Annotated in this window: 48 protein-coding genes and 1 pseudogene (1 of these 49 running past the window's edge); 24 read left to right on the forward strand and 25 right to left on the reverse strand. The window is 71.7% G+C overall.

All coding sequences use genetic code 11. The features are described from left to right. Positions 1–164 precede the first annotated feature (164 nt). From ACFU95_RS14115 to ACFU95_RS14135, 5 genes are all read left to right on the forward strand, one after another. Positions 165–794 (forward strand): TetR/AcrR family transcriptional regulator, encoded by a 630-nt coding sequence (locus ACFU95_RS14115; protein WP_383826604.1) that lies wholly within the window; start codon positions 165–167, stop codon positions 792–794. A gap of 188 nt (positions 795–982) precedes the next feature. Continuing rightward, on the forward strand, positions 983–2,044 hold the full coding sequence (locus ACFU95_RS14120) for an endonuclease/exonuclease/phosphatase family protein (RefSeq protein ID WP_383826607.1): 1,062 nt from the start codon (positions 983–985) through the stop codon (positions 2,042–2,044). A gap of 179 nt (positions 2,045–2,223) precedes the next feature. Then, a complete protein-coding gene (locus ACFU95_RS14125; RefSeq protein WP_383826610.1) occupies positions 2,224–3,441 on the forward strand; it encodes an MFS transporter in 1,218 nt (405 codons plus the stop codon). 239 nt (positions 3,442–3,680) lie between these two features. Beyond that, positions 3,681–4,706 carry an ATP-binding cassette domain-containing protein gene (locus ACFU95_RS14130; protein WP_383826613.1) on the forward strand — a complete coding sequence of 342 codons (1,026 nt, stop codon included), beginning with the start codon at positions 3,681–3,683 and terminating at the stop codon, positions 4,704–4,706. Then, entirely contained in the window at positions 4,703–5,527 is an 825-nt protein-coding gene (locus tag ACFU95_RS14135; RefSeq protein WP_383826616.1) for an ABC transporter permease, read from the forward strand. The genes ACFU95_RS14130 and ACFU95_RS14135 overlap by 4 nt, the downstream gene beginning before the upstream one ends. Before the next feature lie 17 nt (positions 5,528–5,544). On the opposite strand, the gene ACFU95_RS14140 is transcribed toward ACFU95_RS14135, so the two are convergent. Both ACFU95_RS14140 and ACFU95_RS14145 read right to left on the reverse strand, forming a co-directional pair. Beyond that, positions 5,545–9,096, reverse strand: coding sequence for a BTAD domain-containing putative transcriptional regulator (locus tag ACFU95_RS14140; protein WP_383826619.1), 3,552 nt, complete (start codon positions 9,094–9,096; stop codon positions 5,545–5,547). Between the two features lie 133 nt (positions 9,097–9,229). Continuing rightward, positions 9,230–9,916 carry a DUF6578 domain-containing protein gene (locus ACFU95_RS14145; RefSeq protein ID WP_383826622.1) on the reverse strand — a complete coding sequence of 229 codons (687 nt, stop codon included), beginning with the start codon at positions 9,914–9,916 and terminating at the stop codon, positions 9,230–9,232. A 117-nt stretch (positions 9,917–10,033) separates the two neighbouring features. Between ACFU95_RS14145 and ACFU95_RS14150 the strand changes: the two genes are divergently transcribed. Further along, positions 10,034–10,834: a site-2 protease family protein gene (locus ACFU95_RS14150; RefSeq protein ID WP_383826625.1), complete on the forward strand. Its 801-nt coding sequence runs from the start codon at positions 10,034–10,036 to the stop codon at positions 10,832–10,834. On the opposite strand, the gene ACFU95_RS14155 is transcribed toward ACFU95_RS14150, so the two are convergent. Genes ACFU95_RS14155 through ACFU95_RS14165 form a run of 3 tightly spaced genes read right to left on the reverse strand, consistent with a single transcriptional unit; the run spans position 10,824 to position 12,914 of the window. Then, positions 10,824–11,009, reverse strand: a complete 186-nt coding sequence (locus ACFU95_RS14155; protein WP_383826628.1) for a hypothetical protein — start codon at positions 11,007–11,009, stop codon at positions 10,824–10,826. The genes ACFU95_RS14150 and ACFU95_RS14155 overlap by 11 nt on opposite strands. A gap of 53 nt (positions 11,010–11,062) precedes the next feature. Next, complete coding sequence (npdG, locus tag ACFU95_RS14160) at positions 11,063–11,788, reverse strand: NADPH-dependent F420 reductase (RefSeq protein ID WP_383826631.1); 726 nt, start codon at positions 11,786–11,788, stop codon at positions 11,063–11,065. A 52-nt stretch (positions 11,789–11,840) separates the two neighbouring features. After that, the gene (locus ACFU95_RS14165) at positions 11,841–12,914 is read right to left on the reverse strand and encodes an exo-alpha-sialidase (protein WP_383826634.1); all 1,074 of its coding nucleotides are present in this window, start codon (positions 12,912–12,914) and stop codon (positions 11,841–11,843) included. A 125-nt stretch (positions 12,915–13,039) separates the two neighbouring features. Here ACFU95_RS14165 and ACFU95_RS14170 point away from each other — a divergent pair, with 125 nt between their 5' ends. Together ACFU95_RS14170 and ACFU95_RS14175 are read left to right on the forward strand one after the other, a co-directional pair. Beyond that, positions 13,040–13,678 (forward strand): hypothetical protein, encoded by a 639-nt coding sequence (locus ACFU95_RS14170; protein ID WP_383826637.1) that lies wholly within the window; start codon positions 13,040–13,042, stop codon positions 13,676–13,678. Beyond that, positions 13,672–14,889, forward strand: a pseudogene (locus ACFU95_RS14175) (MFS transporter). The gene ACFU95_RS14170 and the pseudogene ACFU95_RS14175 overlap by 7 nt, the downstream one beginning before the upstream one ends. Here ACFU95_RS14175 and ACFU95_RS14180 read toward each other — a convergent pair. Then, a complete protein-coding gene (locus ACFU95_RS14180) occupies positions 14,890–15,120 on the reverse strand; it encodes a hypothetical protein (RefSeq protein WP_383826640.1) in 231 nt (76 codons plus the stop codon). 58 nt (positions 15,121–15,178) lie between these two features. Between ACFU95_RS14180 and map the strand changes: the two genes are divergently transcribed. Together map and ACFU95_RS14190 are read left to right on the forward strand one after the other, a co-directional pair. Next, positions 15,179–16,036: a type I methionyl aminopeptidase gene (map, locus tag ACFU95_RS14185; protein WP_383826643.1), complete on the forward strand. Its 858-nt coding sequence runs from the start codon at positions 15,179–15,181 to the stop codon at positions 16,034–16,036. Between the two features lie 124 nt (positions 16,037–16,160). Further along, positions 16,161–16,808, forward strand: coding sequence for a heme oxygenase (biliverdin-producing) (locus ACFU95_RS14190; RefSeq protein ID WP_383826646.1), 648 nt, complete (start codon positions 16,161–16,163; stop codon positions 16,806–16,808). A gap of 3 nt (positions 16,809–16,811) precedes the next feature. Here ACFU95_RS14190 and ACFU95_RS14195 read toward each other — a convergent pair whose 3' ends face one another. Next, complete coding sequence (locus ACFU95_RS14195) at positions 16,812–17,456, reverse strand: PhzF family phenazine biosynthesis protein (protein ID WP_383826649.1); 645 nt, start codon at positions 17,454–17,456, stop codon at positions 16,812–16,814. Positions 17,457–17,635: 179 nt separating this feature from the next. Here ACFU95_RS14195 and ACFU95_RS14200 point away from each other — a divergent pair, with 179 nt between their 5' ends. From ACFU95_RS14200 to ACFU95_RS14225, 6 genes are all read left to right on the forward strand, one after another. Then, entirely contained in the window at positions 17,636–18,721 is a 1,086-nt protein-coding gene (locus ACFU95_RS14200; protein ID WP_383826652.1) for a FecCD family ABC transporter permease, read from the forward strand. A 120-nt stretch (positions 18,722–18,841) separates the two neighbouring features. Next, the gene (locus ACFU95_RS14205) at positions 18,842–19,660 is read left to right on the forward strand and encodes a heme ABC transporter ATP-binding protein (protein WP_383826655.1); all 819 of its coding nucleotides are present in this window, start codon (positions 18,842–18,844) and stop codon (positions 19,658–19,660) included. Between the two features lie 130 nt (positions 19,661–19,790). Beyond that, complete coding sequence (efeO, locus tag ACFU95_RS14210) at positions 19,791–20,948, forward strand: iron uptake system protein EfeO (protein ID WP_383826658.1); 1,158 nt, start codon at positions 19,791–19,793, stop codon at positions 20,946–20,948. Positions 20,949–20,957: 9 nt separating this feature from the next. Beyond that, entirely contained in the window at positions 20,958–22,226 is a 1,269-nt protein-coding gene (gene efeB / locus ACFU95_RS14215) for an iron uptake transporter deferrochelatase/peroxidase subunit (protein ID WP_383826661.1), read from the forward strand. Positions 22,227–22,232: 6 nt separating this feature from the next. Beyond that, positions 22,233–23,105, forward strand: coding sequence for an iron uptake transporter permease EfeU (gene efeU / locus ACFU95_RS14220; RefSeq protein ID WP_383826664.1), 873 nt, complete (start codon positions 22,233–22,235; stop codon positions 23,103–23,105). Next, the gene (locus ACFU95_RS14225) at positions 23,065–24,057 is read left to right on the forward strand and encodes a hypothetical protein (protein WP_383826667.1); all 993 of its coding nucleotides are present in this window, start codon (positions 23,065–23,067) and stop codon (positions 24,055–24,057) included. The genes efeU and ACFU95_RS14225 overlap by 41 nt, the downstream gene beginning before the upstream one ends. Before the next feature lie 41 nt (positions 24,058–24,098). Here the strand turns inward: ACFU95_RS14225 and ACFU95_RS14230 are convergent, their stop codons facing one another. Together ACFU95_RS14230 and ACFU95_RS14235 are read right to left on the reverse strand one after the other, a co-directional pair. Continuing rightward, positions 24,099–24,830: a bifunctional DNA primase/polymerase gene (locus ACFU95_RS14230; RefSeq protein WP_383826670.1), complete on the reverse strand. Its 732-nt coding sequence runs from the start codon at positions 24,828–24,830 to the stop codon at positions 24,099–24,101. Positions 24,831–24,978: 148 nt separating this feature from the next. After that, positions 24,979–25,620, reverse strand: a complete 642-nt coding sequence (locus tag ACFU95_RS14235; protein WP_383826673.1) for a TetR/AcrR family transcriptional regulator — start codon at positions 25,618–25,620, stop codon at positions 24,979–24,981. A 110-nt stretch (positions 25,621–25,730) separates the two neighbouring features. Between ACFU95_RS14235 and ACFU95_RS14240 the strand changes: the two genes are divergently transcribed. After that, entirely contained in the window at positions 25,731–25,925 is a 195-nt protein-coding gene (locus ACFU95_RS14240) for a DUF6243 family protein (protein WP_383826676.1), read from the forward strand. Positions 25,926–26,170: 245 nt separating this feature from the next. Here the strand turns inward: ACFU95_RS14240 and ACFU95_RS14245 are convergent, their stop codons facing one another. From ACFU95_RS14245 to ACFU95_RS14255, 3 genes are all read right to left on the reverse strand, one after another. Further along, positions 26,171–27,175, reverse strand: coding sequence for a small ribosomal subunit Rsm22 family protein (locus tag ACFU95_RS14245; protein ID WP_383826679.1), 1,005 nt, complete (start codon positions 27,173–27,175; stop codon positions 26,171–26,173). 198 nt (positions 27,176–27,373) lie between these two features. Then, positions 27,374–28,549 carry a serine hydrolase domain-containing protein gene (locus ACFU95_RS14250; RefSeq protein WP_383826682.1) on the reverse strand — a complete coding sequence of 392 codons (1,176 nt, stop codon included), beginning with the start codon at positions 28,547–28,549 and terminating at the stop codon, positions 27,374–27,376. Then, positions 28,501–29,799, reverse strand: a complete 1,299-nt coding sequence (locus tag ACFU95_RS14255) for a multidrug effflux MFS transporter (protein ID WP_383826685.1) — start codon at positions 29,797–29,799, stop codon at positions 28,501–28,503. Before ACFU95_RS14255 ends, ACFU95_RS14250 begins: the two co-directional genes overlap by 49 nt. An 88-nt stretch (positions 29,800–29,887) precedes the next feature. Between ACFU95_RS14255 and ACFU95_RS14260 the strand changes: the two genes are divergently transcribed. Next, positions 29,888–30,934, forward strand: a complete 1,047-nt coding sequence (locus ACFU95_RS14260; RefSeq protein ID WP_383826688.1) for a Gfo/Idh/MocA family protein — start codon at positions 29,888–29,890, stop codon at positions 30,932–30,934. Here the strand turns inward: ACFU95_RS14260 and ACFU95_RS14265 are convergent. Continuing rightward, a complete protein-coding gene (locus ACFU95_RS14265; protein WP_383826691.1) occupies positions 30,921–32,564 on the reverse strand; it encodes an alkaline phosphatase D family protein in 1,644 nt (547 codons plus the stop codon). The two genes, ACFU95_RS14260 and ACFU95_RS14265, sit on opposite strands and share 14 nt — an antisense overlap. A gap of 134 nt (positions 32,565–32,698) precedes the next feature. Between ACFU95_RS14265 and ACFU95_RS14270 the strand changes: the two genes are divergently transcribed. Then, positions 32,699–33,475 (forward strand): SDR family oxidoreductase, encoded by a 777-nt coding sequence (locus ACFU95_RS14270; protein WP_383826694.1) that lies wholly within the window; start codon positions 32,699–32,701, stop codon positions 33,473–33,475. Positions 33,476–33,744: 269 nt separating this feature from the next. Here the strand turns inward: ACFU95_RS14270 and ACFU95_RS14275 are convergent, their stop codons facing one another. Both ACFU95_RS14275 and ACFU95_RS14280 read right to left on the reverse strand, forming a co-directional pair. Then, positions 33,745–34,731, reverse strand: a complete 987-nt coding sequence (locus ACFU95_RS14275) for an aldo/keto reductase (protein ID WP_383826697.1) — start codon at positions 34,729–34,731, stop codon at positions 33,745–33,747. Positions 34,732–34,826: 95 nt separating this feature from the next. Beyond that, positions 34,827–35,153 (reverse strand): nuclear transport factor 2 family protein, encoded by a 327-nt coding sequence (locus tag ACFU95_RS14280; protein ID WP_383826700.1) that lies wholly within the window; start codon positions 35,151–35,153, stop codon positions 34,827–34,829. 135 nt (positions 35,154–35,288) lie between these two features. Here ACFU95_RS14280 and ACFU95_RS14285 point away from each other — a divergent pair, with 135 nt between their 5' ends. Continuing rightward, positions 35,289–35,855 carry a DoxX family membrane protein gene (locus ACFU95_RS14285; RefSeq protein ID WP_383826703.1) on the forward strand — a complete coding sequence of 189 codons (567 nt, stop codon included), beginning with the start codon at positions 35,289–35,291 and terminating at the stop codon, positions 35,853–35,855. Here ACFU95_RS14285 and ACFU95_RS14290 read toward each other — a convergent pair. The 5 genes from ACFU95_RS14290 to ACFU95_RS14310 all read right to left on the reverse strand — a co-directional run bounded on the left by ACFU95_RS14290 (position 35,810) and on the right by ACFU95_RS14310 (position 42,365). Continuing rightward, on the reverse strand, positions 35,810–37,513 hold the full coding sequence (locus tag ACFU95_RS14290) for a hypothetical protein (RefSeq protein ID WP_383826706.1): 1,704 nt from the start codon (positions 37,511–37,513) through the stop codon (positions 35,810–35,812). The two genes, ACFU95_RS14285 and ACFU95_RS14290, sit on opposite strands and share 46 nt — an antisense overlap. Then, positions 37,510–39,333 carry a flavin-containing monooxygenase gene (locus tag ACFU95_RS14295; protein WP_383826709.1) on the reverse strand — a complete coding sequence of 608 codons (1,824 nt, stop codon included), beginning with the start codon at positions 39,331–39,333 and terminating at the stop codon, positions 37,510–37,512. Before ACFU95_RS14295 ends, ACFU95_RS14290 begins: the two co-directional genes overlap by 4 nt. Before the next feature lie 197 nt (positions 39,334–39,530). Continuing rightward, complete coding sequence (locus ACFU95_RS14300; RefSeq protein WP_383826712.1) at positions 39,531–40,274, reverse strand: response regulator transcription factor; 744 nt, start codon at positions 40,272–40,274, stop codon at positions 39,531–39,533. Between the two features lie 64 nt (positions 40,275–40,338). After that, entirely contained in the window at positions 40,339–41,847 is a 1,509-nt protein-coding gene (locus tag ACFU95_RS14305; RefSeq protein ID WP_383826715.1) for an esterase/lipase family protein, read from the reverse strand. A 173-nt stretch (positions 41,848–42,020) separates the two neighbouring features. After that, positions 42,021–42,365 (reverse strand): CU044_2847 family protein, encoded by a 345-nt coding sequence (locus ACFU95_RS14310; RefSeq protein WP_383826718.1) that lies wholly within the window; start codon positions 42,363–42,365, stop codon positions 42,021–42,023. A gap of 146 nt (positions 42,366–42,511) precedes the next feature. Here ACFU95_RS14310 and ACFU95_RS14315 point away from each other — a divergent pair, with 146 nt between their 5' ends. Together ACFU95_RS14315 and ACFU95_RS14320 are read left to right on the forward strand one after the other, a co-directional pair. Beyond that, on the forward strand, positions 42,512–42,724 hold the full coding sequence (locus tag ACFU95_RS14315) for a hypothetical protein (protein WP_383826721.1): 213 nt from the start codon (positions 42,512–42,514) through the stop codon (positions 42,722–42,724). After that, complete coding sequence (locus ACFU95_RS14320; RefSeq protein ID WP_383826724.1) at positions 42,721–44,631, forward strand: aKG-HExxH-type peptide beta-hydroxylase; 1,911 nt, start codon at positions 42,721–42,723, stop codon at positions 44,629–44,631. Before ACFU95_RS14315 ends, ACFU95_RS14320 begins: the two co-directional genes overlap by 4 nt. On the opposite strand, the gene fxsT is transcribed toward ACFU95_RS14320, so the two are convergent. From fxsT to ACFU95_RS14340, 4 genes are all read right to left on the reverse strand, one after another. Beyond that, complete coding sequence (gene fxsT, locus ACFU95_RS14325; protein WP_383826727.1) at positions 44,628–49,436, reverse strand: FxSxx-COOH system tetratricopeptide repeat protein; 4,809 nt, start codon at positions 49,434–49,436, stop codon at positions 44,628–44,630. The genes ACFU95_RS14320 and fxsT overlap by 4 nt on opposite strands. Further along, a complete protein-coding gene (locus ACFU95_RS14330) occupies positions 49,433–50,578 on the reverse strand; it encodes an AAA family ATPase (protein ID WP_383826730.1) in 1,146 nt (381 codons plus the stop codon). Before ACFU95_RS14330 ends, fxsT begins: the two co-directional genes overlap by 4 nt. Positions 50,579–50,665: 87 nt before the next feature. Further along, positions 50,666–52,279: a hypothetical protein gene (locus ACFU95_RS14335; RefSeq protein WP_383826733.1), complete on the reverse strand. Its 1,614-nt coding sequence runs from the start codon at positions 52,277–52,279 to the stop codon at positions 50,666–50,668. Next, on the reverse strand, positions 52,276–53,724 hold the full coding sequence (locus tag ACFU95_RS14340) for a trypsin-like peptidase domain-containing protein (protein ID WP_383826736.1): 1,449 nt from the start codon (positions 53,722–53,724) through the stop codon (positions 52,276–52,278). Before ACFU95_RS14340 ends, ACFU95_RS14335 begins: the two co-directional genes overlap by 4 nt. Positions 53,725–53,986: 262 nt before the next feature. On the opposite strand from ACFU95_RS14340, the gene ACFU95_RS14345 reads away from it, so the two are divergent. Continuing rightward, positions 53,987–54,337, forward strand: a complete 351-nt coding sequence (locus ACFU95_RS14345) for a type II toxin-antitoxin system Phd/YefM family antitoxin (RefSeq protein ID WP_383826739.1) — start codon at positions 53,987–53,989, stop codon at positions 54,335–54,337. Further along, positions 54,334–54,558 carry a Fic family protein gene (locus ACFU95_RS14350; RefSeq protein ID WP_383826743.1) on the forward strand — a complete coding sequence of 75 codons (225 nt, stop codon included), beginning with the start codon at positions 54,334–54,336 and terminating at the stop codon, positions 54,556–54,558. Before ACFU95_RS14345 ends, ACFU95_RS14350 begins: the two co-directional genes overlap by 4 nt. Before the next feature lie 371 nt (positions 54,559–54,929). Here the strand turns inward: ACFU95_RS14350 and ACFU95_RS14355 are convergent, their stop codons facing one another. Next, positions 54,930–56,458 carry the 3' portion of a UvrD-helicase domain-containing protein gene (locus ACFU95_RS14355; protein ID WP_383826746.1) on the reverse strand. The gene runs 742 nt beyond the window's last position, so 1,529 of the gene's 2,271 nt are visible here — the last part of the coding sequence; its start codon lies off the right edge, out of view — the gene reads right to left on this strand; the stop codon is at positions 54,930–54,932.

Consider the following 56,458-nt stretch of genomic DNA (forward strand, 5'->3'; position numbering starts at 1 on the left):
TCCTTGTGGGGGGACGGGTGGTTCCCAAGGAGGAGGAGGAAGAGGGGGGTTGGGTGTCCGCCGGGGAGGATTGGGCCCCCCCGCACCCGCCAACCGCCCCCGCGTCCCCCCCGATGCCGTACCCGGGGGAGAATCAGCACAGCCCACGGAAAGGACCGAACCAAGTGAGCCTCGCCGACAGCCAGCCCCGGCCGGACGGCCCGGTCAGGGGCCGCCCCCGCAGCGAGGCCGTGGAACGGGCCATCGTGGAGGGCATCCTGAAGCTGCTGGAGGACGGCGTGCCGCTCGCGGAGCTCTCCATCGAGCGCATCGCCCGTACCGCGGGCGTGGGCAAGGCCACCATCTACCGCCGCTGGAGCGGCAAGGAGGAGCTGTTCGTCGACGTCGTGCGCGCCGCCGAACCCCCGGACCCCGAACTGCCCGGCACCTCGGTGCGCGACGATCTCGTGGCGCTGCTGGAGCAGTTGCGCAGGCGCGGTCTGATGACCCGTTCGTCGGCGCTCCTGCACAACGTCATCGCCCAGATGAAGAGCACCCCGAAGATCTGGGACGCCTACCACGCGATCGTTGTCGAGCCGCGCCGCCGCAAACAGCACGCGATCCTGCGCCGCGGGCAGGAGAACGGCGAACTGCGCACGGACATCGATGTCGACGTGATGAACGACATGATCTTCGGTCCGATGCTGGTGCGTGCCGTCATGCGCCCGGACGCCGGCCTTCCGGAAGGACTGGCGGAGCAGATGGCCGACGCCGTGCTCGAAGGTCTACGACCCGTCAGTTCACGCACCCCGTAGATCGCATGTGCGCGTTTCGTCACAGAGCGCGCTTTCCCTCACCGTGACCGGAACTCCCACAGGCGACTTGTACGTCCTCGCCCCCGTACGGCCGTCATCAGTACGGCAGGAACGGAACCGATCATCCCCTAGGGTTTCTGTGGGCGCGGGGGGACGACGGTGTGCACGGCAGGTAGTGAGGCGACGGTATGGCGCAGCAGGCGTACGTGACGGAGACGGACAACGGCGGCTCGGGTCCCGAGCGCCGGGAATCCGGGCTCCGGCGCCTGACGAACCTCCTGAAGGGCCTGGCGGCGGGCTGGCGCGGCGACCGGCGCGTCTGGCGTCGCGGACTCGTACTGGCCGCCCTCGCGGTGATCCTCGCCCTGGTGATGGGGCTGCATGCGAAGATCCCGAACGCGATCGGCAACCTCGGCAGTCTGACCGAGACGTTCCTGCCCTGGCTGGGCCTGGGCGTCCCGGTGCTGGTCCTGCTGGCCCTGGTGCGGAAGTCCGCGACCGCGCTCATCGCCGTGCTGCTCCCGGCGATCGTGTGGCTGAACCTCTTCGGCGGCCAGCTCTCCGACAAGACCGGCAGCGGCGGCGACCTGACGGTGGCCACGCACAACGTCAACGCCGACAACGCCGATCCGGCCGGCACCGCCCAGGACGTGGCCGCGTCCGGCGCGGACGTCGTGGCCCTGGAGGAGCTGACGACGGCGGCGGTCCCGACGTACGAGAAGGCGCTGGGGGCGACGTACAGGTACCACTCGGTGCAGGGCACCGTCGGGCTGTGGAGCAAGTACCCGCTGAGCGGCGTCAAGCCGGTCGACATCAAGCTGGGCTGGGTCCGTGCCATGCGGGCCGCGGTGACCACGCCGTCCGGGCAGGTCGCGGTGTACGTCGCCCACCTACCGTCGGTGCGGGTGAAGGTGGAGGCCGGGTTCACCGCCCGGCAGCGCGACAAGAGCGCCAACGCGCTGGGTGAGGCCATCGCCGACGAGCCGCTCCGGAAGGTCGTCCTGCTCGGCGACCTGAACGGCACGATGAACGACCGCGCCCTGCGCGCCGTCACCGCCCAGATGCGCTCCGCGCAGGGCGCTTCGGGCAGCGGGATGGGGTTCAGCTGGCCGGCGTCGTTCCCGATGGCGCGGATCGACCAGATCATGGTGAAGGGCGTCGAGCCGATGAGCTCGTGGACGCTGCCGGAGACCGGGAGTGACCATCTGCCGGTGGCGGCGCGTGTGAAGGTCGACACATCCGCTTCCTGACGCACCCCGGAAAACCCCTGGTCAGCCAGCAGTCGGGCACGGGACGGCCGGGTCCGGACGGGTCTCGGTAACCTGATCGTCAGCTGCCGGAATACTGAGCCTGAGAGGCTTTGTTCCGTAACTGAACATACAAGTTCGGAACTCTGCTCTCGACCCCCTGAAAGGCACAGGCTCTTTTCATGCCCCTGGCCCTGCTCGCCCTGGCCGTCGGCGCCTTCGGCATAGGTACGACCGAGTTCGTGATGATGGGCCTCCTGCCCGAAGTCGCGAACGACCTGGACATCTCGATCCCCACCGCCGGGCACCTGGTCTCGGCGTACGCGCTGGGCGTCGTCATCGGCGCCCCGCTGCTGGCGGCGGTCACGGCACGAATGCCGCGCCGCACGGTCCTGATCGGCCTCATGGCCCTGTTCGTCGCGGGCAACGCCCTGTCGGCCTTCGCCCCCGACTACCACTGGCTGGTGGCCGCCCGCTTCCTGAGCGGTCTGCCGCACGGCGCCTTCTTCGGCGTCGGCGCGGTCGTGGCCACGAGCATGGTCGCGCCGGAGCGCAAGGCCCGCTCCGTGTCGCTGATGTTCCTGGGCCTGACGATGGCCAACGTCGCGGGCGTGCCCGTGGCCACGCTGATGGGGCAGAGCCTCGGCTGGCGGGCGACGTTCCTCGGCGTGAGCACGATCGGCCTGGCCGCGATGGCGGCGCTGGCGCTGCTCATCCCCCGCGGCGAGGCCCACGCCGCTCCGGCCGCGGGTCTGCGCGGCGAGCTGGCCGCGCTGCGCTCCCTGCCGGTGTGGCTGGCGCTCGGCACCACGGTGGCGGGCTTCGGCGCGCTCTTCGCGGCGTACAGCTACATCACGCCGATGCTGACCGACGCCGCCGGGTACGCCGACGCCAGCGTGACGGTGCTGCTGGCGCTGTTCGGTGTGGGCGCGACCGTCGGCAACCTGCTGGGCGGGCGCCTCGCGGACCACTCGATGCGCAGGACGCTGTTCGGCGGTCTGCTCTCGCTGGCCGCGGTGCTGGCCCTGTTCCCGCTCCTGATGTCCACGGCGTGGAGCGCGGCCCTGGCGGTGGCGCTGCTCGGCATGGCGGCGTTCGTGACCGGCTCCCCGCTCAACCTGATGGTGATGGAGAAGGCGTCGTCGGCTCCGTCCCTGGCCTCCTCCGCCAACCAGGCGGCCTTCAACCTCGCGAACGCCGGCGGCGCCTGGATCGGCGGCCTCGCCCTCGCCGCCGGGTTCGGTGTGACGTCTCCGGCGCTGGTGGGTGCCGCGTTGGCCGTGCTCGGGCTGGGGGTGGCGTCGGTCGCGTACGCGGTGGACCGTGTCGCTCCGCAGGGAGCGCGGGAGCGTGTGGTTGCCGGGCATGTTCCGGAGCGGGTCGAGGCTGTTCGGCACTGACGCCTTTCCGCCAAGGGTTCGACTACGGATTTGCCGCGGTCCGGGGTCTGTCGGGTGCTGCGCCGCCGTGGCTGGTCGCGCCCCGCGGCGGAGCCGCATATCGATACAGCCCCGCGCCCCTGGGGCCCAAGGGGCCCCCTCGGGCCCCCAGGGAGTGCCGTCAGGCCCTGTCGGTCGGGTGTCGGTCGTGTCGGTGAGCTGTCGGTGGTTTGTCGGTGGGGCCTGACACCGTCGTTCCCATGACGCGAATCGACAAGAACCCTGGCGGTGCGAGCACGGCCGTCTCGGTACGGGGGTTGGTCAAGCACTACGGCGAGACCAAGGCGCTGGACGGCGTGGATCTGGATGTGCGGGAGGGCACCGTCATGGGGGTCCTCGGGCCGAACGGGGCCGGGAAGACCACCTTGGTGCGGATCCTGTCCACGCTGCTGGCACCGGACGCGGGACAGGCCGTCGTCGCCGGATACGACGTCGTACGGCAGCCTCGGCAGCTGCGCCGGGTGATCGGGCTCACCGGACAGTACGCCTCCGTGGACGAGAAGCTTCCGGGGTGGGAGAACCTGTACCTGATCGGGCGGCTGCTCGATCTGCCCCGGAAGGACGCACGCGCGCGTGCCGATGAGCTGCTGGAGCGGTTCTCACTGACCGAGGCGGCCAAGCGGCCCGCCTCGACCTACTCCGGCGGCATGCGGCGGCGGCTCGACCTGGCCGCCTCCATGATCGGGCGGCCCGCCGTCCTCTTCCTCGACGAGCCGACCACCGGCCTTGACCCGCGCACCCGCAACGAGGTGTGGGACGAGGTCAAGGCCATGGTCGGGGACGGGGTGACCGTGCTGCTGACCACCCAGTACATGGAGGAGGCCGAGCAGCTCGCCTCCGAGCTGACCGTGGTCGACCGGGGCAAGGTCATCGCGGGCGGCCGCATCGAGGAACTCAAGGCCAAGGTCGGCGGGCGCACCCTGCGGATCCGGCCGGCCGACGCCCTCCAGCTGCGGCCCCTCGCCGGCTACCTCGACGAGCTCGGCATCACCGGCCTGGCGACCACCACCGTGGACACCGAGACCGGCACCCTGCTCGTCCCGGTGCTCAGCGACGAGCAGCTCACCGCCATCGTCGGCGCGGTCACCGCGCAGGGCGTCACGCTCGCCTCCATCACCACCGAACTGCCCAGCCTGGACGAGGTGTTCCTGTCGCTCACCGGCCACCGTGCCAGTGCCCCGCAGGACGTCATGCCCGCCGACGCCCGCGAGGAGGTCGCCGTATGAGCGCCGCCCCCCTTTCCACCGCCCCCGCCGGCTCCGCCGACGCCCGCATCACGCTGCGCGGACATCTGCGGCACACCGGCGCCCTCGTCCGCCGCAACCTGCTATGGATCCGGCAGGACCCGGAGTCGATGGCCGACGCGCTGCTGATGCCGGTCATCTTCACCCTGCTGTTCGTGTTCGTGTTCGGCGGCTCGATCGGGCAGGCGCTCGGCGGCGGTCAGGACCAGTACGTGCAGTACGTCATCCCGGGCATGATCGCGATGATGAGCATGACGCTGTCCCAGGGCGTCGGCACCGGCTTCAGCCAGGACTTCAACTCCGGTGTCATGGACCGCTTCCGGTCCCTGCCGATCGGGCGCGGCTCGGTGCTCTTCGCGAAGATCTCGGTGGAGCTGCTGCGGATGCTGTTCGCGACCACCGTGCTGATGATCGTCTCCGTGGCGGTCGGGTTCGACATCACCAACTGGCCGGGGCTGTTCGCGACGGTGGCCCTGTCCACGGCGTTCGCCTCGTCGATCATGTGGGTGTTCCTCACCCTGGGCGTGATCATGAAGAACGCGCAGTCCGTGCAGGCGATGGGCTTCCTGGTGCTGTTCCCGCTCCAGTTCGGCTCGTCGATCTTCGCGCCGACGACGTCGATGCCGGGCTGGCTCCAGGCCTTCACCGACTACAACCCGCTGTCCACGCTCGCGGACGCCGCGCGCGGCCTGATGGTGGGCGGCCCGGTCGCGCACGACCTGTGGGTCACGCTGGGCTGGTCGGTGGCCATCACGGCGGTCATGGCACCGATCGCGATCCACAAGTTCCGTACGAAGAGCTGACCGGCTCGCCGGCCGCGTCAGACCAGTGCGGCGGCCTCCTCGGGGGAGAGGCCGCCGCCCTCCGCGTACGCCGCCTCGTACGCCTCGTCCCCGAGCATGGCGCGCAGCCCGCGCGTGGCCCGCTCGCGCGTCCCGCGCTCCAGGGCCGTCGGGGCATGGCCGGACGGCAGCAGCGCGTCCCCGGCGCCCATGCAGAGGGCGCCGTCACGGGCGCGGCCGCCGTCGTCGACGGCGGCGAGGGCGACGGCGGCGATATGCAGGAACAGGGTGCGCATGGTGGGCGCGATGGCCAGGGACAGCGGGTCCGCGGCCTGCTCCAGGGCCCGGCGGGTCTTGCGCAGGCACGCCTCGTAGCACCCGTCGACGGCTTCCAGCCAGGCCTCCGAGCCGAGAATGAAGGCGTCGAAGACGACGAAGCCGGCGACGGAGAACTCCGCGCGCAGCAGCCGGAGCTGCTCACGCGCCTCGGGGATGCGGCCGGTCGTGCCGAGGTGGCCGGCGAGGAACATCCGGGCGGCCGGCATCGCCTCGTTGCGCGCGCCGTCCTGCCGGGCGATCACCTCGTGCAGCAGGCGTTCACCGCGCTCGGACTCGCCGTTCTCCATCAGGGCACCGCCGAGGCGGGCGCTGAGGACCGACACCTGGGCGCGGGCGCCGAGCCGTTCGGCGCGCTCGATCGCCGCCTGGTAGTTGGCGGCGGCGGACTCCCAGTCGCCCTTGCGCTCACATGCCTCGGCGCGCGCGGACAGGGCCTCGGCGGTGCCCCACAGATCACCGAGGCGCTCGTAGATCTCCAGCGCCTCGTCGGCGTCACGGGTGGCGTCACCCGCCCAGTCGCTGCGGTTGGCGAGCAGGTTGGCGCGCCAGTGCAGGCTCGCGGCGAGCTCCCAGTCGTAGCCGGGCGTCTCGCGGGAGGTGCGGACGTTGGCGTCGGTGACCGTCCGCAGCCGCTCCATGTCCCCGGTCAGCATGACGGCGAAGAGCCAGAAGGATCCGGGGAGACGGCAGGTCTGCGGCATGCCCGGCTCGTAGGTGGCGGCGATGGCACGCAGTTTGGTCTGCGCCGCGGGGGTCTGCCAGGCGTCCAGCTCGGTGTCCATGCAGGCGAGGTGGACGAGATGGACACCCCGCCGGGCCTCTTCGAGGACCTCTCCGGTCCACGGGGGCGGGGTGTCCGTGCACCGCTCCCACACCGGCCTCGCGCGGCGCGGCGGATCGGGGAACGGGTCGGCGCCGAGGGTCTGCACCTCGCGGGACCAGTTGCGGGCCTCGATCCGCAGATCGCGCATCTGCCAGTACCAGGCCAGCGACAGGACCAGGCACAGCCCCTCCTGCTCGTCGCGGTCGGCGAGGGCGTGGCGCAGGGCTGTCCGCAGGTTCTCGTACTCGCGCTCCAGCCGCTGGATGGCGTCGAGCTGGCGGTGGCCGCGCAGCAACGGGTCGGTGGAGCGGGCGAGTTCGCGGTAGTACGTCAGGTGCGCGCGCTCGGCCTCGGCGCGCCGTCCCGTCTCGTCGAGGCGCTCGGCGGCGTACTCGGCGACGGTCTCCAGGAGCCGGTAGCGCATCGCGCCGTCCGCCGAGGGCGCGGCCACCACCAGGGACTTGTCGACGAGGGAGCCGAGCGTGTCGAGGGCGGCGAGCCCGCAGACGGCCTCGGCGGCGGGGAGGTCACAGCCGCCCGCGAAGACGGACAGCCGCCGCAGCACGTCCCGTTCGTCCTCGTCCAGCAGCTCCCAGGACCAGTCGACGACCGCCCGGAGGGTCTGCTGACGGGGCCGTACGGTACGGCTGCCGGAGGTCAGCAGGCGGAACCGGTCGTCGAGCCGGTCGGCGATCTGGCGTGGCGTCAGCATGCGGAGCCGGGCGGCGGCGAGCTCGATGGCGAGGGGGAGGCCGTCCAGGCGCCGGCAGATCTCGGTGCAGGCCGCCGCGGTCGCCTCGTCGGCGTCGACGCGGAAGCCGGGTCTGGCGGCGGCGCCCCGGTCGGCGAGCAGCCGCAGCGCGACCGGCTCGGGCAGCGGCTCGACGGGGCGCAGCAACTCCCCCGGTACGCCGAGGGGTTCACGGCTGGTGGCCACGACCGTCAGCTCCGGGCAGCGCTCCAGCAGCTCCGCCACGAGGCGGGCGGCGGCCTCGACGACATGCTCGCAGTTGTCGAGGATCAGCAGCATCCGGCGCTTGCCGCAGTGCTCGGCGAGCCGCTCGACCGGGTCGTCGGGCCGCTCCGCTCCGGCGCGCATGGCCTCGGCCCCTGCGCCGTACAGCACGGTCTCGCGGGCACCGACCGCCGTGAGGACGGCCTCGGGTACGGCCGCGGGGTCGTCGACCGGCGCGAGCTCGACCAGCCACACCCCGTCCGGCGCGCCGTGCCGCACGCTCTCGGCGGCCTCCTGCGACAGCCGCGTCTTCCCGGCGCCGCCGGGGCCGAGCAGGGTGACGAGCCGGGCGCCGGCGAGGTCGCCGCGGATGGCCTCGATGTCGGCCTCGCGGCCGACGAAGGAGGTGAGGCGGGCACGGAGATTGCCGGGGGGCGGGTGCGGGGTGGCGGGTGGAGCGACGGCGTCCGAGCGGGCGGCGAGGGTCGGGGTGGGGCGGGCGCCGGGGGTGTGCGAGGTGTCGGGCGTGCTCGCGGTCGCGGGGCGAGCGGCGGCATCGGGGGGAGCGCCGGGGCCGGCCGGGGCGCCCAGCAGTCCCGCGACGTCGTCGGCGGGTGCCGGACGCCGTGCGGCCCCGCCGGTCGTCCGGGCCTCGGGCCCGCCGCGGTCGGCGTGCGCCGAAGGACGGGCGGATCCGAGCCCGGCGCGCGCACCCGGGCCGGCCGCGCCCCCGTGCACGCCTCGCGTCGGCCGGAGCAACTCCCCGTGCAGCGACCGCAGTTCGGGCCCCGGATCCGACCCGAGCCGGTCCGCCAGGAGTCGTCGTACGTCCTCGTAGGCGGCCAGCGCCTCCGCCGTGCGGCCCGCGTCGCGCAGGGCACGCAGGCGCAGCGCCTGGAGGGGTTCGTCCAGGGGGTGGGTGTCGCACAGGGCGGTCAGCTCGGGCAGGGACTGTTCGGCGTGGCCGAGGGCGAGGGCGGCGGTGTGGCGGGCGCGCAGGGCGTCGAGGCGCCGGGCCTCCTGGCGGGACGCCTCCGCGGTGCGGTCGGGGAGGTCGGCGAGGGCGGGGCCGTGCCAGAGCGCGAGGGCGTCGTCGAGGGCGACGGCGGCCTTGGCGGGGTCGCCGTCGGCCAACGCGCGCGTGCCCTCGCCGACGAGCCGCTCGAACCGGTGCAGGTCGATGTCGTCGGGGAGGGCGGCGAGACGGTATCCGCCGTCCGCCGAGACGACCGCGTCCGCCCCGAGCGTCCGCCGCAACCGGCCGACGAGCGCCTGCAACGCGCCCGTGGCGTCGGCGGGCGGCCCTGCCTCCCACACCTCGTCGACCAGCATGCTCGCCGGCACGGCCCGGCCGCCGCGCAACGCGAGCACGGTCAGAAGGGCACGCAGACGTGCCCCGCCGAGCGGAACGGGGCTGCCGTCGGGGCGGACTGCCTGGGTGGTGCCGAGGATGCGATAGCGCACGGGGTCCATTGTCTCCGGTCGGTTCGGCGAGGGGCACGGGGTTGGGGTGCGAGGCGGGTCGGCTGGCGGCTGGCGGCTGGCGGCTGGCGGGGCGCGCCTCTCGATCCGGCCCCCGTACCCCTGGGGCGGGCTCCAGGGGGCGCTAGGTGCCTCCCGGCCCTCCTGACGGGGCCCTGCCGAGGATCTCCAGTACGGCCGCCAGGGTCTCGGGCGGCAGGCCCTCCGTCTCGGCGCCCGGTGCCGCGCCCTCGTGGGGGATGCCGCGGTGCTCCCGCAGGGCGTACGACAGCCGGGAGTCCGTCCGAGGTACCTCCAGCGTCACGAGGACGCCCGCGTCGGCCTCCGCGAACCACTTGGGGCACTCCCGTACCGGCCGCAGTGACCGCTCCCCGGCGACCGGCTCCCAGGTGCCGGAGCCCGGCACCACCTCGGCGAAGCCCTGCGCGACGACCTGGATCGCGCGAACCCGGCCCCGGGTGTCGGGCAGGTCGACGCCGCAGTGGGACTCGACCGTGAGCAGCCCGGCCCGGCGGATCCGGTCCCCCGGCTCCACCTCGCCCAGGTCCTCCCCGGGGACGAGGTCGACCGGGTCCTCGCTCAGGCCCGCCGTGAGCCCCGCCCCCTCGCGGACCACGCGGGCCGTGCCCGCCCTCCTCGGTACGTCCTCCACCGGACCGGCGATCTCGGCGAGCCGGTCGAGCCAGCCGCCGCCCAGGACCCCGTCGGCGTCGCTGAGCAGCAGCGGCCAGCTCACCTCGTCCCCCAGCGAGAACGGTGTACCGCAACATTCCATCTGCCAGTCGGCGTAGAACACATGCCAGAGCCCCATGGCCCCACCTTCTCCGGAACCACCGGCCCACCGCGAGACGTTTTCCCCGTGCGCCCGGTACGGTCGGGCAGGCCCGACGTCCCGTCCCCGCCCTCCCGTCCCCAGGAGCCCGTTCTCATGACCACCGCTCTCACCCGCCGCAGCGACCGGCGGATCAGCCCCGTCTTCCTGGGGATCCTGGCCGTCACGGCCGTGACGGGCTGGGCCACCTGGACCGGGTTCGCCGAGCAGCCGGGCCTGGCCGTCTTCCTGTTCGTGACGGCCGCCTGGATCGTGTCCCTGTGCCTGCACGAGTACGCACACGCGCGTACGGCCCTGCACAGCGGCGACATCTCGGTCGGCGCGAAGGGCTACCTGACGCTCAACCCGCTGAAGTACACGCACGCGCTGCTCAGCATCGTGCTCCCGGTCATCTTCGTGATCATGGGCGGCATCGGTCTGCCCGGCGGTGCCGTCTTCATCGAGCACGGGCGGATCCGCGGGCGCTGGCGGCACAGTCTGATCTCGGCGGCCGGGCCGCTGACCAACGTGCTGTTCGCCCTCGTGTGCACCGCCCCGTTCTGGCTGGACGCCCTGGACGGCGTCCCGGCGCACTTCCGGTTCGCGCTCGCCTTCCTCGCGCTGCTCCAGGTCACGGCGGCGATCCTGAACTCCCTGCCGGTCCCGGGCCTGGACGGCTACGGCGTGATCGAGCCCTGGCTGTCACAGAGCGTCAAGCGCCAGGTGGAGCCGTTCGCCCCGTTCGGCCTGCTGCTCGTGTTCGCGCTGCTCATGCTCCCCGCGGTGAACCGGGAGTTCTTCCAGCTGATCTACACGGTGCTGGACAACCTGGGCGTCCACGGCCTGGACCGCTACTGCGGCGAAAGCCTGTACCGCTTCTGGCAGGACACCAGCGAGTTCTGCTCGGTCAGCCGGTGACGGAGCCCCGCCGCTCGTCCTTGGCGCGCTTGACGTAGTACCAGGCCATGTTCGACGACAGCCCGGCCAGCAGCACCCAGACGATCCCGAGCCAGCTGCCCTGCGCGAAGGAGATCACGGCCGCGGCCACGGCCAGCAGACAGACGATCAGGGCGTAGATACCAAGGCGGGGCATTTCGGTCGGCTCCTTCGGGGGACACTGCTACGGCGACCAGTGTCCCCCATCCCTCACACGTCCGTGACGCGCAGTCCCGCGTGCGCCTTGTAGCGCCGGTTCACCGAGATCAGGTTCGCGACCAGCGACTCCACCTGGTGGGCGTTGCGCAGCCGCCCCGCGAAGATGCCGCGCATGCCGGGAATACGGCCGGCCAGTGCCTGGACGATCTCGACGTCGGCGCGGACCTCGCCCAGCACCATGACGTCGGTGTCGATCTCGTCGATCTCCGGGTCCTCCAGCAGCACCGCCGACAGATGGTGGAAGGCAGCCGTCACCCGCGAGTCGGGCAGCAGGGCGGCGGCCTGCTCGGCGGCGCTGCCCTCCTCCGGCTTCAGCGCGTAGGCACCCTTCTTGTCGAAGCCGAGCGGATTGACGCAGTCGACGATCAGCTTGCCCGCCAGCTCCTCGCGCAGGGATTCGAGGGTCTTGCCGTGGCCCTCCCACGGCACGGCGACGATCACGATGTCGCTGCGCCGCGCGCACTCGGCGTTGTCGGCGCCCTCGACGCCGTGACCGAGTTCGTCGGCGGCGGTCCGGGCGCGGTCGGCGGCCCGCGAACCGATGATCACCTTCTGCCCGGCCCTGGCCAGCCGGTAGGCGAGGCCCTTGCCCTGCGGCCCGGTCCCGCCGAGCACGCCGACGACGAGCCCGGAGACGTCGGGCAGGTCCCAGGGGTCCTTGGCCGGGGCCTTCGCGGGGGTCCCGGCGGGCTGCTGTGCACTGTCGGTAGAGGTCATGGGCCGACCTTACGTCGGCCGCCCGCACGCCTCCCGGGGCCTCCCCCACCGCTCAGGTGAGGTCCGTCACGGGCACCCGCCGGAAGGTGACGGTCTCGTACGCGCCGAAGTCGCCGGTCTCGTAGAGGAGTCCCACCGTCGCGTCGTCGATCCGTACGAGATCCGAGTAAGCGGCGGGCAGCCCGTCCACCGTGTGCGCGGAGCGCCAGGTGACGCCGCCGTCGGTGGAGGCGCGGACGGTCATCAGGGCGCGGACGGCCGGGTCGGCGGGACTGGAGAAGAGCAGGACGTCGGGGTCGCGGAGCTGCAGGACGCTGCCCTCGCAGACCGGGGCGGACAGGCCGGCCTGCGGGCGGAAGGGCTTCACCAGGGTCGCGCCGCCGTCCGCGGAGTGGGCGTCGGCGCGGTTGCCGGGGGACGGGGAGTCGTTGCGGGTGTTGAAGTACACGCGGCCGTCGGGGAGTTCGGCGGCGGTGGTCTCGTTGACGTTGATGTAGCCGTTGGTGTTCTCGTCGACGTAGCCGATGCGCCAGGTGGCGCCCAGGTCGTCGCTGAGCAGACAGTGGCCGCTGTTGTACTTGGCCTCGTTGCCGACGTCGGCGCCGGCTGGCGGGATCGTGTGGTTGGCGGGGACGACGACGCGGCCGGTGCTCAGCTGGATCGCGTGGCCGGGCGTGGTGGCGTACCAGCGCCACCCCTGACGCTTCACCTGCGCGGTGATCTCCTTCGGGCTCGACCAGGTGACTCCGTCGTCGTCGCTGTGGCACACCCAGATCCGGCGGCCGTCGGCGTCGCTCACCTCGCCGCGCAGGATGGCGGCCTCGGTGGCGTCGGCGTGGTTGCGGAGGTGGACGAGCAGGACGCGGCCGGTGTCGAGGACGACGGGGGCGGGGTTGCCGGCGAGGTGCCTGCCGTTGTCGGCGGCGACCGTGAGCGGGCCCCAGGTGCGGCCGCCGTCCGTCGACCGCTTCAGCACGATGTCGATGTGCCCGGCGTCGCCGGCGGACCCGACCCGGCCCTCGCAGAACGCGAGGAGGGTGCCACCGGCGGTGGCGACGACGGCCGGGATGCGGAAGCTCGCGTAGCCCTCGCGGCCGGCGCGGAAGGGGACGCTGGTCTCTGCCATGAGGCTCCTCGAATGACCGCGGTGCACGGACTGTTGTGCGGGACAACCGGTCTCTCTGCCCAGGTTGGGCGAATTCGTGGTGAACTCCGGGTCACGAGTGGCCGGTTGCGGCAGGATGCGGGCGCATGGACGCCGTACGTGTCGCGCTGCTGCGCGAAGTACTCGCCGGAACCGAGTGGCTGGGAGCCACCCGGCGGTTCGCGGGGGCGCTGCGGGCGTCGGCGGTGGCACACCGGGGCGGGCTGCTGCTGGTCGGCACGCCGGATTACGAGCCGTGGCATCTGGCGGCCCACCTGGTGGACGAGGCCGCGTGGTCGGGGACGCCGGAGCTGGCCCCGACCCTCGTACGGCATGACCCGAGGGCCGGCGATCCCGCGCATCTGGCGGTCGGCCTGGGGCGGTTGGCGGCGGCACGGCGCGGCGAGACGCTGCTGGTGGTGGCGCCATGGGGGTTCCCCCGCTCCAGCGAATTCGAGGGTGGGGGAAAGCCCGGGGCCCCGCTCCTGGAACGGGTGCACGACGTCCGGCGGGCCGGGGCGACGGTGCTGGTGCTCGGCTCCGGCGACGGGGAACTGGCGGCCATGGCCCACGAGACGCTCGCCGTACCGCGGGGTGCGGAGCTGGACCTGGACACCGTGCAGCACCTGGTGAGCGCGGCCGCCGGGGAGAACGCGCTGCCTTCAGCGAGGGGGCGCCGGCGCTTCCGCGACCGCCTCTCCCGCCTCGCGGACTCACTGACGGCACCGCCGCCCGCCGGCTGGTGACCGCGGGCCGGCCGGTGCCGGACCCCACGACGCCCGCAGAACCGCTTGCCTCCTTCGGTAGCTTCCTGACCTTCGTCGCGCTGCCCGTGCAGATCAAGGAACTGACCGGGTCCGCGGCCGCGGTCGGGGCGATCGGGGCCGTGGAGCTGGTGCCGCTGGTCGTGTTCGGGCTGTACGAGGGCGCGCTCGCCGACGCGCTCGACAAGCGGAAGCTGATCGTGTGGACGGAGGCCGGGCAGCCGGTGCTGAGTGCGGCGCTGCTGGTCAACGCGCTGCTGCCGAGCCCCGTCATCTGGCCGCTGTACGTCGTCGCCGCCCTGTCCTCCGCGCTCGTGTCGGTCCAACGCCCCGCCCTGGACGCCCTGTTGCCCCGGATCGTGGCCCACGACCACCTCCCGGCCGCCGCCTCGCTGAACGCGCTGCGCCGGCGGGTCGGCGGTGTCGCGGGCCCGGCCCTGGCCGGCGTGGTCGTCGCGTACGCGGGGCTCGGCTGGGCATACGCCGCGGACCTGGTGACCTTCGTCGTCTCCGTGCTGTTCGTTGCGGGCCTCGCCTCCTCCCCCGCCTCGCACGAGGCCGCGAAGCCGTCCCTGAAGGCCATCGCCGAGGGCGCCCGCTACGCCTGGGGCCGCAAGGAGCTCCTCGGCACCTACGTCATCGACATCGCGGCGATGCTCTTCGCGATGCCGCTCGCCGTACTGCCCTTCCTCGCGGACGAGTTGGACGCGCCCTGGGCACTTGGGCATGGGGGTCCCCCAGGCCCTTGAGGCACTGGGGAGTACGCGGCCGTCCCGGCCGGCGCGATGCTGGTGAGCCTGACCAGCGGCTGGACCAACGTGTGGCTGGGGCTGCTGTTCCTGACGCTCGGCGGCGCGGCCGACATGGTCAGCGGCATCTTCCGCGGGGTGATGTGGAACCAGACGATCCCGGACGAGCTGCGCGGCCGGCTCGCCGGGATCGAACTGCTGTCGTACTCGGTGGGCCCGCAGCTGGGCCAGACCTATGTGGGCGGGGTCGCCGCGTGGCAGGGCGTCCGGGCGTCCGTCTGGTCGGGCGGGCTGCTGTGCGTGGGCGCGGTGGGGCTGCTTGCGCTGTGCCTGCCGAAGCTCATGACGTACGACGCGCGGACGAACGAGCACGCGGTACGGCTGCGACAGCAGCGGGCGGCGGCCGTACCGGCGCCGACGGCGGCACCGGCGACGGAGGGCTGATCAGTCGTCGTCCGCCGGGCCCGCGGCGGCGTCGTGCCACCGGGGATCGTTCTCCCACTCCAGGTTGCGCTCCCGCGCGAGGTCCATCGCCTGCTGGGCCTCCTGCCGGGTGGTGTACGGCCCGAAGCGGTCCTTGGCGGGGCACTCCGGCCCCTCCTCGACCTTCTTGTGGACGAGGCAGTAGTACCACTCCCCCGGCTTGCCGACCGCGCGCTTCTTGAACAAGGCCATGTCCGGCTCCTCTCGCCACCGACATGTTCCCCCATGCCCGCTGGTTAGACTCGCTGGCATGTCTGGCCAGTCACTGCTCGTCCCAGGGGAGCTGTCCCCCACCCGTTCCGTGCCGGGAAACATCCGCCGCCCCGAGTACGTCGGCAAGCCCGCGCCGACGCCGTACACGGGTCCGGAGGTGCAGACCCCGGAGACCGTCGAGGCGATGCGCGTCGCCGGCCGTATCGCCGCGCGGGCGATGGCCGAGGCGGCGAAGCTGATCGCGCCCGGTGTCACGACGGACGAGTTGGACAAGGTGGCGCACGACTACATGTGCGACCACGGCGCCTATCCGTCCACGCTCGGCTACCGCAGCTTCCCGAAGTCCCTGTGCACCAGCGTCAACGAGGTCATCTGCCACGGGATCCCGGACTCCACGGTTCTGCGCGACGGCGACATCGTCAACCTCGACGTGACGGCGTACATCGGCGGGGTGCACGGCGACAACAACGCGACGTACCTGGTCGGCGACGTGGACGAGGAGAGCCGTCTGCTCGTCGAGCGCACCCGGGAGTCCCTGAACCGCGCGATCAAGGCGGTCAGGCCCGGCCGCCAGATCAACATCATCGGCCGCGTCATCGAGTCGTACGCGAAGCGCTTCGGCTACGGCGTGGTCCGTGACTTCACCGGTCACGGCATCAACTCGTCCTTCCACTCGGGCCTGATCATCCCGCACTACGACAGCCCGCACGCGACGACGGTGATCCAGCCCGGGATGACCTTCACCATCGAGCCGATGCTGACGCTGGGGACGCACGAGTACGACATGTGGGACGACGGCTGGACGGTCGTCACCAAGGACCGCAAGCGCACCGCGCAGTTCGAGCACACGCTGGTGGTGACGGAGACGGGAGCGGAGATCCTCACGCTGCCCTGAGTGCCGAGCACCGTACCGGTCTTCGAGCCCGCCCTGTCAGGGCGGGCTTTCTCTTGTACGCTTTTACCGACAGGGTGTCGGCAAGCTATTGACTTAGGTAAGCCTTACCTTAGAGGATGTGCCCATGGAGTCCTTCTCGACACTCATCCGCACCGCGTCCCATGAACAGCACGTGGAGGCCGAGACCTCGACGTTCATGAGCGACCTGCTCGGCGGACGGCTCGGCGTCGACGCGTACGCGCGCTACACCGAGCAGCTGTGGTTCGTGTACGAGGCGCTGGAGGCCGGTGCCGAGCGGCTGGCGTCGGACCCCGTGACGAGTCCGTTCATCCAGCCGGAGCTGTTCCGGCTGGCCTCGCTGGAGCGGGACCTGGCGCATCTGCGGGGTCCGCGATGGCGGACGGGAGTGTCCGCGCTGCCCGCCACCCGGGCCTACGCGGACCGGGTGCGGGAGTGCGCCGAGGACTGGCCGGCCGGGTACATCGCCCACCACTACACCCGCTACCTCGGCGACCTCTCCGGCGGCCAGATCATCCGCGACAAGGCGGAGCGGACCTGGGGCTTCACGCGCAAGGGCGACGGGGTCCGCTTCTACGTCTTCGAGGAGATCGCCAACCCGGCCGCGTTCAAGCGGGGTTACCGCGAGCTGCTGGACGGCGTCCGCGCGGACGACCTGGAGAAGCAGCGGATCGTGACGGAGTGCAAGAACGCGTTCGCCCTGAACACTGCGGTGTTCAGGGCGTTGGGTGAGGAGTTTCCGCTGAGCGCCTGAGGTTCAGCGCTCCAGGAACACCCGGCCGCCGACCTCCACCCAGCCCGCCGGCTGCGGTGCCGTGAGGATCTGCGACCCGGCGCCCTGCGTGATGTTGAGGGCGCGGCCCAGGCGGTCCGTGAGGAGCAGCGCCGCCGCACCCGTGGCCTCGTCCTCGTCGATGCCGTCACCGCGGCCGGGGAAGGCCCGGGCCCGGACCCGGCCGGCCGCCTCGTCCTCCCAGGCCCAGGCATAGATCCACTCGCCGGGCGGCGGCACGGCGAGGCCGTCCACCTCGGCGGCGGTCGCGTACCGCCGCAGCGTGCGCGGCGGCGCCCACTCCGCCCGCGCCTCGATCCAGCTGAACTCCCCGTCCAGCCGCGCGCCCACCACACCCGCCGGGGTGACCAGTTCGGGCACGTCGAGCAGCCAGGCCGTACCGACACAGGGGTGCCCGGCGAAGGGCAGGCGCGAGGTCGGTGTGTAGATGTCGATGACCCCGCGCTCGGGGTCGTCGACGAACACGGTCTCGCTGAAACCCAGCTTCGCCGCGAGCGCCTGCCGATCGCTCCGCTCGGGGACCACCGATCCCTCGCGGACGACGCCGAGTTCGTTGCCGTATCCACCGGTCGGTCCACAGAAGACGCGGAGGACGTCGTAGTCAGTCACGGGGGAATTGAAACATCACTCGGGCGGCGAGGTCGTCCCAGGTGGCGGCTCCGTCGGCAAGTGGTGCCCGTGCCCCTCGGTGACCCCTTCGGCCGACTCGCACACCAGTGACAACAAAGGCAAGGCTAACCTAAGCTTTTCCCAGCTGAAGACGGCTGTACAAGAGGGGGATCCGCGGTATGACCGTACTGGAGAAGGCCGCGCCCGAGGCCGTGGCCGCAGCGCCGCCGCGCGGTCGGCACACCGTCGCCTGGCTGCTGGCCGTCGGCATGGGCGTCGCCCTCCTCATCCTCGTCCCGGTCGCCGCGGGGATCGGCGCCTACCCGGTCCCCCTCGGGGACGTCCTGGCCTCCGTGCAGCACAAAGCCGGCCTCGGCGGCGGCGAGTCGGACCGGGTCGCCGAGTCGGTGCTGTGGAACGTGCGCTTCCCCCGGATCGTGCTCGCGCTGCTCATCGGCGCCTCGCTGGGGTGCGCCGGAGCGCTGATGCAGGGCGTGTTCGGCAACCCGCTGGCCGAGCCGGCCACCATCGGCGTCTCCCTGGGCGCGGCGGTCGGAGCGGTGGCCTCCATCTCGCTCGGGCTGACCTTCCTCGGCAACTGGACCCTCCCCGCGATGGCCTTCGTCGCCGGTCTCGGCACCGTCCTGCTGGTGTACGCGATGTCCCGGTCGAGCGGCCGTACGGAGGTCGTGACCCTGATCCTCATGGGCATCGCGGTGAACGCCTTCGCCGGGGCGCTCATCGGCCTGTTCATCTTCCTCGCGGACACCGCCGCGGTGAACCAGATCACCTTCTGGCAGCTCGGCTCCCTCGCCCAGTCCACCTGGCCCAAGGTGACGGCGGTCCTGCCCTGCGCGGTGGTGGGGCTGGCGGTGGCGCCGCTGTACGCCCGCCGACTGGACCTGCTCGCCCTCGGCGACCGGCCCGCCCGGCATCTGGGCGTGGACGTGGAGCGGATGCGGGTCGCGTTGATCCTGGTCGTCGCGCTGCTGACGGCGGCCGCGGTGAGCGTCTCCGGGGTCATCGGCTTCATCGGCCTCGTCGTGCCGCATCTGCTGCGGATGGCGGCGGGGCCGGGGCATCGGTTCCTGATTCCGGGCAGTGCGCTGGGCGGGGCGGTGGTGTTGCTCGCGGCTGATGTCGCCGCGCGGACTGTGGCGGCGCCCGCGGAGTTGCCACTCGGGGTGCTCACGGCCCTGCTGGGCAGCCCCTTCTTCTTCTGGCTGCTGCGGCGGACCCGGCGGCGGCAAGGGGGGTGGGCCTGAGGGTCGCATGCCGAGTGCGGGTGTGTGGAGGTTGATCGCGCCCGCGCGGCGGAGCCGCGAATCGACACAGCCCCGCGCCCCTAGGTTCCCCCGCCCCCCTTCTCGAGAAGGAACCCTCCCATGAGACTTCTCCGCCCTCGCGCAGTTCCCCCCGCCCCCACCGAACCCGGCGACATCCTCGCCACCGCCGAGTCGCTCCACGTTCGTCTCGGTGCCCGCCCCGTACTGCACGGCGTATCCGTCACCGTCCGCGCCGGCGAGGTCCTCGCCCTCGTCGGGCCCAACGGGGCTGGAAAATCAACCCTGTTGAGCGCCCTGGCCGCCGACCTCCCGGCCGCCGAGGGCGTCGTACGGATCCACGGCCGCCCGGCGTCCGACTGGTCCGCGCCCGAACTCGCCCTCCGTCGCGCCGTACTCCCCCAGTCGGCGGCGCTCTCCTTCCCCTTCACGGTCGAGGAGGTCGTGCGGATGGGCCGCGCACCCCACGACACCTCACCCACCGAGGACGACCTCGCCGTCACCGAGGCCATGGCCGCCACCGAGGTGAGCGCCTTCGCCGTACGGCCGTTCTCCGCGCTCAGCGGCGGTGAGCGGGCCCGGGTCGCGCTCGCCCGCGTGCTGGCCCAGCGGGCCCCGTTGCTGCTGCTCGACGAACCGACCGCGGCGCTGGACCTCAAGCACCAGGAGCTGGTGCTGCGGTTGTGCCGGGAGCGGGCGCGGGCCGGGGACGCGGTGGTGGTCGTGCTGCACGATCTGGGGCTCGCGGCGGCCTACGCGCACCGGGTCGCGATCCTGCGCGCCGGGCGGGTCGCGGCGGACGGGCCGCCGGCCGAGGTGTTCTCGGAGCGGCTGCTGTCGGAGGTCTACGACCAGCCCGTCGAAGTGCTTTCGCATCCCCGAACAGGAGCGGTCCTGGTGACCCCGCGGCGCAACCTTTGACCTTCCTTTGACTTCTCTATGGGGTTGTTTTTGGCCACTTAGGTAATCCTTAGGTGCGTTAGGTGAGCCTCACCTTCTTGCTGTGTGAGGCCCGTCACGCACACTTTCCGGCCACCCTTCTGGAGCCCTCATGCGCCCCGCCAGACTCTCCGCCGTCGCCGCTGCCGCCACCGTGGCGGCCCTCGCCGCCGTCACGGGGTGCACCGAGAAGGGCAGCTCGGCGGGTGGCGACCGGGTCGTCAACGTGACCTCCACGGACGACAAGTGCGAGGTGTCGAAGAAGGAGTTCCCGGCCGGGCACGTCCAACTCGCCATCGAGAACAAGGGCTCCAAGGTCACCGAGGTCTACGTCCTCTTCCCCGACGACCGCATCGTCACCGAGCGGGAGAACATAGGCCCCGGCACCAAGCAGACCGTCACCGCCGAGGTGAAGGCGGGCGACTACACGATCGCCTGCAAGCCCGGCATGAAGGGCGACGGCATCCGGCAGACCGTCAAGGCCACCGGCGAGGGCGCGGCCGCCAAGCGCGACCCGCGGCTGGACAAGGCCGTCGCCGCCTACCGCGCGTACACGCAGGCACAGGCCGACGAGACGCTGCCGAAGGCGGAGGCGTTCGCCAAGGCCGTCAAGGACGGTGACGTCGAGGCCGCGAAGAAGGCCTACGCCATCTCCCGTATCGGCTGGGAGCGCACCGAGCCGGTCGCCGAGTCGTTCGGCGACATCGACCCGAAGGTCGACGTCCGCGAGGACGGCCTGAAGGCCGGCCAGGACCCGGCCACGGACTGGACCGGCTGGCACCGCCTGGAGAAGGCCCTCTGGCAGGACAAGAAGATCGGCGACCGGGAGAAGCAGCTCGCCGACCAGCTCGTCACCGATCTGAAGGACTGGCAGAAGCGGGTCGGCAAGGCCGAGATCACCCCGACCTCCATGGCCAACGGCGCCAAGGAGCTGCTCGACGAGGTCGCCACCGGCAAGGTCACCGGCGAGGAGGAGCGCTACTCGCACACCGACCTGGTCGACTTCAAGGCCAACGTCGAGGGCGCCGAGAAGGCGTACGAGCTGCTCAAGCCGGTCGCCAAGGAGAACGACCCGGCGCTGGTCACCGAGCTCGACAAGCAGTTCGGCGCGCTGAACACGCTGCTCGACAAGTACCGCGCGGACAAGGCGTCGTACGACTTCACCTCGTACGACAAGGTCGGCGACGCCGACCGCAAGGTGCTGTCGGACGGCGTCAACGCCCTCGCGGAGCCGCTGTCCAAGCTCGCCGCCGCCGTCGTCGCGAAGTAGGGGCACCCCATGACCGAGACCTCGACCGGCGGTTCACCGTCCCCGTCCCGGCGTGCGCTGATCGGCTGGGGCGGAGCCGGGCTCGCGCTCGGCGCCGCCACGGCCGGCGGTGCGGTCGCGATGACCCGTACGGGCAACGACGTCGACCCGGCGGGCGCCGCGACGGGCGCCGCGATCGACTTCCACGGCGACCGGCAGGCCGGCATCGCCACGCCCGTGCAGGACCGGCTGCACTTCGCCGCGTTCGACGTGAAGGCCGATGACCGTGCCGAGTTCGTGCGGATGCTGAAGGACTGGACGACGGCCGCGCGCCGGATGACCGCCGGGCACGCGGTCGGCGAGGGCGCGTACGGCGGGCTGGCCGAGGCGCCCCCGGACGACACCGGTGAGGCGCTGGGCCTCAAGCCGTCGCGGCTGACGCTGACGATCGGCTTCGGGCCGTCCCTCTTCGAGAAGTACGGCGAGGCGTTCGGCATCGCGGACGCCCGCCCCGAAGCCCTCGCCGAGCTGCCGAAGTTCGCCGGCGACAACCTCGACAAGAACCGCAGCGGCGGCGACCTGTGCGTCCAGGCCTGCGCGGACGATCCGCAGGTCGCCGTGCACGCCATCCGCAACCTGGCCCGCATCGGCTTCGGCAAGGTCGTCATCAAGTGGTCCCAGCTCGGCTTCGGCAAGACGTCGTCGACGACGCCCGACGAGCAGACCCCGCGCAACCTCATGGGGTTCAAGGACGGCACCCGCAACATCGCGGGGACGGAGACGGACCGGCTGAAGAAGTTCGTGTGGGTGGACCCCTCCGACGGTCCCGGGTGGATGGCCGGCGGCTCGTACCTCGTCGCCCGGCGTATCCGCATGCACATCGAGACGTGGGACCGCACCTCGCTCCAGGAGCAGGAGGACATCTTCGGCCGTGACAAGGGCGAGGGCGCCCCGGTCGGCAAGGCCAAGGAGCGCGACGAGCCGTTCCTGAAGGCGATGCTGCCCGACGCCCACGTCCGGCTCGCGCACCCCGCCTCCAACGACGGGGCGACGATCCTGCGCCGCGGCTACTCCTTCACCGACGGCACCGACGGTCTCGGCCGCCTGGACGCGGGCCTGTTCTTCCTCGCCTACCAGCGGGACCCGCGCACCGGGTTCATCCGCATCCAGCGCAATCTGGCGCTCGACTCGCTCAACGAGTACATCCAGCACGTGGGTTCGGCGCTCTTCGCGATCCCGCCCGGCGTCCGCGACAAGGACGACTGGTGGGGCCGGACGCTGTTCTCCGAGGAGGCGTGAGGACCGATGTTCTCCAACTACCTGATCGGCCTGCGCGAAGGTCTTGAGGCCAGCCTCGTCGTCTGCATCCTCATCGCCTACCTGGTGAAGACGGACCGCCGGGACGCGCTCAGGCCCATCTGGACCGGCATCGGCGTCGCCCTCGCCCTCGCGCTGGGCTTCGGCTGCGCGCTCGAATTCGGCTCGCAGGAGCTGACGTTCGAGGCGCAGGAGGCCCTCGGCGGGTCCTTGTCGATCCTCGCCGTCGGACTGGTGACGTGGATGGTGTTCTGGATGCGGCGCACCGCCCGGCACCTGAAGGCGGAACTGCACGGCAAGCTGGACGCGGCCCTGCGGATGGGCACGGGCGCGCTGGTCGCGACCGCGTTCCTGGCCGTCGGCCGGGAGGGGTTGGAGACGGCCCTGTTCGTGTGGGCGTCGGTGCGCGCGGCCGGCGACGGCAGCCCGCGCCCGCTGGTCGGCGCCGCCCTCGGCATCGTCACGGCGATCGTCCTGGGCTGGCTGTTCTACCGCGGCGCCCTGCGCATCAACCTCGCCAGGTTCTTCACCTGGACCGGCGGCCTGCTGGTCGTGGTGGCGGCGGGCGTGCTGGCGTACGGCGTCCACGACCTCCAGGAAGCGCGCTGGCTGCCGGGCCTCGGCAACCGGGCCTTCGACATCAGCGACACCGTCGATCCGTCGAGTTGGTACGGCACGCTGCTGAAGGGCATCTTCAACTTCCAGCCCGACCCGACCGTCGTCCAGGTCACGGTGTGGCTGCTGTACCTGGTCCCGACACTCGCGCTCTTCCTCGCACCGGTAGGGTTCGCCTCCGGGAAGGGGAAGGTGAAGGCACCTGATGAGCAGGGATCGCGGCCCTCGAAGGCTCCGCAGGCTTGACCGGAGCGCACTGATAGCGGCATCGCTGACCGCTTTGTCGTTGACGGCAAGCGGATGCGTGGTGGTCCACGGGGAGAAGGAAGTGCTCCCCTCGACCACCAGGGCGGAGGCCGCCAAGGCGCTCCAGCAGTTCACAGCCGCGTACAACAAGGCCGACAAGGCCTACGACAGCTCCCTGGACGCCGGCTATGTCAAGGGCGCCTTCGGTGCCATCGACGAGGCGCGGCTGAAGGCGGGCAAGGCGGTCAGTCCTGACGGCAACGCGGCGCACACGCCGCTGGAACTGTCGGACCCCAAGTTCACGATCCCGAAGAAGGCGGGCTGGCCGCGCTGGTTCGTGGCCGACGCGGCCGCCAACAAGGGCGGCACCGCGCGCTGGGTCTTCGTGTTCAGCCGGAACAGCCTGACCGCCCCGTGGGAGGCGTCCTATCTGACGCTGATGGCGCCCACTGACGTACCGGCGTTCAAGACGGACAAGGACGGCTGGGCCGAGGCCGTCCCCGCGAACTCGACCGAACTGGCCGTGGCGCCCGAGGACTTGAGCAAGGACTACGTGGACTTCCTCAAGGACGGCGGGGACACCTTCGCGGACGGCCGGCACACCAGCGGGTGGCGCGCCAAGCGGGCGAAGGACGCCGTGCGGCCGGGCCTGGTCAGGCAGTTCATCGACGAGCCGCTGACGAGCGGCGACTTCGCGCCGCTGGCACTGCGCACGAAGGACGGCGGGGCGCTGGTGTTCTTCAGCTCGCGCTACTACCAGAAGGAGACCGCCGCCACCGGTACCGCCTTCCCCGCCACGGACAAGGCGGTGCTGGCGCTGACGACCGGTGAGATAAAGCAGTCGCTCACCGTGGAGATCATCTCCAACGGGGTGGCCCTGGACCCGAAGGGCTCGGGCAAGGTGCAGGTCCTCGGCCGGACCCAGGGCATGACGTCGGCGAAGGGCGAGTAGTCGCCGTCCGTACGGACGGCTCGCGCCGTTCGTACGGTGGCTCAGTGGCGGAGGGGCCAGGCCGTGGAGACGTGGTCGGGCTCCTCGCCCACGTAGCGGGCGCAGGCGTCGGTGAGGGTCTCGAGCAGGCTGAGCGGGTCGGGCAGCGGGTGCTCCAGGCCGCGTACCCAGTGCACGGTCTGGTCCTCACCGGGCAGCTGCGCCGGCGGTACGAGGACGTAGGACCCGCGGCAGTGCCAGCGCAGTCCCGGGTGCTCGTCCATGGTCTCGGGGTGGCAGTCCAGCTCGCAGGGCCACCACTCGTCCTCGTCCTCGGGCGTACCGCGGGTGAGGGTGAAGAACAGCAGACGGCCGTCGTCGCTCTCGGCGACCGGGCCGACCTCGATACCGGCGCCGAGCAGCCGCTCCAGCGCCTCGCGCCCGGCTTCGACCGGCACGTCCAGGACGTCGTGCACCATGCCGGTGGCGGTGATGAAGTTGGCCTGCGGCTGATGGCGGGCCCAGCGCTCGATCTGGCCGCGGTCGGTGGTGGACTGCGTCTGCCAGGCGAAGGACACCGGGTGCCGGGCGGGGGTGGGGCATCCGACGCGGTCACAGGAACATCGGTAACCGGCCGGGTGCGCGGCGGGCGAGAGAGGCAGTCCCACCGCCGCGGCGGCGAGCAGCAGGTCCTCCCGGCCCCCGTCCCCGGCGGCCTCCTTGGGGCGGCGTCCGCGCAGCCACTGGGAGAGTTTGCCCTGTAGGCCGGTCCGACCGCCCAACTCCGCGCTCATCTATCCCCTCGCCTCGCTGTCGTGCGGAACAGCATGCCCTATGGTCCCATCATCGTGCGCTTCGGGGGGCCTTAGCGGACAACCGGGCCAGGTGGGGCGAGGAGTACACAGCACCTGGATCAGCGGCAATGCGCTGCTTTGGCGGGATTTACGCCCCAACCGTGCGCGGGGCGATGCCGTGGAGGGCGTAGTCGACGAGGGTGTCGGTGTACGCGTAGGAGATCGGGCCCGTGTACTGCAGCCAGCGCTGGGCCAGGGGGGAGACCCAGAGTTCGAGGGCGATGCGCGGGTCGATCTCCTGGCGGACCTGGCCGGCCTCCTGGGCTGCGCGCACCCGGTCGACGTAGAGCTGGAGCGAGGGCTGGAGGAGCTTGGCCGTGAAGATGCGGCCGAGTTCCTCGTTGACCACGCCCTCGGCGGCCAGGGCACGGGACGGGATCTCGAAGCGGGGGTCCTGGAGCTGGTCGACGGTGAGGCGCAGGACGGCCTTGAGGTCGGCGGCGAGGTCGCCGGTGTCCGGGATGGCGAACTCGTACTCCGGGCCCGCGTCCCGGGACGCCTGTTCGCTCAGGTCGAGGAATGCCTCCAGCAGGACGTCCGCCTTCGACGACCACCAGCGGTAGATCGTCTGCTTGCCGACGCCGGCGCGGGCGGCGATGCCCTCGATCGTGGTCCTGGGGTAGCCGACCTCCCCGACGAGGGCGAGGGCGGCGTCGTAGATGGCCCGACGGGACTTCTCGCTCCGGCGGGTGGAGTTGGGTGCGGGCTGAGCGGACTTCTGGGCTGCCATGGCTCGAATTTATCAGGTTGACAAGACGGAGCGTCTCGCCGGACCCTGGGAGAGTCGATTTACCGAGACGATACGTCTCGTTTATACGCGGAACTGAGAGGAGCCCCACCATGGCCCGAAGCGGCGGAAACATGCTCGGAGTCGGCGGCACCCGCCGGAACCTCGGTCGCAAGGCGCTGCGCGGCGGCGGCCGGAACGGCCGGATCGGCGGCGGGGACGACCCGCAGGCGCAGAAGAAGGAACTGCTGCGCAAGCTTCAGCAGAAACAACAGGGAGGGAGCGGCACGGCCGACGGCTCCTCGTGACCGGCCCGGCGCCCCCGCGCCTCGCACCGCGCCGTCTCCCCCGCCGGGGGGGGAGACGGTCCCCTCTCGCGCGGGTTCCCCGCCGTGCGCCCGGCGGCTGGACTGAGGCGGTCAGCAGCCGAGGGAGCGAGCGGGAGGAAACACGACGCGCATGTGGACGAGACGACGGGCGCTCACGTCGATGACCTCGGCGGTCGCGGCGGCGGGCCTCACCACCGCGACCGCCGCCACGACCGCGCCGTCTCCTAGAGCTCGGGCGCCTGGTTCCCGGCCGGGGGCCAGGCGTCGCCCCAGTCCGCGTCGCGGGCCGCCTTGTAGAGGTCGCCGTGCCGTTTGGTGACCGTGGTGCGGCGCAGGGCGGGCTCCGTCTCGCACAGGTCGAGGAGAACCTGGCCCTTGCGGATCTGGGGTTTGCGGACGACGCGGGCGGGGGCCGGGGTGACCGGGAGGCGGGTGGCCGCGACGTAGCTGAACTTCTCGTCCTCGTAGGCGAGGGAGCCGCCCTTGATCTGGCGGTGGAGGGAGGAGCGGCTGACCCTGGCCGAGAAGTGGCACCAGTCCGTGCCCGCGACGATGGGGCAGTCGGCGCTGTGGGGGCAGGGGGCCGCGATGTGGAAGCCGGCGGTGACGAGGCGGTCGCGGGCCTCGATGACGCGGGTGTAGCCGTCGGGGGTGCCGGGTTCGACGATGACGACGGCCTGGGCGGCGGACGCGACGGTGTCGAGCAGGGTGGTGCGGTCCGGCGCGGTGAGTTCGTTGAGGACGTAGGAGACGGTGACCAGGTCCGTGGGGTCGAGGGTGAGGGCCGACCCGATCCTGGCGCGCTGCCAACGGGCGTTCTTCAGCGCCGGGTTGGCGGCGGCGATCTCCCTGCCGGTGGCGAGGGCGGGCTCGGCCCAGTCCAGTACGGTGACGCCGCGCTCGCCTGGCCAGGTCGCGGTGACGGCCCAGGTCGCGGCGCCGGTGCCGCCGCCGACGTCGGTGTGACTGCCCGGCGCCCAGTCCGGCACGGCCTCCGCGAACGCCTCCAGCGCGGCGTGGACGGCCTCGAAGGTGGCGGGCATGCGGTAGGCGGCGTAGGCGGTCACGTCGGCGCGGTCGCGGAGGATCGGGGTGTGGGTGGGGGTGGCCCCGCGGTAGTTGGCGATCAGCCGGTCGACGGCCTGGGTGGCCTGGCGGGGTGGGAGGCCGTCGAGGAGGGTGGCGAGACTGGCGCGGAGGGCGTCCGCCGGGGATGCGGGGTCGTTCACCCGGCGATTCTACGAGCGCCCGGCACGGTCGGGGGCCCGGCCCTTTCTCGCCCCCGCCGCCCCTACCCGTCCCATCCCTGGGGGCTGCCGCCCCCAGACCCCCGCTTTCGGCCCCGAAGGGCCTCGTCCTCAAACGCCGGACAGGCTGAAAAACCCAGCCCCTCCGGCGTTCGAGGCGGGCGAGGAACGCTCCGTCGGCTACAGCTCGCGCACCGCCCGTGCCACCCGTGTCCCCGCCGCCGCCCGGGCCCTGCTGTCCGGTGGTCGGCGTCGTGGATGGACCGTGTTCGCCAGCAGTACCAGGAACGTGTCCGTCACCGGGTCCAGCACCAACGACGTCCCCGTGAACCCCGTATGCCCCGCGGCCCCCCGCCCCGCCAGCTCCCCCATGAACCACGGCTGGTCGATCGCGAACCCCAGGCCGGGCGGGGTCAGCAGCAGCTCCACGAAGTCGGGGCCGAGGACGCGGGCGGGACCGTAGGCCCCGCCGGACAGCAGTGCCCGGCAGAAGACCGCCAGGTCACGCCCCGTGGAGAAGAGACCGGCATGGCCGGCGACCCCGCCCAGCGCCCAGGCGTTCTCGTCGTGGACGACCCCCCGCAGCATCCCCCGGTCCACCTTGCCCCACGGCCGCCGCTGGTCCTCGGTCACCGCGGCCCCGGGGCAGGGGCCGAAGTGGGTCGCGGTCATGCCCAGCGGGCGGGTGATGCCGTCGTGGATCAGGACGTCGAGCGTGCGGCTCGTGATGCGTTCCAGCACGTGCTGGAGCAGGAGCAGGTTCAGGTCGGAGTAGCAGTACGTGCCGGGCACGCCGACCGGCGGCTCGGCCCGCAGCATCTCCAGGCGCCCGGCGTCGTCGGCGCAGTCGTACAGCGGGAGTTCGGGGCGCAGCCCCGAAGTGTGGGTGAGCAGCTGGCGCACCGTGACGTCGTGCCGGGCGGCGGCGCGGAAGTCCGGCAGATACGCGCCGACCCGCGCGTCGATGCCCAGCGTGCCGCGCTCGATCTGCTGCACAGCGGCGACCGAGGTGAACAGTTTGGTGAGGGAGGCCAGGTCGAAGGGGGTGCCCGGCGTCATGCGGACGCGTGCCTCGGGCGGCAGGTCCACCCCTGCGTCCTTCTCCTCGTCGTAGGAGGAGTACCGCTCCGCCCAGCCCGCCGCCTCCTCGACGGCCAGGTACGGCCCGCGCCCGACGACCAGCACGGTCCCGGCTGCCCAGGGGCGTGGGCCGGTGGTGAGGTCATGGACCTCCTGGACGAGGTGACGGATCTCCTCGGGGTCGAGTCCGGCCCTTTCCGGCGTGTCCCCGCGCAGTCTCGGCGCGCTCAGTTCTCTGCTCCCTCCGTATCCGTACGTCTGTTCCAGGGTCGGCACATTCCCATGAAGCAGGCCAGCGCCACCAGTGCCGCGGCCAGTTGGACGACGGCCATCGGAACGGCGGTGTCCTCCCCGGCGATGCCCACGAGGGGCGACGCGACGGCGCCGACGAGGAAGGAGGACGTACCGAGAAGCGCGGAGGCGGACCCGGCGGCGTGCTTGGTGCGCAGGAGGGCGAGGGCCTGGGCGTTGGGGAGCGCGACGCCCATCGCGGACATCAGGACGAAGAGGGCGGCGGCCACCGGCACCAGCCCCGCCTCGCCGAACACGCCCAGGGACATCAGCAGCAGCGCCGTCGCGGCCAGGATGACGGTCACCAGGCCCACGCCCAGCACCCGGTCGAGGCTGACCCGGCCCACCAGCACCTTGCCGTTGATCTGGCCGACGACGACCAAGCCGACCGAGTTGAGTCCGAAGAGCAGGCTGAAGGTCTGCGGCGAGGCCCCGTAGATCTCCTGGATCACGAACGGCGACGCCGCTATGTACGCGAACAGGGCGGCGAAGGCGAACCCGCCCGACAGCATGTACCCGGTGAAGGCGCGGTCGGCGAGCAGACCGCGCATGGCGCGCAGGGCCTCACCGACCCCGCCGCTGTGCCGGTCCTGCGGTGCCAGGGTCTCGGGGAGCCGCCGCCAGACCAGTCCGGCGAGCAGTACCCCGACCACCGTGAGCACGACGAACACGCCCCGCCAGTCCGTCACCCGCAGGACCTGGCCGCCGATCAGCGGCGCCACGATCGGGGCGACGCCGGAGACCAGCATGAGGGTGGAGAAGAAGCGGGCCATGGCCACGCCGTCGTAGAGGTCGCGTACGACCGCCCGCGCGATCACTATCGCCGCCGCACCCGCGAGCCCCTGCGCCAGCCGGAAGGCGACCAGCGACTCCACGGTGGGTGCGAGCGCGCAGAGCACGGTGGCGACGACGTAGAGGGCCAGCCCTGCCAGCAGCGGGCGCCTGCGGCCCCAGCGGTCGCTCATCGGGCCGACCACCAGCTGCCCGAGCGCCATTCCGGCCAGGCAGGCGGTGAGCGTGAGCTGGACGGTGGCGGCGGGCGCGTGCAGGGACCGGGTGACCTCCGGAAGCGCGGGGAGGTACATGTCCATCGCCAGCGGGGGTGTGGCGGCCAGGCCGCCGAGGATGAGCGTGACGAGGACGCCGGTGCGGCGCCGGGAACGGATGGGTGGTTGGTTCGCCGTCCGTGCCGTCGACTGCGGCACGTCCCGTATCGGTCCCCCAAGGTCGCCCATGCGCCCCTCCCCCTTCGACTGATCCGCCCTCTATGCTCTCAGCTCGTACAGAGTGCCGAGGGTCACATGAGCGAGGGGTGGGGCCGCAGTGGCGGACCGAAACGTGCGGTGGGGGATCCTGGCGACCGGAGGGATCGCGGCCGCGTTCACGGCGGACCTGGTCGATCTGCCGGACGCCGACGTGGTGGCGGTGGCCTCGCGGTCCCAGGCGTCGGCGGACGCGTTCGCGGAGCGCTTCGGGATACCCCGGGCGTACGGCGACTGGGACGCGCTCGCCCAGGACGGCGACATCGATGTCGTGTACGTCGCCACCCCGCACTCGGCGCATCGCGCCGCCGCCGGGCTGTGCCTGGAGGCCGGGCGCAACGTGCTGTGCGAGAAGGCGTTCACGCTGAACGCGCGGGAGGCCGGCGAGCTGGTCGCCCTGGCGAAGGCGCGCGGGAGCTTCCTGATGGAAGCGATGTGGATGTACTGCAACCCCCTGATCCGCAGGCTCAAGGCACTCGTGGACGACGGCGCGATCGGCGAAGTGCGCCATGTCCAGGCCGATTTCGGGCTGGCGGGCCCCTTCCCGCCCTCGCACCGGCTGCGCGACCCGGCGCAGGGCGGCGGCGCGCTCCTCGACCTCGGCGTGTACCCGGTCTCGTTCGCGCAGCTGCTGCTCGGGGAGCCGTCGGACGTGGCGGCGCGCGCGATGCTGTCGCCCGAGGGCGTGGATCTGCAGACGGGTGCCCTGCTCTCCTGGGACGGCGGCGCCCTCGCCTCGCTGCACTGCTCCGTCGTCGGCGGTACGGCGACCTCGGCGTCGGTCACCGGCTCGGGCGGCCGTATCGACGTACCGAACGGCTTCTTCTTCCCGGACCGCTTCGTCCTGCACCGTGACGGCCGTGACCCCGAGGAGTTCACGGCCGACCCGGCGGACGGGCCCCGCAACAGCCTGCGGCACGAGGCCGCCGAGGTGATGCGGGCCCTGCGGGCCGGCGAGACGCAGTCGCCGCTGGTCCCGCTCGACGGCACCCTCGCCGTGATGCGGACGCTCGACGCGATCCGGGACCGCGTCGGCGTCCGCTACCCGGGCGAGGCCCCCGAGGAGGGTTCCGGCGAGGGCCTCGCGCCCGCGCTCACGCCGGTGTGAGCCCCGGCTCCCCCACCTCCGTGACGAAGGACGCGGCCGTCGTGACCGGCGCCCCGGGCGTGGTCACGTACGGCACCGTCTTGAAGTCGGTCCGGGCCAGCTGCTGCCCGAGCGCGACGGTCACATAGCCGCGCCGCCCGTTGTAGAACCGCATGTGCGGGTTGGCCCGCATGTACGTGTCCCAGTTGGCGGGCCGGTCGGTGCCGTCCCGGCCGCTCGCGATCGACGTGGCCACGATCTCCGTGCCGAGCGTGGCGGAGTCGGGGTCGTCGAAGTCGTCCTTGATGTCGAAGCCGTAGCCGACATGGACGTCACCGGTGAGCACCATCAGGTTCTCGATCCCGGTGTCCCGGGCCCCGTCCAGCACCCGGCGCCGGGAGGCGCGGTAGCCGTCCCAGGCGTCCATCGACACCCGGGACGGCGCGGTCAGGTCGAAGTTCCGCTGGGAGAAGGTGACCTGCTGCGGTACGACGTTCCACAGCGCCGCCGAGTCGCGCCAGCCGTCGAGCAGCCACCGCTCCTGCGTGGCGCCGGTCATCGTGCGGGCCGGGTCGTCGACGTCCGGTCCGGGGATCTGGGAGCCGTCGCCGTACACCTGGTTGGAGCGGTACTGCCGGGTGTCCAGCACGTCGAACTGGGCGAGCCGGCCCCACGTCAGGCGCCGGTAGAGCCGCATGTCGGGGCCGACGGGCCGCTGCGGGCGCCGCAGGGGCTGGTTCTCCCAGTAGGCCCGGTAGGCGGAGGCCCGGCGCAGCAGGAACTCCTCCGGCGGGACGCTGTTCTCCGGGGTGTCGCCGGCGTAGTTGTTCTCGGTCTCGTGGTCGTCCCAGGTGACGACGAAGGGGTGCGCGGCGTGCGCGGCCCTGAGGTCGGGGTCGGACTTGAACAGGGCGTAGCGCAGGCGGTAGTCCTCCAGGGTCACCGTCTCGCGGTTGAAGAGGGCCGGGAGCGTGCGGTCGGTGTAGTTGCGGTAGCCGCCGACGGAGTTGACCGCGTACTCGTAGAGGTAGTCGCCGAGGTGGAAGACGACGTCCACGTCGTCCTGCGCGAGATGGCGGTAGGGCGTGAAATAGCCGTCGGCGTACGCCTGGCAGGAGACGGCCGCGAGGGTCAGTGAGCTCGCCGCGCCGGTGGTGGCGGGCGCGGTGCGGGTACGGCCCGTCTCGCTGATCCAGGTGCCCGCGCGGAAGCGGTAGTGGTAGACGCGGTCCGGGTCGAGCGCGCCGACCTCGACGTGGACGGTGTGGTGGAACTCCGGGTACGCGATGGCGGCGCCGCGTCTGGCGATCCTGGTGAAGTTCTCGTCGTGCGCCAACTCCCAGTGCACGACAATCCGTTGGGCGGGCAGGCCGCCGTCCGGCTGGTAGGGGGCGGGGGCGAGTCGGGTCCACAGCAGGACCGAGTCGGGCAGGGGGTCGCCGGAGGCGACGCCGAGGGTGAAGGGGTCGTCGGTGATCCGGCTGGCGTCGAGCGGGGCGGCGTTCGCCGCGCCCGCGGCCGGCAGGTTCACGGCGAAGGCCAGCGCGGCGGCCGCGCCGGTGACGGTCAGGAAGCGGCGGCGGCCGATGTGGCGGGCTGCCGCGCGCAGTTCGGGGGCGTGCTGGGGTGTGGGGTGTGCTGCGAGTGTCATCCGGTCCTCCCCTGACTGATGGATGCACAGGGCATTGCAGTCGCCGGGGACGACACTCGCTTGGCGCGTACACAACACCCGGATGGCGGATGGATGAGTTCCGGATGGCGGACCCTCCCGTACCCTGCCGGACCATGACTGACAGGCAGACGGAGACGAGGACGGACGCGAGGATCGCCGTGGTGACCGGCGCGGGATCCGGCATCGGCCGCGCGGTCGCGGTGGAGCTGCTGCGCGCGGGCTGGTCGGTGGCGCTGGCCGGGCGGCGCGTCGAGACGCTGGAGGAGACGGCGGGACTGGCACCCGACGGCGCCGCTCTCGCCGTGCGGACGGACGTGTCACGGCAGGAGGACGTGGCCGCGCTGTTCGCCGCCGCGGCGGAGCGGTTCGGGCGCGTGGACCTGCTGTTCAACAACGCGGGGACGTTCGGGCCCGGCGGGGTGCCGGTCGAGGAGCTGTCGTACGACGCCTGGCGGCACGTGGTGGACACCAACCTCAACGGGGCGTTCCTGTGCGCGCAGGCGGCGTACCGGCAGATGAAGGAGCAGGACCCGCGGGGCGGCCGGATCATCAACAACGGCTCGATCTCCGCGCACACGCCCCGTCCGCACTCGGTGGCCTACACGGCGACCAAGCACGCGCTGACCGGCCTGACCAAGTCGCTGTCGCTGGACGGGCGGCCGTACGGCATCGCCGTCGGCCAGATCGACATCGGCAACGCGGCGACCGACATGACCGCGCGGATGGAGGCGGGCGCCCTCCAGGCCAACGGGACCGTGGTGCCCGAGCCCGTGATGGACGTGGCCGACGTGGCGCGGACCGTGCGGCACATGGCGGAGCTGCCGCTGGAGGCGAACGTGCAGTTCGCGACGGTGCTGGCGACGGCGATGCCGTACGTGGGGCGTGGCTGAGACCCGACGGCCTGTTCCGGCACTCGTCGCAGCCTCCACAATTCACACAAGCGGAATGACGAATTCCGCTGCGTCAGGGCCGGTAGGAGACTTATGCTCAGCTTCACCTACACCAGAGCTTCACATTTGGAGTAGGGGCTTCGGTGGACCGAACCGAGGGGGGAACGGCAGCCGTTCCATGACACCGGGTGGGGGTGGACCTCGCGTGGGACCGCGGGGTACGCACCGGTGCGTGGAACGGCTGCCGTGTTCTGTGGCGTACGGCGCTCTCAGCGACCCAGGATCCGGTCGACCTCGGCCATCTGCTCGGCGGTGAGCGGCCCCTGGGCCAGCGCGCCGGCGTTCTGCTCGGCCTGGGCGACGGAACGGAACCCCGGGATCGGCACGCTGCGCGGGCTGCGGGCCCACAGCCAGGCGAGGGCGCCCTGGCCGAGGGTACGGCCGCCACTGGTGAGGACGTCCTTCAGCGCGTCGACGCGGGCCAGCCAGTCGGGGTCGGCGCCGGACCCGTCCGCGAAGCCCTTCAGCCACTCGGGCGGCCGGCTGCGGATGTCCCCGGCCTCCAGGGCCTGCCCGCTCCCGCGCTTGCCGGTCAGCAGGCCCATCGCCAGCGGGCTGCGGTTGACACTGGCCAGCTCCAGTTCGTCGCACAGCGCGAACATCTCCGGCGCGTCCTGGAGCACATTGGCCGCGTGCTGCACGGCCGCACAGTGCTCACCCCGCGCGAACACGGCGGCGCGGGCCGGGTCGTCGGTGCTCCACGCGTAGGCGCGGACGAGCCCCTCCCGCACGAACTCCTCGCAGACGTCACGCAGCTCGGCGGCGCGCTCCGGGTCGGCGTCGGAGAGGTGCAGCTGGTAGAGGTCGACGTAGTCGGTGTCCAGGCGCTTCAGGGAGGCGGTCAGCGCCCGGCGGGCGTACGGCACAGTGTCGTCGGCGCCGGTGAGAGTGCGGGTCTCCTCGTCGAAGACGTTGCCCCACTTGGTGGCGACGACGACATCCGCGCGGCGCTTGCCGAGGGCGCGGCCCAGGACGCGTTCGCTGTGACCGGCGCCGTAGGTGTCCGCGGTGTCGAAGAAGGTGACGCCCAGATCGAGGGCGCGCCGGACCGCCCGTACGGTCTCCTCGTCGTCGACCCTGCCCCAGCCGAGCGGCTGCCCGTCGGCGGACCTCCACTCACCGCCGATGGCCCAGCAGCCGAAGCCGAGGGCACTGACCTCGATGCCCGTACGTCCCAAAGTCCTCTTGGTCTCCATGACGGAGGACGTTAGGAGTTGGAGTACACACGAGGGCAAGCGCTTCCGCGGTTCTGCCGGGCTCCGGGTGTCGGGTGTCGGGTGTCAGCGGCCGGCTAGGCCTGGCCCGTCTCGAAGCGGGAGATCCTGCCGTCGTCCTCCACATCGAAGTGCCAGCGGGTGCGCATCTCGCCCCAGGTGTCGTTGCGGTAGTGGGTGAGGAGGTCGCGGCCCCGGTTCGACTCGTTGTCGACTTCCATGTGGCCGTTGGAGGCGAAGATCTCCCGCTCGATCCAGTCGGCGAGGTCGCGGTCGGTGCCGTCGTCCGCCATGGTCGCGCCGGGCGCGAGGATGCTCAGGAAGCCCTCGCGGTCATGGGCGTTGACGGCGGTGACGAAGGCACGGACGGCGGGGTCGCTGAGCTTGGACGTCTGAATCGTCATACCGGTCAGCCTCACACCGGCTCCGACGGCCCGCCACCCGAACGGCGGCGAGCGCAGGCCGAGCGGGTGTCGCCGGTGCGACGGTGGATACGCGCAAGGGACGTTCCCTCCGTGCTGTCTGTTCCGGGAGTCACCGTGAGTGCTTACGACCGACGTGATCTGGGCCTGCTGCTGCTCCGACTGGGGGCCGGCGGAGTGCTGGCCGCGCACGGCACGCAGAAGCTGTTCGGCTGGTTCGGCGGGCACGGCATCGAGGGGACCGGCCAGTTCATGGAGTCGGTCGGCTACAAGCCGGGCAAGGCGAGCGCGACGGCGGCGGGCCTCGCGGAGGCCGGCGGCGGCACCCTGCTGGCACTCGGCCTGGCCACACCGGCGGCGGGCGCCGCGGCGGCCGGCGGCATGGCCGGCGCGGCCACCGTGCACGCCCCGAACGGCTTCTTCAACCAGGAGGGCGGCTACGAGTACGCGGCCACCCTCGCCCTCGCCGCGACCGGCCTCGCGATCGCCGGCCCCGGCCGCCTCTCCCTCGACCACGCCCTCGGCCATGTCTTCGACCGCGGCTGGATGGTGCCGGCGGCGCTCGGGGCGACCGCGGCGGTGACAGCGCTGGTGGTGGGTGCGCGGAACAGGCGGCTGGACCGGGCGGACAAGGAGGATCAGGCGGGCCTGTTCGACGAACAGGAGGCACTGTTCGGGGAGTAGGGGCGGGGCCCCCGCCGAGGTGACGGCGTCAGCCGCAGCACTGTCCCCTCCCCGTTCGCCGACAGCAGCAGCGCACCGTCCGGCGCGACCGCGAGGCCCGCGAACCGGCGGGCCATGCCCGGCATCCCGTGGGCGAAGAGGGCGGGTTCGGCACGCGGTACGACCCCCGGCGGCGGCCCGACGGGCAGGTCCTCGGCGTCGACGCGGCTCTCCCCCGTCGCCAGGGACACCGCCCGCAGCCTGCGCGGCCCCGTCTCCACCGTGAACAGCTCGTCGCCCAGGACCGCGAGCCCCTGCGGCGCGTCGAGCCCGTCCGCCACGACCGTCGGCGGCCCGTCCGCCTCGATCCGCAGCACCGCGCCGCGCCGCTCGTCGCTGACGTAACAGCGCCCCTCGGCGTCGAAGGCCACGTCGACGGGCTGGTCGAGTCCCTCGACGAGCACGGTGAGGGCATCGTGTCCGTCGACGGCCACGACCCGCCCCGCGTCCGACTCGGCGACCACGAGCGAGCCGTCCGGGGCGAGCGTGATGCCGAGCGGCCGCCGCAGTCCGCCGGCCCGTTCCCGCGTGGTCCCGGCCTTCGGGTCGTACGTCTGGACCTGCCCGAACTGCGAGGTGAGGTGCAGGAGTTCACCGTCGGCCACGATGCCGTGCGAGAAGTGCAGCAGGGACCGCGTGCTGACGCCGCCCTCCTGCGCGGGCGCGGTGGTCGCGACCCGGTAGTGGTCGGCGGCGTACACCGTGCCGCCGAGGTCGATGGTCACGCCGTACGGTCCGTCGAGTCCGCGCGGCACGATCTCGCGGGTACGGCCGTCGGGGTGCATCTCGGTGACGCCGCCGCTGGCGTAGCTGGAGACGAACATGCGGTTCTCGGCGTCGAAGGCCGCGTTGTCCAGCCCGACGACACCGCTGGTGACCAGGGTCCGCGAGCCGCCGCCGTGCAGGTCGACGCGGGTGACGATGCCCTCGGGGCCCCGCGACAGCACATGCAGCACCCCGCCTTGGTCGAACCGTACGGCGACCGGCTGATGCACGTCGTCCGCGACGACCTCCGGCGTGCCCCCGTCCGGCGGGATCCGCCAGACCTGGCCGGTGAGCATGGGGTTCGGGCCGCTCATCATGTGCGGGTAGTAGAGGTGACCGTCCGGGCCGACCTGCATCGCGTTGCCGAGGGCGAGCCCTTCGGTGAGGACCACCGGGTCGCCGCCGTCGGGAAAGAGCTCCATCAGCCGCCCGTCGGGCTTCATCTCGTTCACGAACAGGCGGTCGCCGAGGCAGGTGATGCCGTTGGGGTTGGCCACATCGGCGCAGACCAGCGTGTACTCCCCGTCCGGAGTGCGGCGCCACACCCGCCCCGGCACCAGGTCGGCGACGTACATCGAGCCGTCCGCGCCGAAGGCGAGGTCGTCCGGCGACTGCACGGGACTGTCCATCGGGACGACCACCTCGACGTCCCCGGTGGCCGGGTCGACCGCGCTGATCTGTCCGGCCAGGAACTGGGCGACGTACAGCCGCCCGTCGGGCCCGAAGGCGACGCCGTTGGACCCCCACAGCCGGTTGGGCGGGTTGAGCCGCTCGACCGCCCAACGGGCGCTGGTGGTACGCCCCTCGCCGCCGTCACCGCGCGCGTCGAACCGGCTCGGCTCCCTGGCGCTCATGCCTCTCCCTCCACCAGCACCTCGCGCATACCGCCCTCCGCACGCCAGCGCCGCAGCAGCTCGTGGAAGGCGACGGGCCCGTCACCGTACGACTCGCTGCGCTCCCGCGGCCGCCCCTCGTTGTTGTAGTACCCGGGCGTGCATTCGGCCTGGAACCTGTACAGGTCGGCGGCCTTCTGACGGATGGTCGCCACCCAGGCGTCCTGCGCCGCGTCGGTCGGCTCGACGTACCGGGCCTGCCGCTTGCCCGCCTCGGCGACGACCTCGGCGACGTGCGTGGCCTGTTCGTCGAGGATGTGGACGTAGTTGACGGAGGCGGCGTTCTGCGTCGAGCCGAGCAGGAAGAGGTTGGGGAAGCCGCGGGTGGTGAATCCGTGCAGCGTCTTGAGCCCCTCGGTCATCCAGGTCTCCAGCAGCCCGGCGCCGCCCCGCCCGTGCACCGGGAGCTTGCCGGACAGCACGCCCGACCGGCCGACGTCGAACCCGGTGGCGAAGACGATGCAGTCGACCTCGTACTCCGTCCCGCCCACCACGACGGCGTTCTCTGTGATCCGCTCGACGCCGTGGGTGTCGGCGGTGTCGACGAGGGTGACGTTGGGCCGGTTGAAGGTCTGGAGGTAGTGGTCGCTGAACGTGGGCCGCTTGCACATGTAGCGATACCAGGGCTTGAGCTTCTCCGCCGTCTCCGGGTCCTCGACGATCGTCTCGACCCGTGCGCGCAGCTCGTTCATCTTCTGGAAGTCGGCGATCTCGTAGGCGAGTTCGCGCTCCTCGGCCGGTACGTCCGCGTAGGCGTTGGTCGGGATGAGCTTCTCCTGGAGCCGGGCGCTGGACGTCCAGGCGTCGTCCACCAGGTCCTCGTCCTGCCGGACGCCGGTGACGACCTTGAGGAAGTTCTCCATACGGCGCCGCTGCCACCCCGGCTCCAGCGAGCCGGCCCACTCGGGATCGGTGGGGCGGTTGCCGCGTACGTCGACGGAGGACGGGGTGCGCTGGAAGACGTACACCTGCCCGGCGTCGGCCCCGAGGTGCGGCACGACCTGGATGGCGGTGGCGCCGGTGCCGATGAGCGCGACGCGCTTGCCGGCGAGCCCGGTCAGTCCGCCGCTCGCGTCGCCCCCGGTGTAGGCGTAGTCCCAGCGGCTGGTGTGGAAGGTGTGCCCTCGGAAGGTCTCGATGCCGGGGATGCCGGGCAGCTTGGCCTGGCTGAGGGTGCCACTGGAGACGACGACGTACCGCGCCCGCATCTCGTCACCGCGGTCGGTGCGGACGGTCCACTCCGACTCCTCTTCGTCCCAGCGGAGTTCGGTGACCTGGGTCTGGAAGCAGGCGTGCTCGTAGAGGCCGAAGTGCCGGGCGACGGCCTGCGCGTGCTCGCGGATCTCCTCGCCCGGAGAGTACTTCCACCTCGGCACGTAGCCGATCTCCTCCAGCAGCGGCAGATAGACGTACGACTCGATGTCGCAGTGGATGCCCGGGTACCGGTTCCAGTACCAGGTGCCGCCGAAGTCCCCGCCCTTCTCGATGACCCGGATCTCCTGCACCCCGGCCTGCCGCAGCCGCGCCCCGGCGAGCAGCCCACCGAAGCCGCCACCGACGACCACGGCCTCGACCCGGTCGCGCAGGGGCTCACGGCTGAACTCCGGGTCGGCGTGCGGGTCCTGGTCGTCCACACCGAACTCACCGGCGAGGTGGCGGTACTGGGCGCTGCCGTCGGGGCGGACACGGCGTTCACGCTCGGCTCGGTACCTGGCGCGCAGGGCGTCGGGGTCGAAGTCCAGCTCCTGCACGTCGTTGTTCGGGTCCTGCGGCTCGGGCATGGGCGTGCTCTCCTCGGTCGTGGGGCCGGCCGGGGGAGGGCCGGGACAGGGGAACAGGGGAAGTCGAGGACCAGTGAAGCGAACCGGGCTGACAGCACCCAGACAGTTCCCGGACACTTGATCAGCGTGAGGCATGCCACAGGACCAGTCTGGCGGAAACCGGACAATGGGGGCATGAAATGCCGGGGTGGGCGGCCCTACGGCCGTGCGGCCCGCCCCAGCCAGTAGCCGAAGCCGCGCCGGTTGTGGATCAGCGCGGTCTGCTCCCGCTGATCCCGCTGCTCCCCGTTCACCTTGTGGCGCAGCCGCGAGACGAGCCGTTCGATCGCGCCGTCGGTCGGCGGGTCGTCCCAGACGTGCCGCCCGATCTGCTCCTTGGAGAGCACACGCTCGGCGTTGACGAGCAGACAGCGCAGCAGCCGGTACTCGGCGGGCGTGAGCTCGATGGTGCGCTCCCCGCGCCGGGCCCGGCGGGTGGCGTGGTCCAGCACGAGATCGCCGTAGCGCAGGGCGCCGTCCCATCCGGCGGGCTCCGCGCTGCGCACCAACTGCCGTGCACGGGCGAGCACTTCGGCCACCCGGCCGGAAGCCCCGCCTCCCTGCCCGTCCGCACCACCGGGGCCGCCCCCGGGCAGACTGCCCAGGAACTCCCCGCTCCCGGTGAGCAGCAGAACGGCCGGGCGGTCGACGGCGAGGAGACGGCGACTGTGCCGGAGCGCGTCGGTGTCCGGCAGCGTCACATCGAGGATGACCAGGTCGAACCGGCGCTCGGTGAGCCTGGCGGTGGCCTCGGTGGCCCGGTCCACGGTGACGATCCGGTAGCCGGCGAGCTCCAGCATGGTGGCGAGCGGCTCGGAGGTGCGGGGATCACCGAGGACGAGCAGGACGTGCGGTGCTGCCGCAATCGCCGGTACCGCGTCGGTCGACGGCGGGTTCGGCATGTGGTCACTTTACCTGCGGCTGGTCTTGGCCGGGTAAGCCCGCCCGCCCAGCCTGCTCACGTCCTCACGTCCAGGGCGTGGCGACGAGCCGGATCCGCGCGTCGCGGCCGACGAGAGCTGCGGCGGTGGTGGGGAGCGGGATGTGGGCGACCCAGCGTTCGGGGGTGGGATCCTCGTCGACACGGGGCTCTCCGGCGACGCGGTGGTCGCGGATGGCGCCTTCGATGGCGGAGTTCCAGCCGGCCCAGATGCCGGGGCCGGCCTCCGGTGTGCCGACGTCGATCACGAGGGTGTCGGAGAAGTCGGCGGTCTGCTCCAGGTGGTCGCCGAGGCTGAGAATGCCGCGCCGCTCGCGCAGGGAGATGAGCCGTAGATCGAGGATGAACCTCATGGGTTCGCCCTCGGACTGCCTCAGGCCGCTGTTGAGGAAGGTGGTCGCGAGCGGCACCGTCGCCGACGCCTGCGGCCCGTCCGGGGGCGCGTCGAGCTGGATGGGGCACCAGTGCGCCGCGAGCCGTTCGTGCATCACGACGGGCAGCCCCCGCACCGACAACCGTGTCTCGGCCTGCCACACGAGCTCGCCGTCGGTGCGCAGCCGGTAGTCGACGAGCGATGCCTCGATCCGGGTGTCCCCGAACAGGAACCGCCGCAGATTCTGGTACCCCTCCTCGGAGTTGACCATCCCGTAGCGCCCACTGTGACTCCGGTGCACGTAGGCCCGATGCGCCCCCGGCACATACGCCCGCTCGATCTGTACGAGCCCGTCACTGTGCGGCCCGACCGCGGCGGAGGACAGCCCGAAGGCGACGTCGTAGTCGGCCGGGTCGGTGCCGACCAGGCAGAAGACCCGCTCGACGGGCAGCGTGCCCGGCCCGGTGGGCATCCGGCGGGCGTCCCAGCCTTCGGGAGGGCCGTCGGGGTCGACGTCGGCCTGCGGGGTGAGGCACTCGTACATCCGCCGGGGCTCGAAGATGTCCGCCCCCTGGACGCCGGTCATGTCCCGAAGCCGCTCCAGCAGCCCGCCGCCGAGGTCGAAGGAGATGCCCCCGTGCGGAGTGCCGTAGGTGAAGAGCTTCGCGACACAGCCGTCGGCGGCACGCCCCCGGTCCGGCAGCACCTTCTGCAGCAGGGACCGGCAGACCAGCCCGCCCATCGAGTGGGCGACGAGGAGGACGGCGGGTGCGCGGGTCCTGGCGAGGATCAGGTCGATCAGGTCGAGCAGGTCGGCGGCGGCGTGCTCCAGCCGGTACTCCTGGGGGCTGCCGCCCCACGTGGTGGCCGAGCGGTCGTAGAAACGGTGGATCCAGACGGTGTTGGCGGGGATCTCCGCGTGGTCGGCGAGATAGGCCGCCTGGTTGCCCTTCACGAGCAGTTCGTAACCCTCCTCGCGCAGGAGGCGCAGCAGCGGACTCTCGAACTGGTGGAAGTGGGGCTGGTTGTGCGCGCCGACGCGGATGTGTACGGAGCCCTCGTTGAAGCCGTAGAACGGGTCGTCCACGGCCTTGTCGATGCCTCGGGTGCCGCCGGCGAAGCCGCGGACGTAGATGAGGGGGAGTCTGCGGTTGTCGTCCACGGCGGCCTGCCTCCGAGCGTGCGGGGTCCACTCCTTCTGGTTCCTGAGTAGATGAACCCCGGAACTCTGGCCTCCAGGGCTAGGCCGGAACGGTGACGTGGGGGTGTGCGGAGGGAGCCGGGCGGCGCCGGGCCTGCCCGGCTGCGCGGTTCTGTTCGGGCAGCTTCCCGCCCTCAGCCACCGGCCCCGTCACCGTCCGGGGCCCCTCGCCACGTCATCGTCACCTTCATGTGCGCCTCGCCCTGGGACTTGGCGATGACGGCGCCGAGCTCGGCGTTGAAGCGCATGCCGAACTCCAGGCTGACCTCGTCCGGGCGCTGCGGCATGTCGCGCAGTCGCCGCAGCGCGGAGACGGTTGCATTCCGGATCCGGTCGACGCCTTCCTCGAAGGAGGCGGTGGCATCCGCCACGGCGTCGCCCAGCCGGGACACCTCGACGACGCCCGGTTCGTCCTCCGCCACCTCCACGACCAGGACACTCTCCCCGTCCTGCGACGGGAACCGCAGCAACCTCGTCATGTTCTCCCCCTCCTGATGCCCGGTCCGACGGCCGTTCCCGGCCCCACGCAGTGTGACCTGCGGCCGTCTTCCACTGGCGAGCCATTGCAGCCACCATGGAAGCGCACCCCGAGCCGCCAGACCACCACGTCAGGGGGAACCACGGTATGGCAGAGTCTGCGAAGGACTTCTGTTCCGATCTTGTCGATCTGTCCGGGATCTCTTTGGCGGAGCTGCACTCCAGCGGCGATCCGGTGCTGCGACGCGCGTTGAGCCGGGTGGAGCACAGGGTCAGCATGGCCTTCGGAACCCTCAACGAGTCCAACAGCGAGGAGATGAGATTCCTGCGCGGCCGGCGGTCGGGGCAGTCGAAGTCGTGACAGAACAGTCGCTGGACGTGCACCGGGTGTCCCAGGAGTCGCTCAGGGCCATCGCGGCCGGCAACGCGAACGACGACGACCTGCGCCTGCTGTGTTCGGGCCAGCGCAGCCAACTCCTGCTGGTACTGCGTGCTTTGCTGGGCCACGGGAGCGAGCCGGGGCGTCGTACACGGTGTCCCGACGGCACTCCGTCGGTGGAGGACGCCTGGCAGTTACTGTGCAGAGCGCAGCGGCAGGTTCCCGAGGCGGTCGAGACCGTGCTCACCGATCCTGCCGTCATGACCTGGGCTCTGCGCCTGCTGAGGCGCCTCGGCGGATCCGCCGAGGCGCCGCCTTCTGTCCCGCTGTGGGCCGACTTCGGTCAGTTCCAGGCTCTGGCGGCGGCAGCGGCATGGCAGGCGAGGATCCCGGCCGTGTTGCGGGTACCCGCCTATCGCGGCTTGGTGTGGCTGCCCGGGGTGGGCACGGCGGGACCGGTGGCGCGGCGCCGGTGGAGCGAGGCAGAGGTCCGGGTGAGCCTCGACGGCGCCGTGGTGCGCGGAGAGCTCGCAGGCGTACGACTGCCCCGTGGCCGTGCGACGGCGGCAGCAACCGACTGGCATCCCCTGCGGGCGCTGCGTGACTGCGCGCCGCGCACCCCGGGCAGCGAGGCCGGAGTGGGCCCGTGGCTGGACACGGTGACGCCTTACCGCGATTTCACGCGCTCCCCGAAGTCCCCCGGTCGGCTGGGAGAGCGCCGATTACGGTTGTGGGAGGACCGTCTGTCCGACGCGTATGCCTTGCTGGACCGGGAGTCCGCGGTGGACGCAGCGGCGCTGAGGGCGCTGGTGAGGGTGCTCGTGCCACGCCCCTTCCAGACCGCGCGCGGCGGCCTGGTGGCGAGTGCCTCCTCGGTGGACGCCTTCGGCGCGATCACGATGTCTTTGCCCTACGACGCGCCCCAGACGGCCGCCGTACTCGTCCACGAGACCCGGCACCAGCAGCTGAACGCACTGCTCAGCCTGGTGCCGCTGCTCGAAGAAAAGGAAGAGCCGCGGACACGGCGGCTCTATTACGCACCGTGGCGCAGTGACCCTCGGCCGGCTCTGGGCGCTCTGCACGGGCTTTTCGCGTTCTCGGGAGTGGCCCGGTTCTGGCGGACGCACCGCGGGCACGTGGCAGGGGCCGAAGCACAGCGTGCCGCCTTCGAGTTCGCCGTGCTCAGGGAGCAGCTGCGCGAGGCCGTCACCGCGCTCGCCTCCGATACCGGCCTGACCGCGGCGGGCCGGTCGTTCGTGGACGAGATCGCGGAACTCGTTCTCGAGTGGCACGTGGACCACGTACCGGCTGTCCCCGGCCGACTTGCCCGCCACTATGGGCTGTTGCGGCGTGCCGTGTGGCGGGCACGGCACCTGGAGATGGAGCAGGCCGTGGCAGAACGATTCGCCACGGCCTGGGCGGCGAGGCAACCGGCTCCGTCCGTACCGCCCTCGATACTGCGTCCTCGCCTGGATCTGGTCCGTCTCGACACGTTCGGGCCAGTGGCCAGGTACCGCTTGTCGTCTCCGGACCGCTTCGCTCGTGGACGTCGGCAGGCGGAGGACAGCGGGGATCCGGCACGGCGCGCGGAGTACGCCGTGGTCGCGGGGGACACCGACGAAGCCGCACTCCACAGTGCCGAGTGGACAGCACGGAACCCGGACGACGTCGAGGCGTGGATCGGTGCCGCGCTGTCGCTTGCGGAAACCGCGCGGACACCGGGCGCCACGCTGCTGCTGGACCGGCCCGAGGTGGTGGCCGGCGTTCGCCGGACCGTCGCCACCGCGGCCGGCAGCGCCCCCGACCCCTTCCGCGTCGCCGCGTGGCTCGCCGGAGCTGTGACCGGCCCCGCCTGGACCATGCGCGGCGCGCGGATCGAGGGCTACTAGAGGGAAATCAGGTCGATGTCGGCATTGGCCCGCAGACCCTTCTCACCGTCCAGTGTCGCGGGGTGCGAGGGACCAAGGACGTTGCGGTACCGCTGCAATGCCTCGGCGTACAACTGCTCGCTCTCCTCGGTCCTGCGCAACGCCTTCAGGTCGTGGCTCAGGTTGAGCTGGACGGCCAGGTTCGCCGGGTGGTTCTCCCGCAGTCGTGCCGACTCCTCTGCCACCGCCTCGTCGATGGCGTAGGCCTCCTCGGGGCGGCCGAGGGCGAAGTGATCGCTGGCAAGGTTCATGCGGGCCAGCAGGGTACGGGGGTGTCCCGCACCGAGCGAACGCGTCAGCCCCTCGACCGTCTCGCGGTCGAGTTCCAGCGCGGCCTCGGGTTGTTGGAGCAGCCGGAGGGTCACCGCCAGGTTCATGGCGCAGGCATAGGTGTGCGGGTGTTCCCGGCCGTACCTGTTGCTGTGCTGCTCCAGGGCCTGTGCGCTCAGTGCCCGCGACTCCTGGAGCTTGCCGATCTGGCGCAGGTCGTTGGCGTGACTGACCGCCATCAGCAGGTAGTACCGGCTGTCGCTGCCGAAGATCTCGCTGACCAGCTCGATATACCGGCGTGACAGCGCGTACGCGCCCTCGTGATCGCCCATCTTCCGACGTGTGACACACCGGTTGCGGTTCACCAGGGCGGTGAAGGGGTGTCGCTCGCCGAGCTTCTCGGTGACCTCTTCGGCGAGGAGCTCGATGCCTTCCAGCGCCTCCTCGTACCGGCCGACTTCCTGGAGGTCGAGCAGGTGCGCCTCGCGGGTGGAGAGCGTGTAGATGTGGTCCTCGCCCAGAGCCTCGATCCGGCGCTGCCAGGTGTCGTAGTCGAGTTCCCGGGCCTTCTCCGCATCGCCGGCCAGGCGCAGGCTCACCGCGTAGTTGTGCGCGGCGAGAAGGGTGGCCGGGTCGTCGGCACCGAACTCCCTCAGACTGGTCTCGTAGACACGTTGGTCCATCTCCCTTGCCTGCTGGAAGTTTCCGCGGTTGCGGTGATGGACGGCCAGGAAGCTCTGTGCCTGGAGCGTGTCCTCGTTCGCTTCGCCGAGAACCCTGCGGAAGCGCTCCACGAGCCTGGACTGCATCTCGTACGACCGGTCGAGGTCGATGCCCTGTTCTCGCAGGGCCTGGGCGATCTGCTGGTCGATGCCGAGGACCTCCTCGTGGTCCTCGCCCAGGCGCTCTCGCCAGATTTCCGCGGCGCGCTCCCCCAGGGTAAGGGCTGCCGTGTGGTCGCCCCGAGCACGCAGGAACCAGACCTCGTTCAGCACCAGCCGACGGGTCCAGGCCTCCTCGCACTCGATCGCGTTGGAGGCCCTCACATGGGTGAGCAGCGAGGAATAGCGGGGCCAGTAGGTGACGCGCTGCGGGTTCCTCGGATCCGCATGCGACAACAGCTGATGTGCGGCATGCCGCATGGTCGCCTGCTCCTGACCGTTCATCTGCTCGATCAGCACGCGCTGCACCAGCCGGTGCATCTGCACCGTGCTCTGCCGGTGGTCGATCCGCGCCAGCGCGTACCGCCCGATCTCCCGCACCGCCCGACCGAGTTTGACCGGATCGTCCAGCGCGGACTGCAACTCGTGCGGGACGGAGATGCCTCGTACGGCCGAGAACAGGTCCCATTCGATCGGCTCCGGAGCGAAGAACGCGCAGACCTGGAGCAGCTGGAGTGCGTCGGGGCGGGTTTCGCGCAGGCGGCCGAGGGAGACGTTCCAGGCGGCCGCGACGGACAAGGGGTAGTCGCCGGGCGGCTCGGACTGCATCAGTTCCGTGAAGTTGCGCTCGTACACCTCGAGGTACTGCTGCACCGGCATACCCGTCTCGGCCAGCCAGACCGCGGCCTGCTCGACCGCCAGGGGCAGGTCGCCGAGCGCGGCGGCGAGGTGGTCGACGGACTCGTCCGGGAGCTGGGGGCTGCGACGGCGGAGCAGGGCGACGCTCTCCTCACGGGCGAACACGTCGACCTCCAGCGAACTGGCATCGGTGGACCACTGGAAGTTGCGGGACGTCACGACGATGCGTCCCGGGCCGTCGCTCGGGAAGTACTTGCGGACTTCCTTCGGATTCTCGGCATTATCGAACACCAGTAGCCAGTCGCTGTACGGCTCGCCCCGGCGCAGGGCGTCGAGCACGGCGGGCACGGCACTCATCTCCGAACCGGCCTGAAGTCCCATCTGCTCGCCCAGTTCGATCAGCGACTGGACGACCTGGTTCTCCTGCTCGGAGGGGATCCACCAGACGAGCCTGAAGTCCCGGCTGCGCCGGTAGACGTACTCGATGGCGATCTGCGACTTGCCGACGCCGCCCATGCCGTGCAGCGCTTCCGGCAGCACCGCCGTGACGCCGCTGCTCAGGCGCTCCTCGAGTCGTTCGAGCAGCGTCTCCCGACCAGTGAAGTTCCGGTTCCGCTGCGGTACGTTCCCCCAGATGCGGGGTGGGTCGTGCGGGCTTCGGTGGCCCGGGGCAACGGACAGACCGGCAGACACGGGGATGCCTCCTTGTCGTGGACGCGCCGACTCAGGCGCGGGGGCGGGAGTGGGCCGAGTGGGCGGCACGGCGGCGGATGGCGGCACCGGGCTTGAACTCCCCACGGGGCGAGGGGAGTTCACTGTTTTCGGAGATTGATCTGTTCGGGGATCATAATGTAACGCGCCAGTGGGTGTTTTCTTCAAATTTGACCGAATTTCGGCCGATGAGTACCCTGATGGCTGCTTGTACCCTGACGTTGCCTCACCCTCGGGGATCGTGGCCTTCCGGGTCGGCTGGGGGCCGGTGCGCTGGAGCAGCCGACCGAGGTGGTTGGCTCGGGCGAGGTAGGGACCCGACACCGCGCAGAGCGCCGTGTAGAGATGCGCCACGAACGGACGCGTCTGTTCTGTCATGGGCGGGTCGGCCGGCTCCCCCTCGGGGTCCACCAGGGCGCTACCGCCCTTGCCCCACAACGCCTCCAGACGCGGACCGAGATGGTGCTGGACCTGGCGCAACGCGCGGATCGTCTCCGTACGGCTGCCCAGGGCGAGGAGTTCCTCCCGTACGCCCTCCTCGAAGTCGAACGACACCCGGTGAGCGTCCTCGGCGTCGGCTGTCTCGTCGGTGCGGCGCACCAGGCCCAGCAGCACGATCTCGGCCAGGTTCCAGAGCTGCGCCCCCGGCAGGGCCTGTTGGAGCAGCCGCATCACCGGAAGGTTGAGAGGGGCCGCCGCGAGCTGCTGGGCGAGGGCGTACGCGGCCGGAGAGGCCGTGGCCCGGAAGCGGCGCACCACGGCGGCGGCCCGCCTGGCCCGCCGTACCGCCGACGATTCGGTTGGCCCGGTGCCCTCCTCGGTGTCCTGCGGTTCGGCCACCATGTCGGTCAGCGCCTCGGGCACCCGGCCGACCGCCGCCGCGCGCAGGTCCCGGCCCGGCGCCGTCCACAAGGCTGCCAGGGCGTGCCATTCACCGCCGTCCCCCGCGGCCACCAGCTTCGCCCAGCGGCTCAGCGAGGCCGGCCGCAGCTCCACGACGGGGACCGGGATCGCGTCGTGGCGTCCTGGCTCGTCGGCCTCCCGCTCCTCGGCCCCCAGGGCGTCCGCGTGCGGATCCTTCCAGTCGGCGTCGTACGCGCGGTTGGGTACGGCGGGTGCGGACGACCGCAGCCGGGTCCGGGTGACCGTCGGCAGGGTCAGGTCCCACAGGTGCTGTGGCAGCAGACTCAGTACCCCGACCGGCGAGAACCGCGCGAGCTGGTGGAGCAGGGTCACGGCCCGGCCGGTGCGCCAGGCGCGGTGGCCGCTGTCGGTGACGGCCAGCAGCAGATGCCGGTCGCCCGGCCGGATCCCGACCGCCGAGACGTCCGAGGCCGCGGCCTCGTCCAGGTTCCAGCGGATCACGCGTACGGTGCGGAACGCCGCCGTCTGCTCCATCAACTCGGCGATCTGACGCGTGGTGTTGGACCACAGGGCCATCGACGGACTGTGGTCCACCAGGAGCACCAGGTCGAGCCGCCGTTCCGGCACCGCCCGGCACACGGGCAGCCACACTCCCGCCACCGCGGCCCGCTCGGCGGTCGCCTCCTCGTCCAGTTCGACGTCCCGGGGCGAGTCGCTGAACAGCCGCAGCGGGCGCAGCGACCGGCCGAGCGCCAGGGAGTCGGCCAACCGGGGCGATGCCGGCCAGCGGCCCCGGTCGGGGGACGTCCCGTCGTCGGAGCGGCGTGCGCGGAGTGGGCGTACTCGGGCCGAGAGGGTGGCCGCGAGGGCGTCGAACAGCGGCAGGTCGTCGGCCGGGGTGCCCGCAGCGCGAGACCCGTGCCGGTCCCCGGAGGTTGGGGACTCGTCCGGGCCGTCGCCAGGCTGCTCCCCGGCCCGGTGCTCTTCGGCCGTCCGTGCTTGGGCGGAGTCGGAGTCACCGCCGGCCCGTACGCCGGGATTGCCGGACCCGTCGGGCCGGTCGACGTCCTGCGGGGCGGTCACCCCCGGGTCGTCGGAGGCGCCGCCGTCCGCCCGCCCGGGACCACCGGGTTCGCCGGACGTGCTCCACGGCTGGTCCCCGGGGCCTGACGGATCGCCAGGGCGGCCGTCCGCGGCCCGGGTGGACGGCCAGAGCCGTTCACCGCGCTCCCGGGCCGCCCGGCCGGGCGCGTCGAACAGCGGTACGGCCGCGTCCTGGCAGGCCGCCAGGTACAGGGCGTCCGCCAGCTCCGTCCACGTCGGCAGCGCCAGATCCGGGGCAGCCCTCTGTTCCGCCTCCGGCCTCGCGTTCGGGGGCGGTTGTTCCGCGGAGGCGGTCATCCGGCCCTCGATTCCGCCCCCGCTCCGTCGAGCCGGTGCCACAGCGCGTCCACGAGGTCCTCGAGCGCCTCCTCGTCGTCGCCCGGGAAGCGTCCCGACGTCGCCAGGAACACGGCGTTGAGCAGCTGGTCCACGGCGAGGCCGCCCCGTTCCCGGCTGTTGTGCAGGAACCTGTCGATCAGCCCGTCGGTACGGGCGGAACCCGCCGACCCCGCCACTCCGGCCGCCGCACGCAGGTGGGCCATGACCATGTCGACCAGTTGTGGACGGTCCGGATCGGGCATCCGCAGCCGCAGGCAGCGGCGGAGAAAGGCCGGAGGGAACTCCCGTTCGCCGTTGGAGGTGATCACCACGATCGGAAAGGCACGGCACTTGACGATTCCGTCGACGATCTCCACGGTGCGGCTCGGATCGTCGGTCATGACCGAAACCCGAGGGCGCAGCCGCCGGGCCCGTACCAGCTCGGGGACCGGGAACTGGCCTTCCTCGAAGACACTCAGCAGGTCGTTGGCCAGATCCTGGTCACTCTTGTCCAACTCGTCGACCAGCAGCACCCGGGGCAGTTCGTGGGGCAGCAACGCCGTTCCCAGCGGGCCGAGTTGGAGGTAGTCACCGATCCCGGGCAGGTCCTCCTCCCCCGCCGGTCCGTCACCGGGGGTGGCGTCCGCACCGTGCAGGGTCCGTAACGCCGCCGAGTCCTGGACCCGGCCGATCGCGTCGTACTCGTACAGACCGGACCGCAGGGTGGTGCGGCTGGTGATGTGCCAGCGCAGGACCCTTCCCAGTTTCAGTTCGCGGCTGATCCGGTACGCGAGAGACGACTTTCCGGTACCGGGCCTCCCTGTCACGAGCAAGGGCCTGCGCAGCAGCAGGGCCGAATTCACCATGTCGGCCTCGCGCCGGAGCTGCTCGGAACCGGCGGACAACGCGGTGACCTGTCCCAGCCGACGCTCGATCTCCTCGTCGTCGGGCGGGGCCGGTGCGACCACGGGCCCACCGGTGAAACGGCGCCAGGGCGGCGGGGGCGGAAGGAGCTCGGCGAGGCTGGTGTCGTACAGGGGCTGTCCGGTTCCGCGATAGATCCACCAACGGTGGTCGGAGGAGTTCTGGCCCGTACCGTCGTCCGCCGAGGCGCCGTTCACTCCCGGGGCCGTCGTCGAGTCCCCCGTACGTGCGTGGTCGGCCGGACGCGTTCCTCCTGATGCGCCGTCCTCTGGAAGCATCTCGTCCTACCCTCCCCCCTGCGCGGATGAGTCCGCGGCGTCTGCCCGCCCGCCGGGAAGGCGGTACGGGTCGTCCCAGAGCAAAGCTGCGTGGCGACCGAGCGTAGAGGAGCCACCCCCGCCAGGATCCTCGCCCCCGGCCTCTATGCGCAACGACCTGACTGCGTCTGGTAACCGAAGGATTCCCTTGCGTGAGGTCAGCTCCCGCAATTCTTCGCGAAAGGCGAGATCCACACCCCCGCGGCGGTCCCACACCACGATCGGCACGCCCGCGCGCAACGACTCGGCCAGTTCGTCGGCGGAAGCCCCGGTGAGGCGGCTGTCGGGCGGATCGCTGAGGACGACCATCACGGGCTGCGGAGCGGCCAGCAGCCGGCCGCGGCCGCCGTCGCCCGGAAACCAGTGGACCGGGCCCCCGCTGTCGCTCACCAGGGCGTCCCAGCGCTTGGCCCAGCGTCCATGCGTGTCCGTACGTTCCATCCTTTCGAGGCTGCGCAGGACGACGGGGTGGTCCTCCCCGAGGGCGCCCTCGGCACCCTGGAAACCCTCTTTCGTCCAGTTCTCCACCGGCAGGTCGAGCAGGTCCCTGGGGAGCAGGAACTCCAGGGTGAGGTCCTCCTTCCAGAAGTACGCCCAGCCCGTCTCGGCCTCCTGCACCAGCGCCTTGACCCGCTCGGGCAGCTCGGCCACGTCGACGCGTATGTCCCCGCCCCGTCTCGGATACGGGTCCGGGCCGCCGATCCGCCACCAGTACGACAGCAGCCGTTCGCCGTCGTGATCGGGATCCGGCAGCGGGCGCAGCCTGATCAGCAGACAGGCGGTGGGCACCCAGACCGGGGCCGCGGCCGGATCCGGGTACTGCTCGGCCTGCGGCAACGGGGCCGGGAGCGCGGGAGCCGTCGGGGCGCACACGTCCTGGGCGGATCGGATCGCGGTGGGGGCGCCCTCCGCACCGGCGGCCACGGGCACCGCCGCGGGCGCCGTGCTGTCCGCCGCCGGCGCCCCCGCATACGTTTCCGGGTGGACCCGGTGCTCCGTCACCCAGTCCAGGAGTTCCTGCTGTTGCTGTCCCTTCGCGTAGCGGGCGAGGTGCTCCACCAGCAGGACGCAGGGCGGCGGCTCCCCGGGCCGGGCGTTGAGGTTCGCGGCGTGCAGGACCGCCGACCAGGGCTCCGCGCAGTGGGCGGGCAGCGGATCGGGCCGGTCGCCCAGCGCCTCGTGGAAGGCCCCGGCCACGTCGAGTACCTCCAGCCCGCCGATCAGGGCCATCAGCCGCTCCCAGCTGTGCGCCGAGAACAGGGGTGCCTCGGCCAGCGCGATGGCGGTCCGTACCCGCGCCATGTGCCGGGTCTCGCCCTCCAGCATCGAGACCACGCCGCCCAGTACTTGGAGACCGTCCGGGTACGGCGTCACCTCCCGCAGCAGGAACATCAGGGACACCCGCCGACGGCTGCTCTCGGGCAGCGCGAACGCGACCCCCAGGGCGCGGCTCACCTGGCGTGCGCACTCGTGCAGCAGCGCCGGCTCCTCCAGACACGGGACGGCGTCCAGCGCGTCGAGCAGGACCTTCGGCGGCCCCCACGCCTGAGCGGAGTTCTGGGCCCTCGGGGAACGCGTCACCGCTCACCCCCCGCGTGGACGGGCCACAGCTTCTCGACGAGGCGGACGGCGGCCCGCGCGGGCTCCGACTCGTCGTCGAGCAGCCGCAGGGCGTCGAGCAGTACCTGCCGGCCGTCACGGTGGTCGGCGCAGGCCTGGACGACGTAGAAGAGCTGGAGCCGGGGGCGGGGATGGCTACGGATCGCCCGCCGGACGGGTACCGGCAGCAGGCGCCGGAGCGCGGCTCCGCCGTCGTCTTCAACCAGGGCCACATTCAGCAGCGCGTCGGCGAGGGCGAACTGGTCGCGGTCGGAGGGGGGTTCGGCCGGGGCCGAAGGTTGCCCCGACAACGGCGTTGCGGCCGGAGCCGACGGTCGCCCGGGCAACGAGGGTCCGGCCGGTGCGTTCGGGCCGGCCGTCTCAGCCACGCCGGCCGTTTCAGCCACGTCGGCCGTCCCAGCCGGTTCGGCCGGTTCGGCCGGTTCAGCCGGTTCGGCCGGTTCGGCCGGTTCGGCCGGTTCGGCCGTCCCAGCCGGATCAGCCGGTTCGGTTACGACCCGAGCGTGCCGTCCGGCCGCTCCGGGGTGAGCCGATACAGGTGGCGTCGTCCGCCGGGGCACCGGCGCTTCTTCGGCCCGTTCCAACAAGGGGGCAAGTCCCGGCCACATCCGTGCCGCAGCCTCCAGCGGAAGCATCCAGGCCACCTTGGCCTGCCGATCGGTCCACGCGGCGGTGACCAGGCCGACGACCCGTCGAGCGGCCGGATCCCACACTCCGGCACCGCTGAATCCATGGCCGACCGGAGCTCCGACGCTGCCGAGTCCGTCCAGTTGAACCCAGTCCCGGTGCGGGCCACCGGGCCCCGTCAAGCGGGCGGCGGACAACAGACCGCCGGGCGCCCCCGCGGGGTGGCCGTACACGCTCACCTCGCGCCGGTCCGGCTCGCCGCACCGGCCGAGCCGTGCCGGAACCACGTCGTCGGGGAGCGACCGGACCACGCGCAGGACGGCGAGGTCCCCGCCCGAACCACCGGCGAGAGGACCGGGAAACCAGCCACCCGGGACGACCCTCGCCTCGCCGACGGGCGGGTCCGAACGGCCCGGCACATCGACGTGAACGGAGCCCTCCGGCATCACCAGCCTCTGCTCCCCCGTCGCTCCCACGGCCGAAGCCACCACATGCGCGCAGGTCAGCACGGTGTCGGGCGTCACCAGAACGCCGGCCCCGTGAACACCCCCCTGCGCCGACAGCACACGTATCCGCCCTAAGGACGACGCGCCTGCCGTCTCCCCGTTGGCCACTGCCACGTCCCTTCCCCCGTCGGAGGCCGCCCTCGGACGCCTCCTCGTATCTCCCGCACGGACCGGCGTACGAAGCGCGAGCGCCCGGTACGCGGGTTGCGTGTATCGGAGCTTTACCACCCGCACCGCCGGTGAACCATCCGTGTACGCGGGGTGCGGCGACACACGAGTTCCGCATGGCCGGGGGGCGGGACGGGGGCCGGGGCTGGCGGGGGTGGGGGTGGGTGCCTGAGGGCAGACGAGCCGAGCTGTACGCCGGGGAGTGTCACCGCAGCGCTATGACCTGCACAGATGTACAGGGAGGGCGCTTCCGTGGCTACCTTGATGGCTACGCAAGTAGGCCTCCAGGGCCCCCGGGCAGGACGTTCACTGGAATCCGTACAAGAATCGGTACAGAATCAAGGCTCTATATGGATGCGGTGACAGCGTGGAGATCCCTGAAGTCGTGACCGTCAGCGACGCGCGCGCGAGGCTGTCCCGGATCCTGACCGCCCTGTCGGAGGCCGGCGCGCATGCCGACCCGGTCCTGATCGGCGCCCACCGCAGGCCCCAGGCTGTCCTCCTGTCCGTCGAGGCCTTCGAGGCGCTGAGCGGCCGAGCGGCACGACGTGCCGCTGTCGCCTCGGCCACAGGCTCCATCGAGGCCGAGGGGCTCCGGGCCTCCAAGGCCTCCGAACGCGACACTGAGGCATACGTGACGGGCGACCTCGACGCGGACGCCCTTGTCACCCGCGCGATCGCCCGCTACCGACAGAAGTCGGAGCACCCGACAGGGTGAACGTTCTTCGGCCGTCCCGTCTCCTCCGGTCATCTGCGGAATCTCCCCGGCAGGAATTCGTCATCCAACTGGCCACGTTGTACGGCGACCTGAATGCCCTCCACCCGTTCCGCGAGGGCAACGGCCGTGTCCAGCGGGCGGTTCCTAGCCCAGCTCAGCGCCGACGCGGGATACGCCCTGAACTGGTCGGGCCTGGACCCTCAACGCAGCTTCCTCGGTGACAACAACCTGTTGGAGCAGCTGCTCGACAAGCGGGTCACCACGAGCTGACGCCCGTTGCTCCGGCCGGCAAGGATCCTCAAAGCAGAACGTCGCCCCTTGGGAACAGCCCGCCGTCGACGAATCTCACCGGCATCAGCCGACGAGAAGTGCCCTGAGTCGAGAAACGCAGCGTCAGAGGTGGGCCACTTTCCAGGTAGGGTTCCTCCTCCCCAACTACACCGCAGAACAGGACTTCGGTCGTGGGGGAGCGACTACACCTGCAGAGAGATGATCAGGCCGCGAATTCGGCCTGTAGAACGCGAGATCCGCAAGGCCGTCGCAGGAGCAGGCTTCGTCACCGGATGCACCCCCAGGCATACTGCAGCGCGGTTCAGCGCCTCAGTGCGCCCAATGGGCGGAGAAAGCGACTGGGTTCCCCGTTCCACGAGATCGTGAGCGCGTCCCGTGCTCTGGTCGCGGCGACGAACAGCAGGGAGCGGGCTCGTTGCAGTTCACGCCTGTGACGCAGTTTGTCGGTCCGTTCCCAGGTGTCGACAGCCGAGCGGGGGACCAAGCCCTCCGAGACGCCGGCAATGACCATGCGACGGTACTCAAGCCCCTTGAAGCGGTACATCGTGCCGACGTGCACTCCCTCGGCCCCCCGCGCCCCGTCGCCAGTGATCTTCGTGGCCATGATTCCGCGTCGGGCCAGCCGCGCGACCACCTCGTCGACCTTCTCGTTGGTCGGCACGCACACCGCGACGGACTCGCGCGGGACGTCGTGCCACGCGTGCACCTGCTCCACCACGAGGTCGAGTTCCTCGTCCCAGCTGTTCGCGCTCCGCAGGGACGGACGTCCGCCGTGCAACACCGACCGGTATCCCGCGAGGTCGTCGCTGCTGCCGTCCATGTCGTCGAAGTCGGCCCCTTCGAGGATGCCGATCGCGGTGCCCAGGATCTCGCGTGTGGTCCGATAGCTGAGCGTCAGCTTCGCCGAGCGGCCGCGGATGTTGATGCCCAGACTGCCCAGGGTGACCTGGTTGTCGTAGATCCTCTGGTGTGTGTCACCGACGAGGAAGATGTCGTCGGCCTCCCGGGGCACCATGGCCCGCAGCATCTTCCAGTGCGCGGCCCCGAGATCCTGGGCCTCGTCCACGACGACGTGCCGGTAGCGATGGCGCAGCCACGCGCCTGTCCCCGACTCCGCGTGGACGTTGCCGGGTCCGCCACGCTCTTCCTCCTGCAGACGACGTTCTTCAACCCTGTGAGCGCGGGCCATCTCCAACTGGGCCGCTCGTTCGGCCACTTGACGGTGGGTCTCCAGTCCCTTCACGTCGAGCCGTTGGGTGAAGCGCTCGGCGAGCTGCCAGATCTCGGCCCGGTCGGGGCGGCTCACGCTGCGGCCCCGGCCCGCCCGGCGGGCCTTGAAGTAGTCGGCGCGTGACGCCACGGCCTGGCCGAGGATCACCTGGTTCCACTCGTCGCAGAGGAACTCGGCGTCCCAGCGGTTCTCCCCGGCTTCCACCAGCAGTTGGCGCCACTCGCGCAGAGCCTGGGTGTCATCGATCCTGCGCTTGGTGTTTCCCGGGTCCGCCTCGCTCACGACACGCGTCGCCAACTGGTCGACATGCAGGATGTCGACACGGGCGAGCGTCTGCGGACCGCCGAGAGAAAGAAGGCGGGAACGCAGGTCGGCAGCGAGGTTCTTGTTGAAGGTGGTGAGGAGAACCGGCTTGTTGTGGCCGGGAGGCAGGTGGTCCACAAGGTGTTTCACCCGGTGCAGGGCAACGATCGTCTTCCCCGTTCCCGGGCCTCCTCCCACCCGGGCCGGACCGGAGTACCTGCGTCCCACCAGCTTCTCCTGGGTGGGGTGGAGGAACACCTTCCAACGGCCGAAGTCGCCCTCTTCGAGGATGCTCC

The organism is Streptomyces sp. NPDC057623 (assembly GCF_042800355.1).
GTDB lineage: Bacteria > Actinomycetota > Actinomycetes > Streptomycetales > Streptomycetaceae > Streptomyces.

Bases quoted from the DNA above. Each gene is read 5' to 3' on its own strand.
- ACFU95_RS14135 (WP_383826616.1), top strand. From the start codon at position 4,703: ATGAGCGCCGCCCCCCTTTCCACCGCCCCCGCCGGCTCCGCCGACGCC.
- ACFU95_RS14315 (WP_383826721.1), top strand. From the start codon at position 42,512: ATGGCAGAGTCTGCGAAGGACTTCTGTTCCGATCTTGTCGATCTGTCC.
- efeU (WP_383826664.1), top strand. From the start codon at position 22,233: ATGTTCTCCAACTACCTGATCGGCCTGCGCGAAGGTCTTGAGGCCAGC.
- ACFU95_RS14180 (WP_383826640.1), bottom strand. From the start codon at position 15,120: ATGGCCTTGTTCAAGAAGCGCGCGGTCGGCAAGCCGGGGGAGTGGTAC.
- ACFU95_RS14125 (WP_383826610.1), top strand. From the start codon at position 2,224: ATGCCCCTGGCCCTGCTCGCCCTGGCCGTCGGCGCCTTCGGCATAGGT.
- ACFU95_RS14205 (WP_383826655.1), top strand. From the start codon at position 18,842: ATGAGACTTCTCCGCCCTCGCGCAGTTCCCCCCGCCCCCACCGAACCC.
- fxsT (WP_383826727.1), bottom strand. From the start codon at position 49,436: ATGACCGCCTCCGCGGAACAACCGCCCCCGAACGCGAGGCCGGAGGCG.
- ACFU95_RS14165 (WP_383826634.1), bottom strand. From the start codon at position 12,914: ATGGCAGAGACCAGCGTCCCCTTCCGCGCCGGCCGCGAGGGCTACGCG.
- ACFU95_RS14145 (WP_383826622.1), bottom strand. From the start codon at position 9,916: ATGGGGCTCTGGCATGTGTTCTACGCCGACTGGCAGATGGAATGTTGC.
- ACFU95_RS14255 (WP_383826685.1), bottom strand. From the start codon at position 29,799: ATGGGCGACCTTGGGGGACCGATACGGGACGTGCCGCAGTCGACGGCA.
- ACFU95_RS14130 (WP_383826613.1), top strand. From the start codon at position 3,681: ATGACGCGAATCGACAAGAACCCTGGCGGTGCGAGCACGGCCGTCTCG.
- ACFU95_RS14280 (WP_383826700.1), bottom strand. From the start codon at position 35,153: ATGACGATTCAGACGTCCAAGCTCAGCGACCCCGCCGTCCGTGCCTTC.
- ACFU95_RS14235 (WP_383826673.1), bottom strand. From the start codon at position 25,620: ATGGCAGCCCAGAAGTCCGCTCAGCCCGCACCCAACTCCACCCGCCGG.
- efeB (WP_383826661.1), top strand. From the start codon at position 20,958: ATGACCGAGACCTCGACCGGCGGTTCACCGTCCCCGTCCCGGCGTGCG.
- ACFU95_RS14295 (WP_383826709.1), bottom strand. From the start codon at position 39,333: ATGCCCGAGCCGCAGGACCCGAACAACGACGTGCAGGAGCTGGACTTC.
- ACFU95_RS14265 (WP_383826691.1), bottom strand. From the start codon at position 32,564: ATGACACTCGCAGCACACCCCACACCCCAGCACGCCCCCGAACTGCGC.
- ACFU95_RS14240 (WP_383826676.1), top strand. From the start codon at position 25,731: ATGGCCCGAAGCGGCGGAAACATGCTCGGAGTCGGCGGCACCCGCCGG.
- ACFU95_RS14225 (WP_383826667.1), top strand. From the start codon at position 23,065: ATGAGCAGGGATCGCGGCCCTCGAAGGCTCCGCAGGCTTGACCGGAGC.
- ACFU95_RS14230 (WP_383826670.1), bottom strand. From the start codon at position 24,830: ATGAGCGCGGAGTTGGGCGGTCGGACCGGCCTACAGGGCAAACTCTCC.
- ACFU95_RS14150 (WP_383826625.1), top strand. From the start codon at position 10,034: ATGACCACCGCTCTCACCCGCCGCAGCGACCGGCGGATCAGCCCCGTC.
- ACFU95_RS14290 (WP_383826706.1), bottom strand. From the start codon at position 37,513: ATGAGCGCCAGGGAGCCGAGCCGGTTCGACGCGCGCGGTGACGGCGGC.
- efeO (WP_383826658.1), top strand. From the start codon at position 19,791: ATGCGCCCCGCCAGACTCTCCGCCGTCGCCGCTGCCGCCACCGTGGCG.
- npdG (WP_383826631.1), bottom strand. From the start codon at position 11,788: ATGACCTCTACCGACAGTGCACAGCAGCCCGCCGGGACCCCCGCGAAG.
- ACFU95_RS14200 (WP_383826652.1), top strand. From the start codon at position 17,636: ATGACCGTACTGGAGAAGGCCGCGCCCGAGGCCGTGGCCGCAGCGCCG.
- ACFU95_RS14300 (WP_383826712.1), bottom strand. From the start codon at position 40,274: ATGCCGAACCCGCCGTCGACCGACGCGGTACCGGCGATTGCGGCAGCA.
- ACFU95_RS14190 (WP_383826646.1), top strand. From the start codon at position 16,161: ATGGAGTCCTTCTCGACACTCATCCGCACCGCGTCCCATGAACAGCAC.
- ACFU95_RS14140 (WP_383826619.1), bottom strand. From the start codon at position 9,096: ATGGACCCCGTGCGCTATCGCATCCTCGGCACCACCCAGGCAGTCCGC.
- ACFU95_RS14275 (WP_383826697.1), bottom strand. From the start codon at position 34,731: ATGGAGACCAAGAGGACTTTGGGACGTACGGGCATCGAGGTCAGTGCC.
- ACFU95_RS14155 (WP_383826628.1), bottom strand. From the start codon at position 11,009: ATGCCCCGCCTTGGTATCTACGCCCTGATCGTCTGTCTGCTGGCCGTG.
- ACFU95_RS14270 (WP_383826694.1), top strand. From the start codon at position 32,699: ATGACTGACAGGCAGACGGAGACGAGGACGGACGCGAGGATCGCCGTG.
- map (WP_383826643.1), top strand. From the start codon at position 15,179: ATGTCTGGCCAGTCACTGCTCGTCCCAGGGGAGCTGTCCCCCACCCGT.
- ACFU95_RS14170 (WP_383826637.1), top strand. From the start codon at position 13,040: ATGGACGCCGTACGTGTCGCGCTGCTGCGCGAAGTACTCGCCGGAACC.
- ACFU95_RS14120 (WP_383826607.1), top strand. From the start codon at position 983: ATGGCGCAGCAGGCGTACGTGACGGAGACGGACAACGGCGGCTCGGGT.
- ACFU95_RS14310 (WP_383826718.1), bottom strand. From the start codon at position 42,365: ATGACGAGGTTGCTGCGGTTCCCGTCGCAGGACGGGGAGAGTGTCCTG.